This window comes from Pseudomonas extremorientalis, from assembly GCF_001870465.1.
GTDB classification, from domain to species: domain Bacteria; phylum Pseudomonadota; class Gammaproteobacteria; order Pseudomonadales; family Pseudomonadaceae; genus Aquipseudomonas; species Aquipseudomonas extremorientalis.
On the sequence record NZ_MDGK01000041.1, the window covers coordinates 1 to 57,671 of the forward strand.

Consider the following 57,671-nt stretch of genomic DNA (forward strand, 5'->3'; position numbering starts at 1 on the left):
GACAAACTCGACGTCGCCGAAGGCCTCGCCGAACTCGAAGGCGCCTCCGCCCGCGTCGCCGTTGACGAAAAGCGCATGATCAACTGCCGCGCCGACCTCAACCAACTCGTGCCGTTCAAGTACGACTGGGCCTGGCAGAAGTACCTCGACGGCTGCGCCAACCACTGGATGCCGCAAGAGGTCAACATGACCGCCGACATCGCCCTGTGGAAAAACCCCGAAGGCCTGACCGACGACGAACGCCGCATCGTCATGCGCAACCTCGGCTTCTTCTCCACCGCCGACTCCCTGGTCGCCAACAACCTGGTGCTGGCCGTGTACCGCCTGATCACCAACCCGGAGTGCCGCCAGTACATCCTGCGCCAGGCCTTCGAAGAAGCGATCCACACCCACGCCTACCAGTACTGCATCGAATCGCTGGCCATGGATGAAGGCGAGATCTTCAACATGTACCACGAGATCCCATCGGTCGCCAAAAAGGCCGCCTGGGGCCTGAAGTACACCCGCTCGATCTCCGATCCGAAGTTCGAAACCGGCACCGTCGAGACCGACAAGGAGCTGCTGCGCAACCTGGTCGCCTACTACTGCGTCCTGGAAGGCATCTTCTTCTACTGCGGCTTCACCCAGATCCTGTCCATGGGCCGTCGCAACAAAATGACCGGCGTCGCCGAGCAGTTCCAGTACATCCTGCGTGACGAGTCGATGCACCTGAACTTCGGTATCGATGTGATCAACCAGATCAAGATCGAAAACCCACACCTGTGGGATGCCGAGATGAAGGAAGAAGCGACCCAGATGATCCTGCAAGGGACTCAACTGGAGATCGAATACGCTCGCGACACTATGCCTCGCGGTGTATTGGGCATGAACGCGGCGATGATGGAGGATTACCTCAAGTTCATTGCTAACCGTCGTCTGTCGCAGATTGGGTTGAAGGAAGAGTACCCAGGTACCACCAACCCATTCCCGTGGATGAGCGAGATCATGGACTTGAAGAAAGAGAAAAACTTCTTCGAGACCCGTGTGATCGAGTACCAGACTGGCGGCGCGCTGAGCTGGGACTGACTCCACATGTGGGAGGGGGCTTGCCCCCGATGACGTTCGTTCAGCTCAAGCTTCAGTGACTGATGCACCGCAATCGGGGGCAAGCCCCCTCCCACATGGGTTGCGGTGCGCGATAAATCTTTGCAAATTGCCTCTTATGCCCAATCAAACCATCAAGACCCCTTGCGTCGGCCTGTGCTCCACCGTCTACGGAGACCTGGTCTGCCGCGGCTGCAAACGCTATCACCACGAAGTGATCCAGTGGAACGGCTACAACGCCGAGGAAAAACAGGCGGTGTGGCTGCGCCTGGAGCAACTGCTGGTGCAGGTAATGGCCAGCAAGCTGCAGGTGTTCGACGCGCACCTGCTGCGCCAGCAACTGGAGAATCGCAAGATCCGCTTTGTGCCGCACCAATCGCCCTATTGCTGGGCGTATCAGCTGATTGCGCGGGGGGCTAGAGTGATTTCCAGACTGGAGGCGTATGGGTTGGGGTTGCTGCCGGAGTTTCGCGAGCGCAGCCTGGCGGATCTGCGCGATGCGATTGACCGGGAGTTTTTCCTGTTGTCCGAGGCGCATTACGAGCGGTATATCGCGCCGGGGTTTATCAGGGAAGCTTTTGGGCCTCCACTGATAGCCAGCTTTTAACTCAGCCGTTCCAGGCGGCTCCGCGCTCAGTCTGCACGTTGTAACGCTCGATAGCCTCCTGGCACACCCGCGCTTGCAGATGCCCCTGCTCCACCAACGCCGTCAACGCTGCCAGCACGAGATGATGGCGATCCACCTCAAAGAAATCGCGCAACGCCGCCCGTGTATCACTGCGCCCGAATCCGTCAGTACCGAGCACGGTGTAGCTGGAATCCAGATACGAACCGATCATCTGCGGCACAGCCCGCACGTAGTCGGACACAGCCACCACCGGCGCGCCCTTGGGCAAGCATTCAGCCAAGTGGCTGACACGCGCCGTCTGCTGCGGATGCAAGCGATTCCAGCGTTCCACCTCCCGCGCTTCCCGCGCCAGTTCGCTGAAACTGGTCACGCTGAACACCTCGCTCGCCACCTGCCAATCCTCCGCCAGCAACTGCGCCGCTGCTTGCGCCTCGCGCACCAGGGTGCCGGAACCCAACAGGCGCACCCTGGCATCGACCGTACCTTGCAAGCGATACATGCCCTTGATAATCGCCGTTTCCACGCCTTCCGGGAGGCTCGGCTGCGGGTAGTTTTCGTTCATCAGGGTCACGTAGTAGAACTCGTCCACATCGTGCTCCAGCATCTGGCGCATACCGTGGTCGAGGATCACCGCGAATTCACCGGCAAACGCCGGGTCGTAGGCGCGGCAGTTGGGCACGGTGGCCGCCGTGAGGTGGCTGCTGCCATCCTGGTGCTGCAAGCCTTCGCCACCGAGGGTGGTGCGCCCGGCCGTGGCGCCGAGCAGGAAGCCACGGGCGCGCTGGTCGGCCGCGGCCCAGATCAGGTCGCCGACGCGCTGGAAGCCGAACATCGAGTAATAGATGTAGAACGGCAACATGCGCAGGCCGTGGACTGAATAACTGGTGGCCGCCGCAACCCAGGAGCTGATGGCGCTGGCTTCGCTGATGCCCTCCTCCAGGATCTGCCCATCGGTGGCTTCGCGGTAGCTGAGGATCGAGCCGATGTCTTCCGGCTCGTAGCGCTGGCCGACGCTGGAATAGATGCCGATCTGCTTGAACAGGTTGGCCATGCCGAAGGTGCGCGCTTCATCGGCGACGATGGGCACGATGCGCGGGCCCAGGGCTTTGTCCTTGAGCAGGTTGGTGAGCATGCGCACGAATGCCATAGTGGTGGACATTTCCTTGCCGTCGGCGGCCGTGGCAAAACCGGCGTAGCCCGATACCGCCGGCACGGCGACAGGCGCGGCGGCCTGGCTGCGACTGGGCACGTAGCCGCCCAACGCATTGCGCCGCTGGTGCAGGTAGCGCAGTTCGACGCTGTCGTCTGCCGGTTTGAAGAAGCTCAGGGACTCGGTCTGCTCATCGGTCAGCGGCAACTGGAAGCGATTGCGGAAGGCGATCAGCGCATCGCGGTCGAGTTTCTTCTGCTGGTGGGTGGTCATCTTGCCCTGCCCGGCTTCGCCCATGCCGAAGCCCTTTTTGGTCTGGGCCAGGATCACCGTGGGCCTACCCTTGACCCGCCGCGCCGCGTGGTAGGCCGCGTGAATCTTGACCATGTCGTGGCCGCCACGCTTGAGGCGGTCGATCTGTTCGTCGCTCAGGCCCTCGACCAGCCGGGCCAGGGATTCACTCTGGCCAAAGAAGTGTTCGCGGTTGTAGGCGCCGTCCTTGGCGGCAAAGGTCTGGAATTGGCCGTCAACCGTACTGGACAAGGTGTTGACCAGCGAACCGTCGGCATCCTTGGCCAACAACGCATCCCAGTCCGAGCCCCACACCAGTTTGATCACGTTCCAACCGGCGCCGGCAAACAAGGCTTCCAGTTCATCAATGATGCGCCCGTTGCCGCGCACCGGGCCGTCAAGGCGTTGCAGGTTGCAGTTGACCACCCAGGTGAGGTTGTCCAGGCCTTCGCGGGCGGCCAGGGTCAAGGCGGACATGCTTTCCGGCTCGTCCATCTCGCCGTCGCCAAACACACCCCAGACGTGGCGGTCAGTGGCGTCCAGCAAGCCGCGATGCTGCAAGTAGCGCATGAAGCGCGCCTGGAAAATCGAACTGATGGGGCCGATCCCCATGGAACCGGTGGGGAACTGCCAGAAATCCGGCATCAGCCAGGGGTGGGGATAGCTGGACAGGCCGCGTGCGCCCCCCTTGGGCCCGCCGATCTCCTGGCGATAGTGGGCCAGGTCGGCTTCACTCAAGCGGCCTTCAAGGAACGCCCGCGCATAAATGCCGGGCGCGGAATGCGGCTGATAGAACACCAGGTCGCCGCCAAAGCTGTCGCTGCGGGCACGGAAGAAATGGTTGAAACCCACCTCGAACAAGTCTGCCGCGCTGGCGTAACTGGCGATATGCCCGCCGAGTTCGCCATAGGCCTGGTTGGCGCGTACCACCATGGCCAGGGCGTTCCAGCGCACCAGTGAAGCCAGGCGTTCTTCGGTGGCGAGGTCGCCCGGAAACGCCGGCTGCTGCTCGACGCTGATGCTATTGATGTAGGGCGTGCCGTGGCGCGGTTTCCAGTCAATGTGCGGGGCACTGGCATCCTGGGCCAGCACATCGAGGATCTGGCGCGCCCGTGCCGGGCCGGCGTTCGCCACCAGTGAGGCAAGGGCGTCGCGCCATTCATCCAGCTCTTGCTGGTCAATCACCGCTGTCGTGAAACCGTTCATGGGCACCTCCAGGCTTTTTTTCCAGTTTATGTCGGCACCGAAGGATTTTTTGCCTGTTCTCAAGCGCTGATTTCAGCATATTGAGCATGAATCACTGCCAACTCACTTTTTTGCAGCACGTTGTGCTCAAGCCACCCGCAACCCTGCAACTGTGTTTAAAATGCCGCCCGCTCAATCAATGACGTTTAACGATGAACCCAGAAGCACTCGCCACCCTGCACGCTCATTTGCTCGCTGCCCTGCAGACTCCGCCGAGCGAAACCCGCCGCCTGTTCCACGGCCGTGGTCGTTGCTGGCCGGGCCTGGAGCAACTGACGGTGGACTGGTTGCAAGGCGTATTGCTGGTGTCGTTGTTCAAGGAGCCCGACGCGGCACAACTGGACGCCCTGAAACAGCTGCTGCACGGCCAGTTCGGCCGTTATACCGTGGCCCTGCAACACCGCTACCTGCCGCAAAGCACCACCGAATGGCTGGTAGGCGAGCCCGTCGAAGAGCAGATCATCGTCGAAGGCGGCCTGCGCTACCTGATCGACCTGGGCAAGAAACAGAATAGCGGGCTGTTCCTCGACATGCGTCATGGCCGCAACTGGGTGCGCGAACAGGCCAGGGGCATGCGTGTGCTCAACCTGTTTGCCTACACCTGCGGGTTTTCCGTGGCGGCCATCGAAGGCGGCGCCGAGCATGTGGTGAACCTGGACATGGCCCGCGGCGCCTTGAGCCGTGGCCGCGACAACCATCGTCTCAACGGTCATGACCTGAGCAAGGTGAGTTTCCTGGGCCATGACCTGTTCAAGTCCTGGGCCAAGGTTACCAACGGCGGCCCCTACGACCTGGTGATCATCGACCCGCCCTCGTTCCAGAAAGGCAGCTTTCTGCTGACCAAGGACTACCAACGCGTGCTGCGCCGGCTGCCGGATTTACTCACGCCACAGGGCACGGTGCTGGCCTGCATGAACGACCCGGCCTTCGGCGAAGACTTCCTGATCGACGGCGTGACCCGCGAAGCGCCGGGCCTGCGCTTTGTGGAGCGCCTGGCAAACCCGCCGGAGTTTCCGGATATCGACCCGCAAAGTGGCTTGAAGGCACTGGTGTTCCGCCAGGGTTGATGCCGAAATGTCTTACGCTTGCTACGCTAAGTGATACACCGGGGTGGTGAACCTTCTTACCCCCTTCCCGGTCGATACCTGCATTCCCCGGCCAGACTCGACGGCGTCACGTTGTCGGCTGCCCCGTTTCACCTTTTGGAGAACCGCCCGTGATATCGACCCTGCATGTAGCCAGACTCAAAGCCTGGGGCGCCCACGGCTTTACCGCCACCGGTGTGGTATTGGCCTTCCTGGCCACCCTGGCGCTGCTGGAAAACTCGCCGAAGGCCTGCCTGCTGTGGCTTGGCCTGGCATTGGTGGTGGACGGGGTCGATGGCTCGCTCGCGCGCCGGGTGAATGTCAGCACGGTATTGCCAAGCTTTGACGGCTCGGTGCTGGACCTGGTGATCGATTACCTCACCTATGTGTTCATTCCCGCATTGTTTATCTACCGCTATATCGACCTGCCGGACTTTACCCACCTGTTCACGGTGTCGGTGATCCTGGTGTCGTCGTTGTTCTGCTTCTGCAACGTCAACATGAAGAGCAAGGACAACTACTTCGTCGGCTTCCCCGCCGCCTGGAACGTGGTGGCGCTGTGCGTGTATATCATCCAGCCGGAAGCCTGGGTCACCTTGCTCACCGTGATTGGCCTGGCCCTGCTGACCGTGACGCCGATGAAGTTCCTGCACCCGTTCCGGGTGAAACGGTTCATGCCGATCAATATCGCGGTGACCACGATCTGGTTGCTGTGCAGCTTCTTGATGGTGGTGGATTACCCGAATACCAACCCGTGGACGTTTGGGTTGTGGTCGGTGATGTCGGCGTATTTCCTCGGGATTTGTATCTGGCGCACGGCGTTGGAGTGGATCGAAACACATCGATCGTAAGTCGACGCAGTAACAATGTGGGAGGGGGCTTGCCCCCGATAGCGGTGGATCAGCTACAGATGGGTTAGCTGGAACACCGCAATCGGGGGCAAGCCCCCTCCCACATTTGGATTTGCAGACTCCCCGCGAGTAAGATGGCGGCCTTTCGCATAGCGCCCTGCCAAGAATAAGCCCTGCCCATGCCCTTCGAACTCAGCGTAGACCTCACCACCCTCGCCATCCTGGCGGTGGTTGCCTTCATCGCCGGTTTTATCGACGCCATTGCCGGTGGCGGCGGCCTGCTGACCACACCCGCCCTGCTCACCGCCGGCATGCCACCGCATTTGGTATTGGGCACCAACAAGCTCAGTTCCACCTTCGGCTCGGCCACCGCCAGTTTCACCTTCTATCGCCGCAAACTGTTCCACCCGCGCCAGTGGGTGCACGCCATCGTCGGTACGCTGATCGGCGCACTAACCGGCGCCGTGGTCGCCCATTACTTGCCGGCCGAAACCCTGAACAAGATGCTGCCAGTGATTGTGTTCGCCTGTGGTGTGTACCTGCTGTTCGGCGGCACGCCCAAGGCGCCGCTGGATGCCGACGCGCCGATCAAGAAGAAATGGCAAGCCACCCAGGGCTTCGGCCTGGGCTTCTACGATGGCGTGGCGGGCCCGGGCACCGGGGCGTTCTGGACGGTGAGCACGATGCTGTTGCACCCCATCGACCTGGTCAAGGCCAGCGGCGTGGCGCGCAGCATGAACTTCGTCAGCAACGCAGCGGCGCTGACGGTGTTCATCGTCAATGGTTCGGTGGACTGGATCGTCGGCCTGGCCATGGGCGTTTCGGTGATGTGTGGCGCGTTCTTTGGCGCACGCAGCGCGATCAGCGGCGGCGCCAAATTCATTCGCCCGGTGTTTATCACCGTGGTCCTCGGCCTGACAGTGCGCCTAGCCTGGCAACACTGGTTCAGCGTGGCCTAGTCGTCGGGCCAGGTACAGGTCGATCAGGTAACGCGCAATCGAGCGTGACGCCGGCAATGGCGGCAGGTCATGGATGTTGAACCACTGCGCGTCCTCGATCTCATCGGCCTGGGGCACGATGTCGCCACCGGCGTATTCGGCATGGAAGCCCAGCATCATCGAGTGCGGGAACGGCCAGCACTGGCTGCCCATGTACTGGATGTTCTTGACCTCCACCTGCACCTCTTCGCGGACCTCGCGGACCAGGCAGTCTTCGGCCGACTCACCCGGCTCGGCAAACCCCGCCAGGGTGCTGTAGACCCCCGTGACAAAGCGTGGCGAACGCGCCAGCAGGATCTCGTCGCCACGGGTCACCAGCACGATCATGCTCGGCGAAATCCGCGGGTAGCTACGCAGGTCGCAGGCCTGGCAGTACATCGCGCGTTCCCGTGGCACCTGGACCATGGCCTGGCCGCAACTGCCACAGAACCGGTGCTCCCGTGCCCAAGTACCGATCTGCGCCGCATAGCCCAGCACTTTGTACAAGGTGTGATCGCCTTGCAGCATGAAGCCGCGCAGGCCCTGCCAACTGCAGCCCGGCACTTCAGCCGCCGAGTCGAGTTCCAGCAGGTACACCGGCTCGCCATCGAGGTGGCCGATGCCATGCTCGGCGAACACCGACAGGTCCTGGCGCTTGAGCCATTCCCTCGGGAACAGCGGGCCATTGGTGTCGTGCAAAAAGCCGTCGCGGCTGCGGGCGACGGCCCAGCCGCCAGGGGCGTCGTTGTCCAGCAGCGTTGTGGTAATCCAGCCTGGGGTCATGTCAGTCAATCCACGAATTCGGGTTTCTGCTTGCTCATATGGGCCGCGATGGCCACGCGCAGGTCGTTGGATTGCAACATAGCCGAGTTCCAGGTGGCAACGTATTCCAGGCCGTCATTGACTGTATGGTCACGCATGTAGCTGATCATGGCCTTGGTGCCGGTGACCGCAATCGGCGATTTGGCGGCGATTTCATGGGCAATCTCCATCACGCCGGCCAACAGGCTGTCCTGATCGGCGTAGACGCGATTGACCAGGCCGATGCTGCGCGCCTCCTCGGCGCCGAACTGGCGACCGGTGTAGGCCAGCTCGCGCAGCATGCCGTCGCCGATGATGCGCGGCAGACGCTGCAGGGTGCCGACGTCGGCGGCCATGCCGATGTCGATTTCCTTGATCGAGAATTGGGCGCCTTCGGCGGCGTAGCGCATGTCACAAGCGCTGATCAGGTCGATGGCGCCGCCGATGCAGTAACCCTGGATCGCCGCCAGCACCGGCTTGCGGCAGTTGTCGACGGCATTGAACGAGGCTTGCAGTTCGAGGATCTTGCGCCGCAGCAGGCGGGCGTTGCGACCGACGTCCTTGCCAAAGTCATTGGCGACCGAGGCCAGCATCATCAGGTCGATGCCAGAGGAGAAATGCTTGCCGGCGCCGCTGAGCACCACGGCGCGCACGGCGTCGGTGTCTTCCACCCACTGGAAGATGTCGATGATTTCGGTCCAGAACGCGGCGTTCATCGCGTTGATCTTTTCCGGGCGGTTGATCTGCACATGGGCAACGTTGCCGGTGAGTTCGACGACGAAAGCTTGGTATTCGGACATGGCAGTGATCCCTGACTGGCGAGTGATAAGGCCCGAACTATAACAAGTGTGTGTGACGGCACATCGGCCAAAAACGGGACGGGCAAACGTAATGGAATGTTGTGGGCGCAAGGTTCAGGCAGTACCGATACATTTGATCCCGGAGGCCCGGCTTATCGGCTATACAATCAGGGCCCTTGCCTGGAGCCGTCTATGCCGTCCACGTTGCGTTCGTCGCTGATTCTTGCCTTGGTGGTCGTGTTGACCGGCGTTGGCGCGGGCCTGGGCGGGATGCTCCTGGCCCTGCTGCTGCACGGTATTCAGCACCTGGCGTACGGGTACAGTCTCGACAGCCTGGTCAGCCACGAAACCTTTCTGTGGGGCGTGACCGCCGCCGCGCCGGAGCGCCGTTTGCGGGTGCTGGTGGTATGCGGCCTGGTTGCCGGGTTGGGCTGGTGGACGCTCTATCGCTACGGCCGCCCGCTGGTGAGCATCAAGCGGGCGGTGTCGGAACAGATGCCGATCATGCCGCCCAAAACCACCCTCGCCCACGCGCTGTTGCAGATCATCACCGTGGCTCTCGGCTCGCCGCTGGGGCGTGAAGTGGCGCCCCGTGAGGTCGGTGCACTGGCCGCCACCTGGCTGTCCCGACACGCCCGGCTCGAACCGCCCATGCACCGCCTGATCGTGGCTGGCGGCGCGGGGGCCGGGCTGGCGGCGGTGTACAACGTGCCGCTGGGCGGCGCGGTGTTTGTACTGGAAGTACTGGTGGGCGCATTCAGTTGGCCAGCGGCGCTGATTGCGCTGGCAACTTCGGCGATTGGTGCAGCGGTGGCGTGGATCGGGCTGGGGGCGGAGTCGCAATACGTCGTGCCGCATTTTGTGCTGAGCCCGGTGCTGATCGCCTGGGCCGTGGTGTGTGGGCCGGTGTTTGGATTGGCCGCCTATGGTTTCAACCGTCTCACCGGCGCTGCGCGGGCGAACGCCGCCAGAGGCTGGCGCCTGCCGGTATTGGCGTTGATCAACTTCAGCGTCATCGGCGGACTGGCAATGTTGCTGCCGCAGATTCTCGGCAACGGCAAAGGCCCGGCGCAACTGGGTTTCGACAATGAGCTGAGCATCGGCCTGGCCGCACTGTTGCTGGTGGTCAAGGTGCTGATCACCACCAGCAGCCTGCGCGCCGGGGCCGAAGGCGGCCTGCTCACCCCCGGCCTGGCGAATGGCGCGTTACTGGCGATCATCCTCGGCGGCGCCTGGAGCCTGGTGTGGCCGGGTGTGCCCCTCGGAGCGTTTGCAATCATCGGCGCAGCGGCGTTCCTCGCCGCCAGCATGAACATGCCCCTGACCGCGATTGTGCTGGTGGCGGAATTCACCCGCATCGACCATGACTTCCTGGTGCCGATCATCCTCTCAGTGGTCGGCGCGGTGTGCGTGGGCAAGCTGTGCCAACGCATGGAAACTGCTGGAAAAAAGCCTGACTAAGCGCCATCCTTCGCGCTTTAGGCCGCCCCGACAGCGGCGCTCGACGTTTAAAGGATATGCCCATGCACGCCCAACCCCTCACCGCCGCCGAATTCGAGTTCATCGAAGACACCCTGCTCAAGTACGGCGATGACCATTCGGTGCTGAACCTGGCCGAACTCGACGGCTACTTCACCGCACTGGTGTCCAGCCCGGCCCAGGTGGATGTGGCCGAGTGGTTCCCGGCGATCTGGGGCGGCCAGAACCCGGAATGGGACAACATGGATGAAGCGCAAAGCTTCCTCGAACTGTGCGTACGCCATATCAACACCCTGGCCGGGCAACTGGCCACTGACGCCACGGGTTTCAAGGCGCGCTTCGACGATACCGAACACCAGGGCCATACCGTGACCCTCGCCGAGGAATGGTGCTTTGGCTACATCCGTGGCGCCGCCATCGGTAACTGGCCGGAATTGCCCGCCGAGCAGGCCGCGCAGTTGGAGAAGATTTCCTGGTGCGCCGAACAGGACAACTTCGAATTGCCGGCCGACCTGGATGTAGACGCCCATCAACAGCGGGTCAGCGAAATCGAACCGGCTGCGCGGGCGCTACATGATTACTGGTTGAGCAAGCGTTGACCGGACTTTATTTGAAGTCCAGGTCAAACGCCTGGTAGAACGCGTTGCCCGTGTTGGCCACGATCCACATCAGCACCACCACATGTCGGCCTTGCTTACCCTTGGGCAATGTCACCTGATGCTCGACCTTGGCTTTCAGTTCATCGGCATGCTGGTAGTACGGCACCTGGGTGTAGAAATCCTCGAAGAACGGCTGGGTGTCCAATTGAGCGCGACTGATGCGCTGTTTCGGGTCCCAGCCATCCCTGGTGATGAACCAGCGGTAACCACGGGTAACGTGGGCGGCGGTGTATTCCCACTGCACCTTGAAGACTTGTCCGGCCTCCACATTCAGCAGTGGCCAGGTAAACGGCGTGTTGAGCTTTTTGCTCATCTCCTCATCGGTGAAGTTGATGCAATCGCGCTCGTCGGTTTTGCCGCCGCTCAAGATATGCCCATCGGCCGGCGGCGTCACACTCTGGTCGTCGGTTTGATAGGGTGCGGGGAACGGCCCGGCAGTCAGCGCCGGGAAGTTCTTGCCGCCTTCCATTTCGTTGACTTGCCAGTTGCCCAGCAGCCCGCGTTCAACAGCCACCGAGCCACGGCTGGCCGGGGTCAAGACGCGGCCATGTCTGAGTTGAGTCTGGGGTTTGTTCATTTCAGTCACTCCTTGATTGAAAACGCCCCGGGGATGGGACGCGCTTTGAACTTACCCTATCGCCCCGGCTTGTCCATCGAGGCGCCGCGTATGAAAAGTTACACAACTCCTGCATTTCATTGATCGGACGCGCTTGTCCTGCCCCCTGTTGGGGCGCACGCCTACCCTGCCAAGGGCAATCCACCTACAGCGCGTCCCGATAATCGACAACCCTGCGGAAAATGCCGGCCGGCGGCGTTCCCTGCTCGACAAGTACTGTACCTATGCCCGATTATTCGAGTCCGCCCGTCGGCCACTCCGTGCCACCTTGCCTTGATCAGGAGCCCTGTCCCTTGAGTTCGCAGAAAACCGTGACCGTTACACCGCCCAATTTCCCCCTCAATGGCAAGGTCGCGCCCCCCGGCTCCAAATCCATTACCAACCGCGCCCTGTTGCTGGCGGCCCTGGCCAAGGGCACCAGCCGTCTCAGCGGCGCGCTCAAGAGCGACGATACCCGCCATATGTCGGTGGCCCTGCGCCAAATGGGCGTGACCATCGATGAGCCGGACGACACCACCTTCGTCGTCACCGGCAACGGCAAACTGCACCTGCCGCCGCAACCGCTGTTCCTTGGCAACGCCGGCACCGCCATGCGCTTTCTCACGGCTGCGGTGGCCACGGTCGAAGGCACCGTGGTGCTGACCGGCGACGACTACATGCAAAAACGCCCGATCGGCCCGTTGCTGGCGACCCTCGGCCAGAACGGCATCCAGGTCGACAGCCCGACCGGTTGCCCGCCGGTCACCGTGCATGGCGTGGGCAAGATCAAGGCCAAGCGCTTCGAGATCGATGGCGGCCTGTCCAGCCAGTACGTGTCGGCGCTGCTGATGCTCGCGGCCTGCGGCGAAGCGCCGATTGAAGTGGCGCTGACCGGCAAGGACATCGGTGCCCGTGGCTATGTCGACCTGACCCTGGACTGCATGCGCGCCTTCGGTGCCCAGGTTGAAGCCGTTGATGACACCACCTGGCGCGTGGCCCCGACCGGCTACATCGCCCACGACTACCTGATCGAACCCGACGCCTCCGCCGCCACTTACCTGTGGGCCGCTGAAGTGTTGACCGGGGGGGGCATCGACATCGGCGTGGCCGCGCAGGATTTCACCCAACCGGACGCCAAGGCCCAGGCCGTGATCGCGCAGTTCCCGCACATGCAAGCCACGGTGGTCGGCTCGCAGATGCAGGACGCCATCCCGACCCTGGCGGTGCTCGCGGCGTTCAACAACACGCCGGTGCGTTTCACCGAGTTGGCCAACCTGCGGGTCAAGGAGTGCGACCGTGTGCAGGCACTGCATGACGGCCTCAATGCAATCCGCCCGGGCCTGGCGACCATCGAAGGCGACGATCTGCTGGTAGCCAGCGACCCCGCATTGGCCGGCACCTCGTGCAACGCGCTGATCGACACCCACGCCGACCACCGCATCGCCATGTGCTTTGCCCTGGCCGGGCTGAAGGTTTCGGGTATTCGCATCCAGGACCCGGATTGCGTGGCCAAGACCTATCCTGAGTACTGGAAGGCCCTGGGCAGCCTTGGCGTCCAACTGAGCTATTAAAGCGTCAGCGTCGGAATGGGGAGGCTCTGCACATGACCATTCGCCAACCCTGCCCACCCGGCGCCTGCGTCTGCGACCGCGAACAACTGTTGCAGACGCCGGGTGCCGACCAGCGCATCCTCCGCCTCACGCGCCAGGAAGAGAAGAAACTGCTCGACCGGCTTGAAGACCTCAAGAGCCTGCAGGACCTGGAGCGCATGCAACAGCTGATGTACCAGCAACTGGGCATCCGCGTGCATATTGCCCCTGGCCATACCGAGGTCAAGAGCATGCGCGGGATCCAGATCGTCATCGACGATTTGCCAGGGATGTGTCGCAAGACCCGCCAATCTATCCCGGCCGCGATCCGCCGAGGCATGGAAAAACGCCCGGAAATCGCCTACCGCCTGCTGGATGCCCACGATTTGTTTCGCGACGCTTGAATCAACCGGCAACCGCCTCGGTTTCAAACACTCCCCGGCCAACGGCCCTGGCCTTGTCCAGATGCGCCTGCGCCCCACCGCTTTCCGACTCCAGCAACAATTCGGACGTCACCACCTGCGCGCCACAGTAATCAAAAATCCCGTAGTCGATCTGCGTGCGCATCGCCTTGGCATAGCCATGCCGATCAAAGGCATCGCCATCCGCCGCGCCCAGGGCCAGCAGGTGGACCTGCAGGTGCCGCAGTTTTTTCACCATCGGGGTATCCGGGCCGTACTCGATGGCCCAGCCGTTGACGAATACACGGTCGATCCAGCCCTTGAGCAAGCCCGGCAGCGACCACCAATAGATCGGGAACGCCAGCACCAGGGCGTCGGCGCGGTCGAGACGGGCCTGTTCGGCCAGCACGTCGGCCGGGGGCGTGGCGCGGCTGCGGTGTACCGCATGGTCGGCGGCGTTGTAGCGTGGGTCAAACCCTTCGGCGGCAAGGTCGGCGATCTCGAACGTGTGGCCGGATGCGCCGAGACCGACGGCCACCTGCGCGGCGACGCTGTGGGTGAGGGATTGCGGGTCGTGATGGGCAACAACAATCAACGCATGCATGACAAAACTCCCCTTCAGGGTTAGGCTGGGCTTAAGTTACGATCAGTAAGTTACTTTTGGTATATAAGCATGTCAAGCCCCGCATCCCCTGCCCCACGCCGTCGCCTGTCCCGTGAAGATCGCCTGCGCCAACTACTTGATGTGGCCTGGCAACTGGTGCGCGATGAAGGCACAGACGCCCTGACCCTTGGCCGCCTGGCGGAACTGGCGGGCGTCACCAAGCCGGTGGTCTACGACCATTTCGTCACCCGCGCCGGGTTGCTGACCGCGCTGTATGAAGATTTCGATGCGCGCCAGAACCAGGTGTTTGTCGACGCCATCGAGGCCAGCAGCGCTACGCTTGAGGACCGTGCCTGGGTGATCGCCGCGTCCTATGTGGACTGCGTGCTGTTGCAGGGTCGGGAAATTCCGGGGGTGATCGCCGCGCTCAGCAGCTCGCCGGAGCTGGAGACGCTCAAGCGCCAGTACGAGGCAATCTTTCTCGATAAATGCCGCGATGCGCTGTCGCCCTTCGGCCGGATTTCCCAGCCGGGTCTAAGGGCAATGCTGGGGGCTGCGGAAGCGTTGTCCCAGGCAGCGGCCAGTGGTGAGATCAGCCGTGAAGAGGCGCAACAGGAGTTGCTGGCGACCATCCTGGCGATGGTCAATCGTGGGCGCGTCTAGAAAGTTTTTGGTGACGATGCAACAACCGACACGGCGGCGGCAACTGACAGCTCACATTGCCACATGGTAGTGAGCGGGCTTGCCACAAAAAAGATCCACTCAACGCCCGGCAACAAACAACTGCACCTTGCGCGCCAGTTGATCGAGGTGGCGGTCACGCTGCTTCTCCGCATCCACCATGGCGCGCTTGCCATGCTTTTGCAGCAGGTACGTATGAATCTGCCGCACCTCCAGCGAGCGGTAGATCGACGCCACATCCAGCACGCCCATCAGGCCATCGGTGCCGTAGTCCCGCGTGTTCATCAACACCTGGGTGCCGCGCGCACCACGCACTTGAAAGCCCATGCCCTCAAAGGCGGGCACCTTCTCCACCGAACAGGCCAATTCAGCATGGGGATAACGGCTCAACACGTCACGCATCATTGCGCGGGCCACACCCTGGCGCCGATAGCCGACCTGCACCGCCATGAACGCAACACCGCACGCCTCGGGATCATCCTTCACGGGCAGGTACAGGCAAAAGCCAATCAGCTTGTCCCCGTCCATCGCCACCACCAACTCGACCGCAATGCCTTTGGCACCGTTGAGCGCTTCGAGGTACAGGTGCACTTCAAAGCCGGTGGCATATTGGTAGATGTTGTACAGCAGGTTGCTCGGCGGCAGCGCTACGCTGCTGATGTCAGTGAGGTTATCCACCACCAATTGCAGGATCTGGCTGTTGATCGGCTCGGGGCACGGTGTGGTGTAGCGGGTAAGGCTGTACATGCAAATTCCTGGGGGTTCAGCGTCAAGGCAGCGCGGATTGTACCTGTTCGGCGCATACCTCACGCAAACACCCGCGCAACCAACGGTGGGCCAGGCCGGCACGTTGATGGGTGGTGTAGCGTTCGGGCACGCTGGCGATCGGCTCGGGCGGCGGCTGCGATCTGACACAAACATTGACAAGATAAAATCGTAACGACTATTGTCTGACAACCTGATCATCAAGGTTGTCCCATGCTTGAGCTTCAACGCCCCGATTCGCTGGTTGTGCGGGTTGTCAGCGCGATTCGCGCAGAAATCGATGCCGGCCAATTGCCGCCCGAGTCGCGCCTGCCCACCGAACAGCAACTGGCCGAACAACTCAACGTCAGCCGCTCCGTGGTGCGTGAAGCCATTGCCCAGCTCAAGGCCGACGGCGTGATCACCGCCCGCCGTGGCCTGGGCTCGTTCATTTCGCAAACGCCTGCCGGCACGGTGTTCCGCTTTCCCCAGCAGCATGGTCGGCGTGCCGACCTGGCGCAAATGTTCGAAGTGCGCCTGTGGATCGAAACCCAGGCCGCCGCCATTGCCGCCCAGCGCCGCGACGACGCCGACCTGCAACGCATGAAAAGCGCGTTGCAAGCCATGCAGGACAACCGCGACAACTTCGAAGCCGCCGCCCTGGCCGATGTGGAATTCCACCGCGCCATCGCCGACGCCAGCAAGAATGACTACTTCGTGGCATTCCATGATTTCCTCAGGAGCCAACTGGCCAGCGCACGCAAAACCGCCTGGGAAAACTCGGCATCGCGCTTTGCCACCGGCTCCGCCGATGCCACCGAGGAGCACCAGTCGCTGTACCAGGCGATTGCCGACGGCGACGCCCAGCGCGCCGCCGCCAGTGCCGAAGCCCACCTGCGCGCGGCCGCACGGCGCCTGCAATTGGAATTGCCCGCCACCCGCTGACCGAATACCGACCGTCTATAGCGTGTCCATGACACGCCATTTTTTTAACAAGACCATTAGTCTGACAACCTGATAAGCAGACCGAAATGTCCACGCTCAGAGACCCACGCAATGATCCATGACTTTTGCATTATCGGCGGCGGCATCGTCGGCCTCGCCACCGCGATGGAGCTGCTCCAGCGCCAGCCCGGCGCCTCGCTGGTGATCCTGGAAAAAGAGTCGGCGCTGGCCAGGCACCAGACCGGCCACAACAGCGGCGTCATTCACGCCGGCATCTACTACGCCCCCGGCAGTCTCAAAGCCGAGCTGTGCAAGCGCGGCGCCCAACAGACCAAGCAGTTCTGCACCGAACACGGCATCAGGTTCGAGGTGTGCGGCAAGCTGCTGGTGGCCTCCAGCCCCCTGGAGATGCAGCGGATGGAAGCGCTGCATGCCCGCGCCCAGCTCAACGGTATGCAGGTCGAGCGCCTGGACGCCGACCAATTGCGCCAACGCGAACCCAACATCGTCGGCCTGGGCGGACTGTTCCTGGACGCCACCGGCATCGTCGATTACCGCCAGGTGTGCGAAACCATGGCCCAGGTCATCCGCCGCCGCGGCGGTGAGATCTGCCTGGAACGCACGGTCACCGCGATCCACGAAGACACCGACAAAGTCAGCGTCAGCACCCATGGCGAAACCTGGCAGGCGCGGCACCTGGTGGTCTGCGCCGGGCTGCAGTCCGACCGTCTGGCGACCTTGGCCGGGATCAGGATCGACCACCAGATCATCCCGTTTCGCGGCGAATACTTTCGCCTGCCTGAATCGAAGAACCGCATCGTCAACCACTTGATCTACCCGATTCCGGACCCGGAGCTGCCGTTCCTCGGCGTGCACCTGACCCGCATGATCGACGGCAGCGTCACCGTCGGCCCCAACGCCGTGCTGGGCCTGGGCCGCGAGAACTACCGCAAGTTCTCGGTGAACTGGCGCGATGTGGCGCAGTACGCCAGCTTTCCCGGTTTCTGGAAGACCATCTGGCAGAACCTCGGCTCCGGCACCACCGAGATGAAGAATTCGCTGTTCAAGTCCGGCTACCTGGAGCAATGCCGCAAGTATTGCCCGTCGCTCGCCCTGGACGACTTGCTGCCCTGCGAGGCCGGTATCCGCGCCCAGGCGGTGATGCGCGATGGCAGCCTGGTGCACGATTTCCTGTTCGCCCAGACCCCTCGCATGCTCCACGTGTGCAACGCGCCCTCACCCGCCGCGACGTCGGCCATGCCCATCGGCGCAATGATCGCCGACCGCCTGTTTACCCCCGAGTAACACCCTGCACGACACGTCCATTTGACAATAACTATAAAGACCCGGAAGGAAGTACAGCATGACGGCATCCGCCTCGATTCCCACCACCGAATCGCCCGAACAAACCCGCAAGCGCCTGCGCAAAGTCGCCGCCGCCACCATCTTCGGCTCGATGCTGGAGTGGTACGACTTTTACCTGTACGCCACCATGGCGGCGATTGTGTTCTCGAAGATCTTCTTCGATAACGGCGACCCCAAGACCGCCACGCTGCTGGCGTTTTCCACCTTTGCCATCGGCTTTATCGCCCGCCCGTTCGGCGGCATCCTGTTCGGCTACCTGGGTGACAAGTTCGGTCGCAAGCAAGTGCTGGTGCTGACCTTCTGCCTGATGGGCGTGTGCACCACGCTGATCGGCCTGATCCCCAGCTACGCCTCCATCGGCATCTGGGCGCCGATCGTGCTGGTGTTTATCCGCATCATCCAGGGCCTGGGCGCCGGCGCCGAGTTGTCCGGCGCGGCAGTCACCTCCTACGAGCACGCCGCCCAGGGCAAACGTGGCAGCCAGGGTGCCTGGCCGGCATTGGGCCTTAACCTGGGCCTGTTGCTGTCATCGCTCACCGTGTACCTGCTGACCATCAACGGCAACGAGTTCCTGCTGGCCGGCGGGTGGCGCATTCCGTTTGTATGCAGCATCGTGCTGGTGGGCGTCGGCCTGTGGGTGCGCAACAGCATCCCGGAGACCCCGCAATTCAGTGAGCTGAGCAAAGCAGAGAACAAAGCCAAAGCCTCGCCGCTCAAGGCGCTGTTCAAGAACGACCTGAAAGGCCTCGCCGTGGTGTTCTTCGTGGCGATTGGCTACAACGCGCTGAGCTACATCTTCAAGACCTTTTCCCTGGCGTACCTGACCCAGTTCAAAGGCGTGGACGTACACGTCACATCGCTTTCGGTGACGATTGCCAGCCTGGTTGCCATCGTCGCCGTGCCCTGCTTCGGCTGGCTGTGCGACAAGTGGAGCAGTAAGGCCGTGCTGATGCTCGGCGGGGTGTGCTCGCTGCTGTTCGCCTACCCGTTCCTGGCCCTGCTCAACACCGGCGAAAGCCTGATGATCTACATTGCCATCGGGGTCGGCACCGGCATTCTTGCGCCGATGATGTTCGCCCCCCAAGGCTCGTTCCTGAGCCGTCAGTTCCCGACCCAGACGCGCTCCTCGGGCTTTGGCACCGGGCGTGAAATCGGCACGGCCATCGCGGGCGGCCTGGCACCGTTGGGCGCCCTGTCGATGGTGGCGGGCTCGGCTACCCACTCCACGGATGGCGTTGTCATCATCCTGGCCATTTCTGCGCTGTTAGTGGTGGTGTTTGCCTTGTGCGACCAGGGCCGTAAACACTCGGCATTCAAAAACTAAAGGAAAAAGTTCGGACTAACGGGTGCATGGATGCACCCGGATCGCGCATCATGGGCACTTTCAAGCTCAAGGGTAACGTCCATGCGCGTTCTGTCATTGATGATGGGTCTTACGACGCTGGCCGCCACTACGGTGTTCTGCGCCAGCGCGATGGCGAATGAAGAAAGTCAGTTGGTACAACAGATCAACCAATACCGCAGCCAGGTGCAACGCTGCGGCGACCAGGGTTCCCAGGAACTGCCACCGCTGGCCAGCGACACCCGGCTGGTGCTGCCGGCCACCAATGTGGGCGACTTGCAGCAAGCGCTGGCACGCGCCGCGTACCCGATGGTCAACGTGCAGGCCATCAGCCTGTCCGGACCCAAGGATGCCCAGGCGGCCATGAAGGCCGTGCGCGAGAGCTTCTGCCGCGTGGTGCTGGACCCGCAATTCGTCGATATCGGCGTGAGCAACAGCGGCCAGGACTGGCGCATCGTGCTCGCCCGCCCGCTGCTGACCAGTGGCCTGGGCGATTGGCAGACCGAAGGCAAGCAACTGCTCAACCTGATCAACGCCGCGCGATCGCAGCCACGGCAATGCGGCACCCAGGCGTTTACCGCCACCACGCCCTTGTCGTGGAATGACGACCTGGCCGGCGCCGCCAACAGCCACACGCGAAACATGGCCAACGGCAATTTCTTCGACCACCTCGACCACGACGGCCGTACCCCCGGCGACCGTGCGGAACTGGCCGGGTATATCGCGAAGAACATCGGCGAAAACATCGCCGCCGGCCTGGACACGCCACGCAAGGTGGTCGACGGCTGGCTCGCCAGCCCAGGCCATTGCGCCAACCTGATGAACCCGCAGTTCCGCGAGCTGGGCGCGGCCTATGCGATGGACCCTAAGAGTGACGCGGGGATTTATTGGACGGCAGTTTTCGGCGCGCAATAAGCCGGCTTGCAGATCGCCACGCACGCAGAGTGCATCAAGTTGCTATCACCGCGATAATGCCGCTGAACTGCCAGCGGGGTTTCCGGTCTGTTGCATGTCAGGCCCTCCCTTCAAGGCGTTACGCAGATCGCGGCAAACAAGGTGTTCTTGCAATGATGAATTGGCTGCAGAGTAGCAGCGACATGGCTGAGCGGGTTCGCCAGCATGATTGGGCGAGTACGCCCCTGGGTCCGCTGGAACAGTGGCCGGATGTGCTCAAGACCACGGCCGCACTGTGCTTCGCCTCAAGCTTCCCCCAGGCCATCATCTGGGGACCGCAGTTGATCACGCTCTACAACGATGCGTTTATTCCGATCCTGGGCGATAAACCTGCCGCATTGGGCCGCCCTTTCAGCGAAATCTGGCACGAAGTCTGGGACCAGATCAGCCCGATCGCCGACGCGGCATTCGAGGGGCACGCGACCTACATCGAGAATTTCCCCCTGGTCATTGAGCGTGGTGCGGGGCCGGAGCAGGCCTACTTCACGTTCTGCTACAGCCCGATCCGCGACCCCGATGGCAAGATCGTCGGCATGCTCGACACGGTCACCGAAACCACCACCACCGTATTTCTCACCCAGCGCCTGGCGGCCCTGGACACCATCGGCAATGCGGTCGCCACCGCCACCGATGCCGAACACATCATGGCCACCACCACGCGCCTGCTGGCGCAGCACATGCAGGTGTCCAACTGCGCGTATGCCGACATGGATGCCGACGAAGACGGCTTTACCATTCGCGGCAACTGGGCAGCGCCCGGCTCGCCGAGCATCGTGGGTCACTACAGCCTGGCCTCGTTCGGCGCAATGGCAGTGCAGCGCCTGCGCGCCGGCGAACCGTTGGTGGTGCAGGACAATCGCATCGAGTTCGCCCCCGAAGACGCCGCCAGCTATCAGGCGCTGGGCGCGTTGGCCACTGTGTGTTTCCCATTGATCAAGCACGGCCGCCTCACCGCCTTGATGGCCGTGCATGACAAAAAGGCCCGGGTCTGGTCGCCCTATGACCTGGCGCTGGTAGGAGAAGTCACCGAGCGCTCCTGGGCCCATATCGAGCGCGTACGCGCCGACGCCGCCGTACGCGAAGGCCTGGCAGCCTTCACCGAGCTGAACGCCTCGCTGGAACAACGGGTACAGGAACGCACCGCGGCCCTCACCCAGGCCGAGGCCGCACTGCGCCAGTCACAGAAACTCGAAGCCATCGGCCAATTGACCGGCGGCGTGGCCCACGACTTCAACAACCTGCTGACCATCATTCGCTCCTCGGTGGACTTCCTGCGTCAGCCGGGGTTATCCGAAGAACGGCGCCAACGCTACATGGGCGCGGTGTCCGATACCGTAGAGCGGGCCAGCAAACTCACCAGTCAACTGCTCGCCTTCGCGCGCCGCCAACCGCTGAACCCGGAAGTCTTCGATGCGGGCCAACGGGTCAGGAACATCGGCGAGATGCTCGAAAGCGTCACCGGCGCACGCATCCACGTGCAAGTAGAACTGCCTGATGCCCCTTGCCATGTGCGCGTCGACTCCAGCCAGTTCGAAACTGCGCTGATCAATATCGCACTCAATGCCCGGGATGCCATGGACGGCCAGGGCACGCTGGTCCTGCGTGTCGCCACGGTGGATGCAATGCCGCGTATCCGCGGCGACGCAGCGGTGCACGAAGGGTTTGTGAGCGTTTCCCTGACCGACACCGGCAGCGGTATTGCGGGAGACACCTTCGAGCACATTTTCGAGCCATTTTTCACCACCAAGGCCGTGGGCAAAGGCACTGGCCTGGGGTTGTCCCAGGTGTTCGGGTTTGCCAAGCAGTCCGGCGGCAACGTCGATGTGTCCAGCCGCGTGGGCCAGGGCACGGTGTTTACCTTGTATCTGCCGGAAGTGGCCCCACCCGCGATGCCTCTCGCGCCGCGCCCAGAGGATCTTGCACCGGTCCACACTGCGACGCCGCGCCATATCCTCATCGTAGAGGACAACCTGGAAGTCGGTCGTTTCGCCAACCAGATCCTCCAGGACCTGGGCTACCGCACCACCTGGGCCACCGATGCCGAACAGGCGCTCGCCCTGGCCGGTGCCGATGCCCTGGGGTTCGATGGGGTGTTCTCGGATGTGGTGATGCCCGGCATGACCGGTGTGGCCATGGCCAAGGTGCTGCGCCAGCGACGCCCGGACTTGCCGGTGGTGCTCACCTCCGGCTACAGCGAAGAACTGGCCGACAGTGGCTACGAAGGGTTCGAGTTCCTGGCCAAGCCCTACTCCGCAGACCAGGTGGCCCGGGCATTGGCCAAGGCGATGCCCTAGCCGAGACCCAAAGCCTTACTCTGCCACGGCCACTTGATTACGACCCAGGGCTTTCGCCCGGTACAGCGCCTTGTCGGCCGTATTCATCAGGCCGTGCAGGTCTTGATCCTGGGCATGGGTGGAGGCAACACCGAGGCTGGCGGTCAAGCCATGCACCGGCGCGGAAGACAGGCTGGAGATCGCCTTGATCAACTGCTCGGCGATAGCCCGTGCGGTTTCCAGCGAAGTGTTGGGCAGCAACACCGCGAACTCTTCACCCCCCAGGCGCCCGTACACATCGGCCTGGCGGAACGAAGCGCTGATCACTCCGCCAATCTGGCGCAACACCTGGTCACCGGCCTGGTGGCCGTAGGTGTCGTTGATTTCCTTGAAGTGGTCCATGTCCATCATCAGCGCACACAGCGGCTGACGATTGTGCCGGCATTGTTCATACAACACCTGGGCATGCTCGAAGAAGGCGCGGCGATTCATCAGGCCGGTGAGTTCATCGGTCTGGGCGGCGCGGGTGGAGATGTTGTGGGCACGTTCCATTTGCCGGGTCAGGCGAAAGGCCTTTTCCAGGGCATCGGACAGCTTGCGCGTGGCACTCACCACAAAGGTGGAAAACACCAATACCGCGATGGCCACGCCGATTTGCATCGGCGAAGGCTGGAACAGCAGCCAGAGGGTGCACGGGAACAAAACCAGGCCCATGGACCCCAGCGTCATATAGCGGTACGCCGAATAGCAAGACACTGCACTCACCGACATACCCACGGTAAACAGCATCACCAGGGCCTGGGACAGTCGGTCATCGGTGGGCATCACCGCCAGCGCGCCGAAGCCCCAGATGCCGGCCGACAGCATCAGCGTGATCCAGTAGCGGCGTTCCCAGCGATCCGGGGTGCGCTCGGCGTTGGGGCAGCGAAACCACTCCATGAACATCTTGAGCCGCAATAACGTCGAGGCCGCCAATGCCAGCAGCCAAACCAGGATGACTTGATGATCAAACCGGTCCCAGCACAGCCAGGAGAGCATTATGGCGCCCAAGTAGCTGCCGAAAATGGCGGAAAATGATTGCCGGAACAACTGGTGCAAACGATCGGTCCGCACCTGCTCTTCTATAACGCAATCCTGGTCCTGCCCACGCCCAAGGCCATTCATGAGATTCGCCTGATTCGACTGCCACGACAAAGGCGCCATTGTGGCACCCTGCCAGTAGCGTGGACAACAGAATCCAGCACGGTAGAGCCTTTAAAGCGGTTCCGGACGCAGAATCAGCACACCCAGGGGCGGCAAATTCAAAGACAGTGACACCGCTTGCCCATGACGGGGCTCTTCCTGGGTAAATACCTCGCCCCCGTTACCGTAATTGGAACCTGCGTACATATCGGCGTCACTGTTGATCACTTCGCTCCAGCGTCCAGCAAAAGGAACACCGACGGCATAACCCTCACGCGGCACCGGGGTGAAATTGGCCACCACCAGCACCGGCTTACCGTCCTTGCTCCAGCGCAGCCAGGCATAGACGCTGTTGATCGCGTCGTCGCCGATCAGCCACTGGAAGCCCTGGGGCGCATCGTCCTGTTCATGCAACGCCGGCTCTTCGCGGTACAGACGGTTCAAGTCGCCGACCAGCTTTTGCACGCCTTTGTGTTCGGCATACTGCAGCAAGTACCAGTCCAGTTGCTGATCGTGGTTCCATTCGCGCCATTGGCCGAACTCGCAGCCCATGAACAGCAGTTTCTTGCCAGGGTGCATCCACATGAACGCGAGGTAGGCACGCAGGTTGGCGAATTTCTGCCAGCGGTCTCCTGGCATCTTGTCGATCAGCGAGTGCTTGCCGTGTACCACCTCATCGTGGGAGATCGGCAGGATGAACCGCTCGGACCAGGCATACACCAGGCCGAAACTCAGTTCGTTGTGATGGTGGGCACGGTACACCGGGTCCTGCTGGATGTAATGCAGGGAGTCATGCATCCAGCCCATGTTCCATTTGTAGTTGAAGCCCAACCCGCCCTGCTGGGTCGGCTGGCTCACGCCCGGCCAGGCGGTGGACTCCTCGGCAATCACCAGCGCACCCGGCGCTTCCTGGGCCACCACGTCGTTCAGGTGGCGCAGGAAGTCGATAGCTTCAAGGTTCTCGCGGCCGCCATGGCGGTTCGGCACCCATTCGCCGGCCTTGCGCGAATAGTCGCGGTAGAGCATGGACGCCACGGCATCCACGCGCAGCCCGTCGATGTGAAAATGCTTGAGCCAGTGCAGCGCCGAAGCCAGCATGAAGCCGTGCACCTCGGTGCGGCCCAGGTTGTAGATCAGCGTGTCCCAATCCTGGTGGAAGCCTTCCAGCGGGTTGGCATATTCGTACAGCGCAGTGCCGTCGAATTGCGCCAGGCCGTGGGTATCGGTGGGAAAATGCGCCGGCACCCAGTCAAGGATCACGCCGATATCGGCCTGGTGCAGCGCATCGACGAAGTAGGCGAAATCCTGCGGAGAGCCGAACCGCGCCGTCGGCGCAAATTGCGACAGCGCCTGGTAGCCCCAGGAGCCGCCGAACGGGTGCTCCATGATCGGCATCAGCTCGACGTGGGTGAAGCCCAATTGCTGCACGTAGGGAATCAGGCGCTCGGCCAGTTCACGCCAGTTATATTGGCGGGCCACTTCGCCGGCCTCATCCAACTCGCACTGCCAGGAGCCGACGTGCAGCTCATAGATCGACAGGGGTGCCGTGGTCTTTTGCTTGTCGACCCGCGATTGCATCCAGGCATGGTCCTGCCAGTCCACTTGCAACGGTTCGGCCACCTTGGAGGCTGTGTCGGGCGGCAACTGGGTGGCCAGCGCCACCGGATCGGCCTTGAGCGGCAGGATCCCATGGGCACCTAGAATCTCGTACTTGTAGGCCGCCCCCGGTTGCAGGCGAGGGATAAAGATCTCCCACACCCCGGAAGGATGGCGCAAGCGCATCGGATGGCGACGACCGTCCCAGATATTGAAGTCGCCCACCACCGACACCCGCCGCGCATTCGGTGCCCACACGGCAAAGCGCACGCCCGCCACGCCGTCGACGCTGGTCACCTGGGCGCCCAGGCAACTGCCGAGGTCGCGGTGATTGCCTTCGGCAAACAGGTAAAGGTCCATTTCACCCAGCAGCAGTTGCTGGAAGCTGTACGGGTCTTCGGTGATCTGTTCGCCACCGGCCCACTGGATTTTCAACAGGTACGGCTGACGGGTCTTGAACTGGCCGACAAACAAGCCCGGCACCTGGCTCGCGTCCAGGCTGCCCAGCTGCTCGCCGCCATCACGTGCCAGCACTTGCACACTCAAGGCCTCGGGCAGGAATGCGCGGATAAACTGGCCGCCGTGTTCATCATCGTGCGGCCCCAGCACCGAGAACGGGTCGTGGTGTTCGGCGCGGACCAGCGCTTCGACGTCCCTGGACGCCGGCAATGCAGTCAGTTTCGGTTGCAGCGGTTCTTTATGTGTAAAACTCATGACGTCTCCCCACCGCGTGCAGTGTTCGATATAGGTGCTTCCTTTATAGAAGCAATCCCGCTCAGTAAACCTTGCAACCCTTGCAGGGGCACCGGCAACCAGGTCGGGCGGTTTTCCGCTTCGTAGGCCACTTCGTACGCGGCCTTCTCCAGGCTGAACAACGTCAGCGCGGCGTCCTGGCCTCTGGCATCCTGCCAGTCATGCGCCAGTGTAGCCGTCGCCGCCTGATAAGCCCGGATAAAGGCCTGCCGTGCTTCCTTGAGGTAACGTTCCGTCACGCGTCTGCGCGCCTGGTCCGCCTCGGGCGAGTGATCCACCCCTTGAACATTCAGGGCCATCGCCGCCGCATAGTCGAATGAGCGCAATACGCCGCTCACATCTTTATAGGGGCTGTGCTTGCCACGTCGCTCATGCAATAGCCGCGCCGGCTCCCCTTCGAAGTCGATCAGGTAAGCATCGCCCTTCACCACCAGCACTTGACCCAGGTGCAAGTCACCATGCACGCGGATGCGCAACCCGCCCGCCGTGGCTTTCGCCAAAGCCTGCACATGGCTGACGATGGCTTTTTTCTGCGCCAGCAAATCACTGACCAGCGCTTGATCCGCCGGGTTCAATTGGCTTTGATGAAGTTTGAGCAAGTGCAGCGCACGCTCCAGTTGTGCGCCGACGTCCTTGGCCCAGGCCTGGGTGTCCTTGGCCGTGGTGATTTCGGGTTTGAAGGCCTTGTCGGTGGTTTTTGCACCGAGCACCTGGTGCATTTCGCCCAGGCGCTGGCCGAGCAGCCCGGCAAAATCCGCCAGCTCGCCCAGGGCGTTGTAGTGTTGTTCCTGCTCGGAAATGGCCTCGGCCAGTTCGTCGCGGATCGCCCGCTCCAGATTGTTCTGGGTCCAGCTCCAGGCATCGCCCTGGTTGCTCAGGTAGCCCTGGGCAATCATCAGCAGGTTGTCCTGGCCCTCGGCGTCGTGGCGCACCATCGACCCCAGCAGTGGCGAAATATTGGGGTAGCCCGCGGCCGTCAGATAGGCACTCATCTCCAGTTCCGGGTGCACGCCGGAGGCGACTTTGCGGATCAGCTTGAGCACCAGGCTCTCACCGACCACCACCGAGCTGTTCGATTGCTCGGCCGACAAGTAACGCACCTCGGACTCATCCGTCAGTTGCAACCTGGCCAAGTGCGGTGTGGCCGCAAAGCGCAGCTCACCGTCGCCAGTCTCGAGCACGGTGCCCGCTTGCAAGCCCTGGATCACCGCACGAATAAAGTGTTCAAGGCTGAAGGCATCGGTCACCAACCCGACCTGGCGCACCCGACGTACGCGGGCCAGCGCCAATTGCTGGGGCAAGGCGCTGGTGAACTGGTCTTCACCGAGGAAACCGAACGGTAACTGGTAGCGGCTGACCTGGCCTGCGGCCGTCACTTCGACCTCGCTGAGCAACACCGGATGCTGCGGGTCGCCAAAACGCACACCGTAGGCAATGCGCACGCTGTCGATGGCCGTGTCCTTGCCAGCAAACCAGCGGCGCTTGGGCAACCACGCCGGCAGAGCGGTCTGTTCCAGGGACGCGCGGCAAGGTTCTTCAAGCAGTTCTTCCATGCGTTTTTTCAATACCAGTGTGGTGAAGTCGGGCATGCTCTGGGCCGGTTCCACATGCCAGCTGGGCATCTGGTTTTCCGGCGCCAGCACAAACCAATAGAAGCCGTAGGGCGCCAGGGTCAGCAGGAAATTCAACTGGCCGATGGGCGGGAAGGCATTACCGCCGAGCATTTCCACCGGCACCATGCCGGCAAACGCCGACAGGTCCAGCTCTGCCGCCTGGGCACTGCGCGACACGTTGGCCACGCACAGAATGATCTCGTTGCGCCCGTCCTCCCCGGTGAATTCGCGGGTATAGGCCAGGATGCGCCGGTTGCTCGGCGAGAGCATTTTCAGGCTGCCCCGGCCAAAGGCCTTGGACTGCTTGCGCACCGCCAACATGCGCCGGGTCCAGTTCAGCAGCGAATGCGGGTCCTGGGCCTGGGTCTCCACATTGACCGACTGATAGCCATATTGCGGGTCCATGATCGGCGGCAGTACCAGGCTGGCCGGGTCGGCGCGGGAGAAACCGCCGTTGCGGTCGATGGACCACTGCATCGGCGTGCGCACACCATCGCGGTCACCCAGGTAGATGTTATCGCCCATGCCGATTTCATCGCCGTAGTACAAGGTCGGCGTGCCCGGCATCGACAGCAACAGACTGTTGAGCAACTCGACACGGCGGCGATCGCGCTCCATCAACGGTGCCAGGCGCCGGCGAATCCCCAGATTGATCCGCGCACGCCGGTCGGCGGCGTAGTAGTTCCACAGGTAGTCGCGCTCTTTGTCGGTGACCATTTCCAGGGTCAGCTCATCATGGTTGCGCAGGAAGATCGCCCACTGGCAATTGGCGGGGATTTCCGGAGTCTGGCGCAGGATATCGGTGATCGGGAAGCGATCTTCCTGGGCCAGGGCCATGTACATGCGCGGCATCAGCGGAAAATGGAAGGCCATGTGGCATTCGTCGCCGTCGTCGCCCTTTTTGTCGCCGAAGTAGAGTTGCGTGTCTTCCGGCCACTGGTTGGCTTCGGCCAGCAGCATGCGGTCGGGGTAATGGGCGTCGATCTCGGCACGGATCTGCTTGAGCACGTCGTGAGTCTCAGGCAGGTTTTCGTTGTTGGTCCCATCGCGTTCGATCAAATAGGGGATCGCGTCCAGGCGCAGGCCGTCGATGCCCATGTCCAGCCAGTAACGCATCACCGACAGCACGGCTTTCATGACCTGCGGGTTGTCGAAGTTGAGGTCGGGCTGGTGCGAGTAGAAACGGTGCCAGAAATATTGGCCGGCGACCGGGTCCCAGGTCCAGTTGGACTTCTCGGTGTCGAGGAAGATGATGCGCGTGCCGTCGTATTTCTGGTCGTCATCCGACCACACGTAGAAGTCCCGCGCCGCCGAACCGGGCTTGGCCTTGCGCGCACGCTGGAACCAGGGGTGCTGGTCGGAGGTGTGGTTGATCACCAGCTCGGTGATCACCCGCAGACCGCGCTTGTGCGCCTCGGCGATAAAGCGCTTGGCGTCGGCCATCGTCCCGTAGTCACTGTGTACGCCGCGGTATTCTGCGATGTCGTAGCCATCGTCGCGGCGTGGCGAGGGGTAGAACGGCAGCAGCCAGATAGTGTTGACGCCGAGGTCGGCGATGTAATCGAGCTTGGCGATCAGGCCGGGAAAGTCGCCGATACCGTCATTGTTGGAGTCGAAATAGGATTTGACGTGAACCTGGTAGATCACCGCGTCCTTGTACCAGAGCGGGTCTTTGATGAAGGTGGCAGCGTTGGGTTTCTTCGCCATTGGAAGCTCCTGAAATACTTGAACCACTCGGTCAATGTGGGAGAGGCGGTGCGACGATTCGACCTGCACCCGATGAGGGTGTGTCAGTTGATGAAGCGGTGGCTGACACACTGCTATCGGGGGCAAGCCCCCTCCCACATTTGTCCCGCGCAGGGTTTAAGAGGTGGTGATACGCCAGATCCCGAACGGCATCTGCGGCTCCAGCCGTGTCCACTGGTGCTTGCCATACCAGGTCCAGCGATGGCCATTCATCAAGTCTTCGCCCTGTGTCTGGGCATCGTCCGGCAACCCCAACTCCCACAGCGGCAACTCGAAATTGGCTTCCTGGGCGTTGTAAGGGTCGAGGTTGACCGCCACCAGAATGAAGTTGCTGCCATCCTCACTGCGCTTGCCGAAATACAGGATGTTGTCGTTCCAGGCGTTGTAGAGCTTCAGCCCCAAATGCGTTTGCAGTGCCGGGTTCTGCCGACGAATGCGGTTGAGCTGGGCGATCTCGGCGATGATGTTGCCGGGGGCGGTGAAATCCCGTGGGCGGATTTCGTATTTCTCCGAATCCAGGTATTCCTCTTTGCCGGGCACCGGGGCCGCTTCACACAACTCGAAACCCGAATACATGCCCCACAGGCCCGAGCCCATGGTTGCCAGCGCGGCGCGGATCAAAAAGCCCGGGCGTCCTGACTCATGCAGGAAGCCAGGGTTGATGTCCGGCGTGTTGACGAAGAAATTTGGCCGGTAGCACTCACGCCATGGCGACTCATTCAACTGGACCAGGTACTCGCTCAACTCGGCCTTGGTATTGCGCCAGGTGAAGTAGGTGTAGCTCTGGGAGTAGCCGACCTTGCCCAGGCGCGCCATCATCGCCGGCGTGGTGAACGCCTCGGCGAGGAAGATCACCTCCGGGTACTTGGACCGTACGTCGCTGATCAACCATTGCCAGAACGGCAGCGGCTTGGTGTGGGGGTTGTCGACGCGAAAAGTCTTCACACCCTCTTCCACCCAGCCCACCACGATATCGCGCAGCTCGGTCCACAGGCCTGGGATGGCATCCGCCGCATAGAAGTCGACGTTGACGATGTCCTGATACTTTTTCGGCGGGTTTTCCGCGTACTTGATCGTGCCGTCCGGGCGCCAGTTGAACCAGCCCGGATGCTCTTTGAGCCATGGGTGGTCCTGGGAACACTGGATGGCGAAGTCCAGGGCGATTTCCAGGCCATGTTCGGCGGCGGCCTGGACCAGGCGGCGGAAGTCGTCGCGGCTGCCCAGTTGCGGGTGGATGGCTTCGTGGCCGCCCTCTTCGCTGCCGATTGCATACGGGCTGCCCGGATCATCGGGACCGGCGGTCAGCGAGTTGTTCTTGCCTTTGCGGTGGCTGCGCCCGATGGGGTGGATAGGCGGGAAATACAGCACGTCGAAGCCCATGTCATGGATCATCGACAGGCGCGAATGCACGTCATTGAACGTGCCGTGCCGTGCGGGATCGTCAGTGATCGAGCGCGGGAACAGCTCGTACCAACTGGCGAACAGTGCCGCCTCACGTTCCACATCGATCGGGTAAACCGTGCTGATGCTCAGGTAGGCACGGTGATCAGCCTGGGTCATCAAATGTGCACTGTCTTCGTGCAGGAACTGCGCAACCTGCTCGGTTTCCAGCTGGCCGGAGAGTTCGTGGTGCAGCAGCATGAGGCGGTCGCGAAGTTCGTTGTCACTGCGTTCGGCGGCCTGCAGCACCAGGCTGCGGCCTTCCTGCAACTCCAGGCTGACCGGCACGCCGGCCTCATGCTTCTTGCGCAGCTCGTAACAGAAGCTGGCGAAGGTGTCGATCCAGGCTTCGATGCAGTATTCGTGGGGGCCTTGCTGGGTCACGGTAAACGCGCCTTCCCAGCCGTTGTTGCCCACGTCGGTCATGACCACGCTGTGCCAGCTTTCGTCCTGCAGCGGGCGCCAGCGGATCAGCACGGCGAGCTTGTCATGGCCGTCGGCAAACACCTTGCTGGTGACGTTGACCCGTTGGCCAACCACGGCCTTGACGGCAAATTCGCCGCCGTCGATCACGGGGGTGGTGCTTTCGATCGCGATCCGGGGCAGCAACAGCGCCTGGGACAGCGGCAATATGGAGGTGTCTGGAACCTGTGTTTCAGCAGTCATCGAGCATCTTCCCCTTACGCCCTGTGGACGCTCTTTGCTTGATCCGAAATTGCGATACGGCTGAGCTCTCCCTGAGCAGCGCCGTATAGGTCCGAGCCTGCACGCTGGTTAAAAGTTCAGGTGGATGTGCTGCCATTGGGCGGGGAATCAATTCGCCCTGGCAGCTGTCCACCGATAGAGCAAAGCACAAAGGAGGCCACACCGATGAATATCCCGATCCCGGCTGAAACCCCGGACCCGAATATCGACAACCCCACCCTGCCACCCACCGAACCGGAACCGATTCCGGAAAAGGAACCGCCGGAGCATCAGCCACCGCCCGTCGAGGAACCCCCCACGACAATGCCGCCGGTCATTGCCGGCGTTTTTTCAACCATTTGAGGATTGCTATATGACCGATACAGAAGCTAAGCCTATCTGATGGATTGGCTGCTTCTTTCTCGCTGCCTTTGGCGATTCTTCCCACTCTCAACCAAGATAATGCGCACCCCCTGTGATTTTTGACATGTTCAAACTCCCAAGCATCACGGCCGTAGGAATACGGGACCAATCCCTATCGTCGAGCAACATCTTCAGCAGGAGAAATCATGTCTATAAGCAACGCAGGCTCACAGGGCAGCTCGATCTACCAGAGGATTGAGCAATTCAAACACCGAGATGATCGTGGCGGGGATATTCAGCACAACGGCATGCAGTCCAAATCAACCGATGACGCGGTCAAACGGCTCTGGCGTAACAGCCCGGGTTGGTCAGACAAGAATGGTGACGGCCGCTATGACTTGACCTACGAATTTCGGGCCCCGCCGGAAAAGCAGGAAAACAAGAACACTCGACAATTCGGCAAGACCGGGTTTACACCTATCCTCGAGAATCAGCGAAACCAGACCCGGCGAAGCCTGCAATCCATTGAAGATGTTGCAAATGTCACGTTTACCGAGGGGTCCAAGACAGCTGACAGTGAAGGCCATATCAAGATCGGGAATTATGGTCAAATGATCGATACCAAAGGCCACCCTTACAAGGGCTTCCCCCACTCTTCATTGCCCACCAAAAACCAGGCGGACATTGAAGTATGGTTTGTAGACACCAAGACCGAAAAATCTGTGCCTCTAGCAGCGCCAGGTAACGCGGGTCGCCACACCATTACTCATGAAATCGGTCACGCCATGGGGCTTAGTCACCCTGGCGGTTACAATGGTGACGGCAAAAACAAGCTCGACAAATCAAATGTATCTCATCACGAAGACTCTCAGAGCCATTCCGGCATGAGTTACCGAGGTGAGCGCACCGGATATAGCAACCATGGGGGTTTCCGTTCGTCAGCCCCGCAACTTGACGATATTGCTGCCTACCAAGAGAAATACGGTCCCAATTTCGAAACCCGCAAGGGCGATACTACCTACGGTTTCAATTCGAACACAGATCGAGACTTCCTGACTGTCAAAACCCCTGAAGACAAAATCGTGGCGGCCATTTGGGACGGAGGGGGCAACGACACATTGGATTTTTCCAGCTACGAGCAAAATCAGCAAATAAGCTTGAGGGAACAGACCTTTTCTGATGTCGGCGGCCTCAAGGGCAATGTCGGTATAGCCAAGGGCGCGGTCATCGAAAACGCCAAAGGCGGCAAGGGCAATGATTTGATCGTGGGTAACGACGCCAATAACACCCTGGAAGGCGGTGACGGTGACGACGTTATTCATGGCGGCAGAGGCTGGGACAAGCTGTGGGGCGGGAAAGGCGCGGATACCTTTGTCTACGGCAGTCCGACTGATTCGAGCATGTTCAACGGCGTCGATACCATCACGGATTTCGAAAGCGGCAAGGACAAGATTGATGTGTCGGGTATACGCACAGTAACCGGCGGCAAGCCGATACGCTTGAACGAGTCCGTCCTCGAGCAGGGGATGGGACACGGGCTGATAGCTGGCGAAGGCGCCATTTACTATGACCCAAAAGAAAACGTCAGCACGCTGATGATAAATTACGGGGCAGGACACGCGACCTTTGAAGTGGAAGTACGAGGCCAACTACAACCAAGCGATGTGGTGCTATGAGGCTGGCCGCCCAGCATAGGCCTACTTCTCCAACATACGCACAAGCCTGGGCATCACGCTGAACACCGCCAAGGCCAGCAATGTACTGAGTACCGCTGTCGATTCCCGGCCCAACCCGGCCGAGACCCCAATCGCAGCGGTCATCCACAGGCCGGCGGCGGTGGTCAGGCCTTTGACATGCCCTTCTTCATCGTCCTTGCCTTTGATGATGGTGCCCGCGCCCAGGAAACCGATCCCGGCAATTACCCCCTGGACCACCCGGCTCATTGCATCCGCCTGATTGCCGGACATCTGCGGCACCATTACAAATAACGCGGCCCCCATTGCTACCAGCATGTGGGTGCGCACCCCGGCGGCCTTGCCCTTGCTCTCGCGTTCGAAACCGAGGATGCCACCCAGCACCGCGGCAATCAGCAGGCGCACGGTGATCTGGGTGAGTTGCCTGGCGTCGCCGATATCAGCGAATTCAGCCTGCAGGGTTTGCCACACTTCATGCCACCAGGCGTCCATGGATGCCGTCCTTTGTCGTTATGGGTAAAGGATGGACAGCGGCGACCGCCAGTCAGTTGCCTGGAACCCCTGCACATCGCAGGTCCCTAACTCTGCATAGCCTAAGAGAAAGGAGATCGGCATGCCCCTACGTATCGAAAACCATCTGTGTTACTTCACCCTCGACGACAACGGCCAGGAACAGAGCTTGCCTGCGACGCGGGTCACTGTCCTGACCGACACCGAAAAATCCATGTCCTACGTGGAATTGGCGGCCGAGCGGATCTATATCACTGAAGCCGAGGCCGACGCGCTGACGGTCGCCGGAGCCCACGATGGACGCCAGCATGTGAAGGCCGAAGAACCTGGTTCGCTGATTTGATTGATCTGTATCAATACACCCGTTATGGCGCTGCACCCTAGGCGATACGGGGTGCAGCGCATTGTCGCAGCACACCCAACGCAACCCATCTGATCCGCTTTTTATCACGCTACCTGAGTCTGTTATGCAAACAGCCCCCCGCGCATAGTTCATCGGCCTGATGGAGGCTGATGAGCGAACGACATGAGCGAAAGAATCCCCACCGTGGACACCTTCGAGCCCATACACCCGAAGAAGGTGAAGGCCAAATCCAGCGACAATCTGATTCATACCCGCAGTTTTACCGGCCTGTTCCGCACCTTGCGCGTAGGCGGTGCAGGCTTTCTGTTCCTGGCGTTTTTCGGCACCGTGTGGCTGAACTGGGGTGGTCGGCAGGCCGTGTTGTGGGACTTGGCTGAAAGCAAATTCCACATCTTCGGGGCGACCTTCTGGCCCCAGGACTTCATCCTGCTGTCGGCCTTGCTGATCATCTGCGCCTTCGGCCTGTTTGCGATCACCGTGTTCGCTGGCCGTGTGTGGTGCGGCTACACCTGCCCGCAGAGTTCATTCACCTGGCTGTTCATGTGGTGTGAAAAGGTCACCGAAGGTGAACGCAACCAGCGCATCAAGCTGCACGCCGCGCCCTGGAGCCTGAACAAACTGGCGCGGCGCTCGGCCAAGCACGCCTTGTGGCTGGGCATCAGTGTGCTGACCGGGCTGACCTTTGTCGGCTATTTCACGCCAATCCGCCCGCTGGCCAGCGAACTGCTGACCTGGCAGATGGGCGGCGTCAGCCTGTTCTGGGTGCTGTTCTTTACCGGCGCCACTTACGTCAACGCCGGCTGGTTGCGCGAAGCGGTGTGCATGCACATGTGCCCCTATGCGCGGTTCCAGAGCGTGATGTTCGACAAGGACACCCTGACCATTTCCTACGACGTGGGTCGCGGCGAACACCGTGGCCCGCGCAAACGTGAAGTGAAACCCGCCGACGTCGGCCTGGGCGATTGCATCGACTGCCAACTGTGCGTGCAGGTTTGCCCTACCGGTATCGACATCCGCGATGGCTTGCAAATGGAGTGCATCGGTTGTGCAGCGTGCATCGACGCCTGCGATTCGATCATGGACAAGATGGGTTACGCGCGCGGCCTGGTGAGCTATACCAGCGAACATCAACTGCAAGGCGGCAAGACCCACCTGCTGCGCCCGCGCCTGATCGGCTACAGTACGGTGCTGCTGGTGATGATCGCAGCCCTGGTGGTGGCCTTGGTGGAACGGCCCATGGTGTCGCTGGACGTGACCAAGGACCGTGGCATGTTCCGCGAGAACGCCCAGGGCCAGATTGAAAACATCTACAGCCTCAAGGTGATCAACAAGACCCAGCAGCGCCAGGACTACCGCCTGGAACTGGTGGACGCCGAGGGCTTCCAGTTGCAGGGCAAGACCGAAATCAGCCTGGCACCGGGGGAAATCAGCGATGTGCCGGTGTCGGTGGCATTGCTGGCGGACAAACCGGCGAGCAGCTCGCAGACCTTGCGCTTCAAGGTCTCGGATGTGGATGAGCCGTGGATCCATAGCGCTGCCGACAGCCGCTTTGTGGCGCCGCTGAACCGCTGAAAGATACCTATAAAAAGCTAATTGGGCCCCCATGAAACGCTACGAAAAATTCGCCGACGATATTGCAGAACTGATCCGCTCCGGCGTGCTCGGCCCCGGCCAGCGGGTGCCTTCGGTGCGCTACGCCAGCCAGACGTACGGCGTCAGCCCGTCGACAGTGTTCCAGGCCTACTACCTGCTGGAACGCCGTGGCCTGATCCGGGCACGGCCGCGTTCCGGCTACTTCGTCAACACCCACGCACCCAGCCCGTTTTCCGAGCCGGTGGTGAGCGAGCAAGTGCATGAGTCCACCGAAGTGGATGTGAGCGAGCTGGTGTTCTCGGTGCTGGACTCGATCAAGGACCCCAACACCGTGCCCTTCGGCTCGGCGTTCCCCAGCCCGATGCTGTTCCCGTTGCCGCGCCTGGCCCGGTCCCTGGCCAGCGCCAGCCGGGAAATGGACCCGCGCCTGGTGGTCACCGACATGTCGCCGGGCAACCCGCAACTGCGTCGGCAAATCGCCCTGCGCTACATGGTCGGCGGCCTGATGCTGCCCATGGAAGAGCTGTTGATTACCAATGGAGCCCTGGAAGCCCTCAACCTGTGCCTGCAAGCCGTCACCGAACCGGGTGACCTGGTGGCTATCGAAGCGCCTGCATTCTATGCGTGCCTGCAGGTGCTGGAGCGCTTGAAACTCAAGGCGGTGGAGATCCCCGTGCACCCGCGCGACGGCATCGACCTCAACGCCCTGGCGCAATCCCTGCAGCGCTATCCGATCAAGGCCTGCTGGACCATGACCAGTTTCCAGAACCCCATGGGTGCGACTTTGCCCGAGTCGAAAAAGCAGGCACTGGTAGAACTGCTACGCGAGCATCAGGTGCCACTGATCGAAGACGATGTGTATGCCGAATTGTATTACGGCCAGCAGGCACCCAAGCCGGCCAAGGCCTTCGACACCGAAGGTTTGGTGATGCATTGCGGCTCCTTCGCCAAAAGCCTGGCCCCTGGCTATCGCGTGGGCTGGGTCGCGGCCGGGCGTTTCGCGCAGAAGGTCGAACGCTTGAAACTGATGACGTCGCTGTGCCCCTCAATGCCGGCCCAGGCCGCAATTGCCGATTACCTGCAGCACGGCGGCTACGACCGGCACCTGCGCAAACTGCGCTATGCCCTGGAGGAACAGCAAAGCGCCATGCTGGCCGCCATCGCGCGCTACTTTCCGGCACAGACGCGGGTCAGCCAACCGGCCGGCGGGTACTTCCTGTGGCTGGAACTGCCGGAGCAGACCGATTCGTTGAAGCTGTTCCAGATGGCCCTGGCGCAGGGCATCAGCATTGCGCCAGGGCCGATCTTCTCGGCGACCCAGCGCTTTCGCAATTGCATTCGCCTGAACTACGGCAGCCCGTGGACGGAGGCGTCGGAAAAGGCGATGGAGACACTGGGGCGGATTGTGCGGTCGTTTTAGTCATGAGCAAGTCATTGGAACCGAACCCGGCATGACACCACCCAGTGACGTCTTCCCGATACCGAGCTTCTCATGCCTATCAACAATCACCCTGCAAGGGCCATACACCTCCCGGAACAGAACTGGCTCAAAGCTCCCAGCCACCCTGAAGGTCGATCAGCCGGCGACCAACGCAGCGCCAAACAACTCATCAACGCCAATCCGGCGGTCAAACATCTGTTACGGCGCCGGGACAGCTACCCCACTACCGACCAGCTCAAACGTCAACTGGGTGACTGGACCCGCGCCAATCCCAGCGCCCGTTCGCGCGCCGATGCAGCCTACAATCTGGCTCGGGTGGTCAACTTCCTGGATAACGTGAATGACCGCACAGTGGGCAACAGCGAACCCCGCGATGGCAAAATCAACGGTTTTCACAATGCGGGCTATTCCACCCGCAAGAACTCGGAGGCACGCGTGCTGGTGGCCTTTGCGCAAAAGGGCTATGAGGTGCTAGGAAACCTGGGCGCGTGAATGCTTCAGCGGCCACCGCCCAAATCGAGGAACGTCCCGGTGGCATACGACGCCTTGTCCGACAGCAACCAGATAATCGCTTCCGCCACCTCGTCCGGGCGCCCGCCACGGGCCATGGGGATACCGGATTCGAGTTTGCTGACCCGATCAGGGTCGCCGCTAAGGGCATGGAAGTCGGTGTAGATGTAGCCAGGACGCACCGCGTTGACGCGAATGCCCTCACCCGCCACTTCCTTTGACAGACCAATGGTGAAGGAGTCGAGCGCGCCCTTTGACGCAGCGTAGTCGACATACTCGCCGGGCGACCCCAGGCGCGCCGCCACCGACGACACGTTGACAATGCTGCCGCCCTGCCCGCCATGCTTGGGCGACATGCGCAGCACCGCGTGCTTGGCACACAGGATCGGCCCCAGCACATTGGTCTTCATGACTTTCAGGATGCGGAACTCGGACATCTCATCCACACGGGATTTGTGCCCCACAGTGCCGGCATTGTTGACCAATGCAGTGACACGGCCCAGCTCGGTGTCGACGCGATGGAACAGCGCAATCACTTCATCTTCGATGCTCACATCGGCGCGCACGGTAATCGCCTGGGCGCCCAGGGCGCGGACTTGTTCGAGCACACGGTGGGCAGCCTCTTCGTCAGACTGATAGTTGATGCAAATGCGATAACCCTGGCGAGCGGCCAGCAACGCCGTCTCGGCGCCGATCCCACGGCTGCCCCCGGTGATGATGACGACTTTGTCCATGCGTGCGGTCTCCTGATTCAACCTGATGTTTAGGGCTGGATCCAAGAATACCCGTCACGCACGGCTTTTGTCAGGCGCCAAGGTGTCTTCGGCACGCTGGATGTCGACCATGAACCCTTCCGCCGGCAACGGATGGCCCAGCAGGTAACCTTGCAGGGAGTTACACCCCAGGCGCGTGAGAAAGTTCTGTTGCACATCGGTTTCCACCCCTTCGGCAACAATACGCAGGCCCAGGGCCTGGCCGAGGGCAACAATGGCCGAGACGATGGCGGCATCATCGCTGTCGTGCTCCAGGTCGCGTACAAACCCACGGTCGATCTTCAACTCGTTGGCCGGCAGGCGCTTGAGGTACATCAGGCTGGAATAACCGGTGCCGAAGTCGTCGATGGACAGATCGACGCCCATGTCCGACAACTGCTGCAACACCGTCATGCTCGCATCGGCGTCGCTCATGGCGGTGGTCTCGGTGATTTCCAGGGTCAGGCTGTTGGCCGGCAACCGATGACGTTCCAGGGCCTCGGCCACGCTCTTGACCAGCCCGGCGTGGCAGAACTGCAGCGCCGACAGGTTCACGGCGATACGCCAATCTTCATAGCCCTGGGCGTACCACAGGCTCATTTGGCGACACGCTTCATCGAGTACCCATTCGCCGATGGGGATGATCAACCCGGTCTTTTCCGCCAGTTCGATAAACGTCGCCGGCAACAACAGGCCCTGTTGTGGATGCTCCCAGCGCAACAGCGCTTCGGCCCCCACCGCAATGCCACTGGCCGCGTCGAACTTGGGCTGGTAGTACAAGCGAAATTGTTGCTGTTCCACCGCATTGCGCAGGTCCTGCAACAACTGCAATTGCTTGCGCGCGTTGGTGTTCATCGACGCATCAAAGAAGCTGTAGCCGTTCTTGCCCACGCCCTTGGCGTGGTACATCGCCGCGTCGGCGTTCATCAGCAGTTCCTGGGGGCTGTTGCCGTTGCCTGGGAACATGGCGATACCCACGCTGGCGGAGATCTTCAGCTCATGTTCGGCCACCTGGAAGGCGCGGTTGATCAGCAGCACCTGACGCTCGGCCAGGCCGAGGGCATCGTCCGGCTGGGTCAGTTGCACCAGCAATACGAACTCATCGCCGCCGATGCGCGCCAGGGTGTCGTGGCTGCGCAAGTCTTCGCGCAGGCGCTGGCCGACTTCGCGCAGCAACTGGTCGCCCAGATGGTGGCCAAAAGCATCGTTGACCGGCTTGAAGCCGTCCAGGTCGATAAACATCAGCGCAAAACAGCCGCCCTGCTCTTTCACCGCCTGCATGGCTTGCTGGATGCGGTCGGCAAGCAAGGTGCGGTTGGGCAGGCCGGTGAGCATGTCGTGCAGGGCCAGGTGGGTCAGTTCCTGGTTGGCCTGGCTCAGGGAGTCGGCGAGAACCGCTGTGCGCGCTTCCAGGCGTGCATCGAGCAACGACGTCAGCAAGGCGATGGCCAGCACCGCCAGGGTGGTAACCAGCACCAGGTTATCCAGGCCCTTGCCGCTCAAACCGTTCAGTGCCGCGCCGCAGAAGCTCTCATCGGCGAAGCGTGCGGCTGCCATGCCAGTGTAATGCATACCGACGATGGCAAACCCCATCACCACCGCCGCGCCACCCCGGGCCAGGCGCACATACGGCGTATTGCGGCGCAGATTATGGGCGATCCACAACGCTGCACCGGAGGCTACCACCGCAATCAATAACGAAGCGCCAAACAGCGTCGGGTCGTAGTCGATGCCCGGCATCATGCGCATCGCCGCCATGCCGGTGTAGTGCATGCAGGCAATGCCGGTGCCCATGATCAGCGCCCCCAATCCCAGCTGCCAGGCCGGCAGGCGCGGTTGGCTGACCAGCCATAAGGCAAAGCCGCTGGACAGCACCGCAATCAGCAACGACAGCGCGGTAATCCCCAGGTCGAAGCCCAGGGCAAACGGTAAACGTAGCGCCAGCATGCCGATGAAGTGCATCGACCACACTCCCACTCCCATCGCCATGGATCCGCCAGTGATCCATAAGTAAACGGCGCGTCCCTTGGCGGTGGCGATGCGCCCGGAAAGGTCCAGTGCGGTATAGGAAGCGAGGATCGCGACGAACAGTGAGATCACGACCAGTGAGGGCGAATAACTACCGATGAGCATGGGACTTCTCGTGCGCAGCGAGCCCGAGAGGCCCGTGCGAAATGGCAAAGCGGGCGATTGTAGCGAGAATAATTCTCGGGCAGTTGATTAATTACCAGAGGGCCATCAGTGGCATTTTGACGCCAATCATATGACTTAAAAACGACTCAAATCCGAGGGTTTGTCGAGGCCAACTGTGCCAGCAGCCCGCTCACCACAACAAGCCCACCCATGGAATCGAGTTCATCTTCAATTTTTGTCGGCAATCGGCGTCTGCCCGTCCCAGCGACCGCCCAAGGCGGCGATCAGTTGTACACTGGCCACCAGGCGCGTCTGCAGCAAGGTCAATACCGTGCGCTCATTGCTCAAGGCTGTGGCTTGCACAGTGACCACATCCAGGTAGGCAATCAGCCCGGCCTTGTACTGGTTCTGGGTCAGGCGTAACGATTCACGGGCGGCTTCCAGTGCTTCATTGCTGACCACCGCTTCGTCCTCCAGCACCTTGAGCTGCACCATGTAGTTTTCCACTTCGCGGAAACCATCCAGCACGGTCTGGCGGTACTTGGCCACCGTCTCGTCATAGGAGGCTACGGTACGGTCGACTTCCGCCGAGCGCTGGCCACCATCGAACAGCGTCATGGCCAGCTTCGGCCCTACCGACCAGAAGCGGTTCGGCAGGCTGATCCAGTCGGCGTACGTGCTGCTGGAGTAACCACCGGCCAGGCTCAGGGTCAGGTCCGGGTAGTAGGCGGCCTTGGCCACGCCGATATTGGCGTTGGCGGCGATCACCGAGCGTTCGGCCGAGGCGATGTCCGGGCGACGCTCAAGCAGTTGCGACGGCAGGCTCACCGGGATCTGCGGCAGCGCCGGAATGTCCTTGCTCACCGCCAGGTTGAAGTTGGCCGGCGCCTCGCCAATCAGTACCGCAATCGCGTTTTCCAGCTGGGCGCGCTGCCAGATCAGGTCGATAAGGCTGGCCTGGGTGGTCTTGAGCTGGGTCTGCGCCTGGGCCACCGCGTCCTTGCCGGAAACACCGGCGCGGTACTGGTTTTCGGTCATTTGCAGTGAGCGCTGATAAGTCTCCAGGGTCGCTTGCAGCAGGCGCGTCTGTTCATCCATGACGCGCAGTTGCAGGTAGCTTTGCACCAGTTCCGACTGCTGGCTCAGGCGCATCGCCGCCAGGTCCGCCGAGCTGGCTTCGGCACTGGCCTCGTTGGCTTCCAGGCCCCGGCGCAGCTTGCCCCAGATGTCCGCTTCCCAGCTCACGCCCAACTGGGCATTGAGGGTGTCGCGGATACCGCTGCTGGAACTGCTCAGGCTGGCGCTGCTGCTGCCGGTGCCCTGGCTGGCGCGGGTTTTCCCGGCACTCAGGTCGACGGTGGGGTAAAACGCCCCACGGGAACTGCGCACCAGTGCCTGGGCCTGGCGAAAGCGCGCTTCGGCTTGGGCCACGGTCTGGTTGGAACTGTTCAGGCGCAGCACCAGCTCATTGAGCTGGCGGTCACCGTACAACTCCCACCAGGCGCCACGGGCCAGGGAATCACTGGGGGTGGCCTGGCGCCAACCCTTGGCTTCCTTGAATTGCGCCGGCTCGACCACTTCCGGGCGTTTGTAGTCGGGGCCGACGGCGCAGGCGCTGAGCAACACGCCGCAGAGCACCAGGCTCGCCACGCGGGAGCCCCGGAACAGGGCCAATCGGGCAAAGGTTGAATCGGTCATAGCGCAGTGTCCAGGGCAGCATCGGTCCGCACGCCGCGCCAGGCGTTGAAGCGGTGGCGCGCGCGGTCGAGATAAAGGTAAACCACCGGGGTGGTGTAAAGGGTCAGGACCTGGCTGAACACCAGGCCACCGATAATGGTCAGGCCCAGAGGACGGCGCATTTCCGCGCCATCGCCCGCACCCAGCAGCAACGGCAAGGCGCCGAGGATGGCCGCCAGGGTGGTCATCAGGATCGGGCGCAAGCGCAGCAGGCAGGCACTGCGAATCGATTCGAGCGGCCCCATGCGGTCATTGCGTTCCAGCTGCAGCGCCAGGTCGATCATCAGGATCGCGTTTTTCTTCACCACCCCAATCAACAGGAACAGGCCCAGCAGGGAGATCAGGCTGAACTCGCCTCCCGTCAGGTAAATGGCGAGCATGGCGCCGACACCCGCCGAGGGCAAGGTCGAGAGAATGGTCAGCGGGTGAATGTAGCTTTCGTACAGAATGCCCAACACCAGGTACACCGCCACCAGCGCGCCGAGGATCATGAACGGCTGGCCCTTCTGCGTGGCCGCGAAGGCATCGGCGGTACCGGCCATCTTGGCAATCACGTCTTCCGGCAAGCCGACCTTGGCAATCGCCCGTTCGATGGCGGCCGTACCCTGCTCCACCGTCACGCCGGGCGCCATGTCGAAGGCGATGTCTTCCGAGGCGAACTGGCCTTCGTGGCTGACGCGGTCGTCGGCCAGGCTGTTCTCATAATGGGCGATGGTCGACAACGGCACCCGTGCGCCCGTGGACGTGATCACCTGCATCTGGTTGAGGGTGATCGGGTCCTGGGCATATTTCGGGTTGACCTCCATCACCACCTGATACTGGTTGAGGCTGTCGTAGATGGTCGAAATCTGCCGCTGGCTGTAGGCGTTGTTCAGTACGGCGGTGACCATGTTCATGTCGATCCCCAGGCGCTTGGCCTGGTCGCGGTCGACAATCAACGTGACCTGCGCCGCACCACGACCTTCACGGGCGTCGATGGCGGTGAGTTCCGGCAACTCGCGCAACGCCGCGACCACTTTCGGGTACCACAGGCGCAACGCCGCCAGGTCGCCGCTTTGCAGGATGTAGGAATACTGCGCACTGGTCTGGTCGCGGCTACCGCCGAATTGCAGGTCCTGGTCGGCCATCAGGAACAGGCGCCCGCCCGGCACCAGCGGCACATCCTTGCGCAGACGCTCGATCACCGCCTGGGCGGAGACCTTGCGCTCGCTGATGGGCTTGAGGCGGACCAGCATCACCGCGTTGTTGGTGCCGTTGTTGCCGCCGATGAAGCCGGCCACGCTGAGCACCGCCGGGTCCTTGAGCACCGCCTTGCGGAAGGTCTCCATTTTCGGCTGCATCACGCTGAAGGACAGGCCGTCGTCACCGCGCACAAAACCGATCAATTGGCCGGTGTCCTGCTGGGGCATGAAGGTTTTCGGCACCACCACGTACAGCGCCACGTTCATGCCGATGGTCAGCAACAGGCTGAGCAGGGTCAGGCGCCGATGGCGCAGCACCCAGTCCAGGCTGGTGGCGTAGCCGGCGACCATGCGGTCGTTGATCTTCTGGCTCCAGCGTTGCAAACCGGTCATCTGCGTTTTGACGTGGGGTTTCAGCCAGCGCGCGCAGAGCATCGGGGTCAGGGTCAGCGAGACAATCAACGACACAATGATCGCCGCCGACAGGGTGATGGAAAACTCGCGGAACAGGTTGGTGACAATCCCGCCCATGAACAGGATGGACAGGAACACCGCCACCAGCGACACGTTCATCGACAGCAAGGTAAAGCCGACTTCCTGTGCGCCCAGGTACGCCGCCTTCATCGGCGGCACGCCTTCGTCGATGTGCCGGGAGATGTTCTCCAGCACCACGATGGCATCGTCCACCACCAGGCCGGTGGCCAGGATCAACGCCATCAGCGAGAAGTTGTTCAACGAGAACCCGTACAGGTACATCACCGCAAAGGTGCCCACCAGCGACACCGGCACCGCCAGGGTCGGGATCAGCGAGGCGCGGAAATTCCCCAGGAACAGGTACACCACCAGGATCACCAGCCCCACGGCAATCAGCAAGGTCATCTCGGCTTCATGCAAGGTGGCGGTGATCACCGGCGAGCGGTCCATGGCCAGGCTCAGCTTGACGCTGGACGGCAGCACCGCCTGCAACGCCGGCAACTGCGCCTTGATCTGCCGCACCGTCTCGATGATGTTGGCACCGGACTGGCGGTTGATCACCAGCAGTACCGCCGAGTCGTTATTGAAGAAGCCGCTGTTATAGCGGTCTTCCACACCGTCGCTGATCTTGGCCACATCCCCAAGGCGCAGGGCAGCGCCGTTCTGGTAGCGAATCAGCAGCGGCTCGTAGTCCTTGGCCTTTTCCAACTGGTCGTTGGCCTGGATCTGCCAGTTACGCTCATTGTCTTCCAGCGAGCCCTTGGGCCGGCGCTGGTTGGCGTTGGCGATGGTGTTGCGCACATCATCGAGGGCCACGCCGTACTGGTCGAGAGCCTTGGGCTCCAGCTCGATGCGCACGGCCGGCAGGGAGCTGCCGCCGATCTGCACTTCGCCCACACCCGGAACCTGCGAGAGGCTCTGGGAAAGAATGGTCGAGGCCAGGTCGTACAACTGGCCCTTCTGCAACACGTCCGAGGTCAGCGACAGCACCATGATCGGCGCCTGGGACGGGTTGATCTTCTTGTAGGTGGGCATGCTGCGCATGCCGCTGGGCAGCAGGTTGCGCGAGGCGTTGATCGCCGCCTGCACTTCCCGCGCCGCACCGTTGATGTCGCGGTCGGAATCGAACGCGAGGATCACCCGGGTGGAGCCCTGGCTCGACGAACTGCTCATGGTGGTGATGCCGGCAATCGCGCCGAACGAACGCTCCAGCGGCGTGGCCACGGTAGACGCCATCACTTCGGGGCTGGCGCCGGGCAAGCTGGCCGATACCACGATCACCGGAAAATCGATCTGCGGCAGTGGCGATACCGGCAGCAGGTTGAAGCTGACACCGCCGAGCAACAGGATCGCCAGGCTCAGCAGCATGGTCGCGACCGGCCGGCGGATGAAAGGTCCGGACAGGTTCATGACTCAACCGGCTCCAGGCTTTGCGGCTCTTTGCGCCAGCGGCGGCCGAGGCGATCGAAGTACAGGTAGATCACCGGGGTGGTGAACAGCGTCAACACCTGGCTCACCAGCAGACCGCCGACCATCACCAGGCCCAGCGGTTGGCGCAATTCCGCGCCGGAACCGGTGGCCAGCATCAACGGCACCGCGCCGAACAACGCCGCCAGGGTGGTCATCAGGATCGGCCGGAAGCGCAGCAGCGCCGCCTGGTAAATGGCGGTCTGCGGGTCGAGGCCCTGGTTGCGTTCAGCGTCGAGGGCGAAGTCGATCATCATGATCGCGTTCTTCTTGACGATACCGATCAACAGAATGATGCCGATGATCGCGATCATGCCCAGGTCATTGCCGCTGAGCAGCAAGGCCAGCAACGCCCCTACCGCCGCCGATGGCAAGGTCGAGAGAATGGTGATCGGGTGGATGTAACTCTCGTAGAGCACACCCAGCACGATGTACATGGTGACCACCGCCGCCAGGATCAGCAGCAAGGTGCTCGACAGCGACGCTTCGAACGCCTGGGCTGCGCCCTGGAACTGAGTCTGCACGCCCACCGGCATACCGATGTCTTTCTGGGTCTGGTTGATCAGCTCCACGCCTTTGCCCAGCGCGACGCCGGGGGCCAGGTTGAACGACATCATCACCGCCGGGAACTGGCCGATATGGGCAATCGCCAACTGCGCCTGACGCTGTTCCACATGGGCCAGGCTGGACAAGCGCACCTGGCCGCCATCGGTGGTTTTCACGTGGATCTGGTTCAGCGCGTCCGGCCCGAGGGTTTCGCCGGACTGGGCCTGCAACACCACGCGGTACTGGCTGGCCTGGGTGTAGATGGTGGAAATCTGCCGCTGGCCGAAGGCGTCGTACAGCGCATCGGTGATGGTCGATACGCTCACGCCCAGGCGCGAGGCCGCATCGCGGTCGATCACCAGGTACACCTGCAGGCCTTTGTCCTGCAGGTCGCTGGCCACATCAGTGAGTTCCGGCAACTGGCTGAGCGCATGCACCAGCTTGTCGCTCCACAGCGCCAGCAGCTCGGCGTCCGGCGAGGACATGCTGAACTGGTACTGGGTACGGCTCACACGGTCTTCGATGGTCAGGTCCTGCACCGGCTGCATGAACAGGCGGATGCCCACCAGCTTGTCGATCTCCGGCTGCAAACGGGTGATCACCTGGGCTGCGCTCAAGTCACGCTGGCCGTGGGCCTTGAGGTTGATCAACAGGCGCCCGCTGTTGAGGGTAGCGTTATCGCCGTCCACACCAATATACGACGACAGGCTTTCCACCGCCGGATCGGCCAGGATGATCTTGGCCAGCTCCTGCTGGCGCTGGCTCATGGCGGCAAAGGAAATCGACTGCGGTGCTTCGGAAATGCCCTGGATCACGCCGGTATCCTGCACCGGGAAGAACCCCTTGGGCACCACCAGATATAGGAATACAGTGAGTCCCAGTGTCGCGATGGCCACCAGCAGGGTCAGTGGTTGGTGCTTGAGCACCCACTGCAACATGCTCCCGTAACGCGCAATCAACCAATCGATCCAGGCACCGCTGGCCTTATAGAAACGCCCCTGCTCTTCCTCCTTTGGCTCACGCTTGAGCAAGCGCGCGCACATCATCGGCGTGAGGGTCAGGGACACCACCAGGGAAATCAGGATCGCCACCGCCAGGGTAATGGCGAACTCACGGAACAGGCGCCCGACCACGTCGGCCATGAACAGCAGCGGGATCAACACCGCAATCAGCGACAGCGTCAGGGAAATCAGGGTGAAACCGATCTGCTTGGCGCCCTTGAGGGCGGCAGCCAATGGTGTTTCGCCTTCCTCGATATAGCGGGAAATGTTCTCCAGCATCACGATCGCGTCATCCACCACGAACCCGGTGGCGATGGTCAGCGCCATCAGCGTCAGGTTGTTGATGGAGAATCCGGCCAGGTACATCACGCCAAAGGTGCCCACCAGCGACAGCGGCACGGCGATGGACGGGATGATCGTTGCACTGACCCGGCGCAGGAACAGGAACGTCACCATGACCACCAGGGCGATGGCGATGAGCAATTCGTGTTGCACATCCTTGACCGAGGCGCGGATGGTCTGGGTACGGTCGGTGAGCACCGTCACATCGAGGCCGGCCGGCAGGTTGTCGGTGATGCTGGGCAGCAATGCCTTGATGCGGTCCACCACCTCGATCACGTTGGCACCCGGCTGGCGCTGGATATTCAGCAGCACCGCCTGGTTTTCATTGGCCCAGGCGGCAAGGCGTTCGTTTTCAGCGCCGTCGACGATCTGCGCCACGTCCTTGAGGCGCAATGGCGCGCCGTTGTTGTAGGCCAGGATCAGTTCGGCATATTGCGCGGGCGAGACCAACTGGTCGTTGGCATCGAGCATCGACACACGGGTCGGCCCGTCGAAGTTGCCCTTGGGCTGGTTGACGTTGGAAGCGGCGATCAGCGTGCGCACATCGGACAGGTTCAAGCCGTTGGCCGCCAGGGCCTCGGGGTTGACCTTGATGCGCACCGCCTGGCGCTGGCCGCCGGCGATGCTGACCATGCCGACGCCGCTGATCTGCGCGATTTTCTGCGCCATCCGCGTATCCACCAGATCATTGAGCTTGGGCAGCAGCATGGTCTTGGAGGTGATCGCCAGGGTCAGCACCGGGGTGTCCGCCGGGTTGACCTTGTTGTACACCGGCGGCGCCGGCAGGTCCTTGGGCAGCAGGTTGGTGGCCGCGTTGATCGCGGCCTGCACCTGCTGCTCGGCGACATCCATATTGATGTCGAGGTTGAAACGCAGGGTCAGCACCGACGCTCCGCCGGAACTGGTAGAGGCCATCTGTGTGAGGCCGGGCATTTGCCCGAACTGGCGCTCCAGCGGTGCGGTGACCGCACTGGTCATCACGTCCGGGCTGGCCCCGGGGTACAGGGTCATCACCCGGATCGTCGGGTAATCCACCTGGGGCAAGGCCGACACCGGCAACAAGCGGTACGCGATGATGCCGGCCAGGACAATGGCCAGCATGCTCAGCGTAGTGGCGACCGGGCGAAGGATAAACAGCCGCGACAGGTTCATGAACCGACCTTTTGCGCCTTGCCGGCGGTGGCACCGGTCTCCCCTTTAGCCGCAGGCTTGCCTTGCAAGTGTTCGGTCGGGGTGGTCGGCACTTCGCTGCTGTCGTTGACCACTTCGATCTCGCTGCCGTCCTTCAAGCGGTCGGTGCCTTCCAACACCACGCGGTCGCCAGCCTTGAGGCCCTCTTTGATCACCGTGTTGTCGCCATCGGAATCACCGACCACCAGGGGCTGCATCTTGACCTTCTTGTCACCGTCCAGCACGTAGACGAAGGTTCCGGTGTTGCCAAACTGGATCGCCGCCGACGGCGCCAGCACCACGTTATGCAGGGTATCGGCCAGCAAGTGCACATTGACGAACTGGTTGGGGAACAGCGCCTGGTCCTTGTTATCGAAACGCGCCTTGAACTTCAGGGTGCCGGTGGTGACGTCTATCTGGTTGTCCAGGCTTTGCAGCACGCCGGTGGCCTGCTTCTTCACGTCGCCACGGTCCCAGGCCTCTACCGGCAGCTTGTTGCCGGCGTGGTAGCGGGTGAGCACGGTTTCCAGGGTGTTTTCCGGCAGGGTGAAGGCCACGCTGATCGGTTGTGTCTGGGTGATCACCGCGAGTGAGGTGGTGTCGTTGGCCGCCACCAGGTTGCCTACGTCGACCTGGCGCAGGCCCACGCGGCCGCTGATCGGTGCGCGGATCTTGGTGAATTCGAGGTTGAGCTTGGCGTCATCCACCGCGCCCTGGTTGGTCTTGACCGTGCCCTGGTATTGCAGGACCAGCGCTTCGGCGGTGTCCAGGGTCTGCTTGGCGATGCTGTCCTGGGCGTACAGGTCGCGGTAACGCTGCACATCGACCTGGGCGTTCTTCAACTGGGCCTGGTTCTGCATCAGCGTGCCCTGGGCCTGGAGCAAGGCGTTCTGGTAGCTGCGCGGGTCGATCTCGGCGAGCAGGTCGCCAGCCTTGACCATCTGGCCTTCCTCAAAGGCAATCTTCACCAGCTCGCCGCCTACCCGGCTGCGCACATTGATGGTGTTGAGCGCGGTCACCGTGCCCAGCGCCTTGTAGTACACCGGGAACTCCCCCAGCACGGCGGGCGCCACGCGCACCGGTATCGGGCCGGCGGAGCCGCCGAACCCCGGGCGCATCATCCCCGTCTTGCCGGCATGGCCCGCGGGCTTTTCGGCGCCATCCTTATGGCTGCCGGGCCAGAACTTCCAGCACAGGCCGGCGATAACCAGCAGCACAAGCAGGCCGAACAGCCAGCGGCGGGACTTACGAGGGGAGGATTGCATGGAGTGATCAACCATTGGGCGCGAGAGCTTCTTCTTTGGGAGGCTGAAAGATAAGCACTGGAGCGCATTTAGAAAAGCGCCTTTACCGGCTATTTACCTTGGGCTTACAACTTTTAACTTCTGATCTTAGTCTGCCCGCTATTTCGCTAAGCAGTTGAGACACAAATAAAAACGGCCTGGACTAGGCCAGGCCGCAATCATGCATCACGCGTGTTACTGCAAAACGACAGTAACGTACCGAAACAGTTACTTCAAAACAGCCAGGGCTGCTTCGTAGTTCGGCTCCTGGCCGATTTCGGAAACCAGCTCGCTGTGCAGCACAGTGTTGTTCTCGTCCAGTACCACCACGGCGCGGGCGGTCAGGCCCTGCAGTGGGCCGTCGGCGAGGGAAACGCCGTAGTCGACAGCGAAGTCGGCGTTGCGGAAGTCCGACAGGCTCAGCACATTGTCCAGGCCTTCGGTGCCGCAGAAACGCTTCTGGGCAAACGGCAGATCAGAGGAAATGCACAGCACGACCGTGTTGCTCAGGTCGTTGGCCTGGGCGTTGAACTTGCGTACCGAGGTCGCGCAGGTCGGGGTATCAACGCTTGGGAAGATGTTCAGAACCTTGCGCTTGCCGGCGAAGGTTTCCAGGGTCGCTTGCGACAGGTCGACAGCAACCAGGCTGAATTCAGGAGCGGTGGAGCCGATTTTCGGCAGTTCGCCTTCAACCTGGACAGGATTACCACGAAGGGTGACTTGAGCCATGAACAGAATCCTTATGCTGGGTTTGATGAAACGAATTCGAGAGGCGGAAGTTAACCACAAAGTGCGATGGCTACCTACCGCCAGACATAAATTCTCATGCCGCCGGTTATGGTTTAATTGCGCGCCGATCGCCCTGCCCTTCAAGGAACCTGTTGTTGATGAATCAGCCTGCCACCAAAGTCCTGGTCATTGGTTATGTCTGGCCGGAGCCGCGTTCCTCGGCCGCAGGCGGGCATATGATGCAGATTCTCGAGAGCTTTCTGACACAAGGTTGGGACATAACCTTCAGCAGCCCCGCAACCATCGGCGAGCACAAGGCCGATTTGCCTGCGCTGGGCATCGCCGAATGCCTCATCGAACTCAATAACAGCAGTTTCGATGATTTTATCCGCGAACTCGCCCCGGATATCGTGCTGTTCGACCGTTTCATGATGGAAGAGCAGTTTGGCTGGCGTGTCGAGAAACAATGCCCCGATGCCCTGCGCGTCCTGGAAACCAGCGACCTGCAAAGCCTGCGCGATGCCCGGCACCAGCACCTCAAGGACCACCTGAGGACGCATCCAGACCGTAACGACTTCAGCGCCCTGTTCAATTTGGCCCTGGAGGAAGAATTCCGGCTCATGGCCGACACTGACATTGCCAAGCGTGAGATTGCCGCGATTTATCGCTGTGACATCAGCCTGATGATCTCCGACGCAGAGGCACGCCTGCTCACCGAGCAGTTCAAGGTGCCCGCCGCCCTGCTCCACTGGTGCCCGCTGATGCTGGAACCGCCGACCGAGCCGTTCGCGCCATTTGAAGACCGCGCCCATTTCCTCAGCATCGGCAACTTCCGCCACGCCCCCAACTGGGATGCGGTGCTGTGGATGAAGAACAGCCTATGGCCGCTGATCCGCCAGCAACTCCCGGCAGCGCAACTGCACATTTATGGCGCCTACACCCCGCCCAAAGCCACGGCCCTGCACAACCCGGCGCAGGGCTTTCATGTAATGAACTGGGCCGAAGACGCCCTGCAAGTGATGACGGCAGCGCGCATCTGCCTGGCACCGTTGCGATTCGGCGCCGGGATCAAGGGCAAGCTGGCGGATGCAATGCTGTGCGGCACGCCAAACGTCACCACGCCGATCGGTGCCGAGGCCATGGGGGATGAACAGCCGTGGCCTGGCGCCGTGGAACAAAGCGCCCCGGCCCTCGCGGCAGCGGCGGTTGCCCTGTATCAAGACCGTGAACGTTGGACCCAGGCCCAGGAAGACGGTCGCCGACTGCTGGCCCGACGGTATGACCAGAACATCCATGGCCCGGCGCTGGTGGCCTGCCTGGAGCAGTGCCGCGGCCGCCTTTCGGCCCATCGCCGCGATAACTTCACCGGCAGCATGCTGCGCCACCATGCCCACAAAAGTACGCAGTACATGTCCCAGTGGATCGAGGCAAAAAACCGCAACGTATAAACATCGACGCTGGCGAGGTCGTGCGCAAGGGGGCATTATCCTACGCAGCAACCACAATAAAGCGACGGCAGCATGACCCGAGCAACGCGCATCACCGACCCTTCCTACGAACTGATGGACGACCACAACGGCCTGTCCATTATCTATCGCCAACACGGTTTCCCTTGCCCGCTGGTGCGCTGGCACTTCCACAAGGAATACGAGCTGCACCTGATCGTCGCCAGCTCAGGCAAGGTGTTTATCGGTGACTACATCGGCAACTTCTACCCGGAAAGCCTGTTCCTCACCGGCCCCAACCTGCCCCATAACTGGATCAGCCAGGTGGAGGAAGACGAGGTGGTGCCCAAGCGCGACATGTTGGTGAACTTCACCGATGAGCTGTTCGAGCACGGCAGCCACATCTTCGCCGAACTCAAAAGCCTGGCGCCGCTGCTGGAGCGGGCGCAGTCCGGCATCGAGTTTCGCTGCAAAAAGACCATCGCCCAGGCCATGACCTTGATGCAACGCATCGAGGACGCCCAAGGCATGGCGCGCCTGGGGCACTTCTTTATCCTGCTGGACGTGTTGAGCGCCTGTGAGGACTACCAACTGCTTTCCGGTGTGACCACGCCGCAACTGGCCGATGAACACAGCATCGACCGCACCAACCGCGCCGTAGACTACATTTTCGCCCACTACGCGCGGGAGTTGCCGCTCGAAGAAGTGGCGGAATACTTGGGCATGAAGCCCACTTACTTCTCTCGCGTGTTCAAACAGGCCACCGGGCGCACATTCATCGAGTTCGTCAACCGGTTGCGTATCAGCAAATCCTGCGAGTTGTTGGCCGATGGGGATAAAGCCGTGACGGATGTGTGTTTCGAGTCGGGCTTCAACAATATCTCCAACTTCAACCGGCGCTTCCAGCAACTCAAGGGCATGACCCCTTCCCACTACCGTCGCCTGGCGGTGCAGCGACTGACTGAGCAGAACCTCGCCTGAAACAGCGACGCCTCCCTAGATAGATCTATTGGGAAATTCAAAAGGAACCTAACAGCGCTGGTTGCCACGTAAGAAAAGTGTCTTCCATTTTCCATTTGCGCGGAATTTCCTGCCTATATCCGCTGCTGTTGAGGACTTCTTATGATCGGGCTTCCAGTCTCAAACCACCGCGCGACCACTGCACAGCGTGATAACCCGAAACCACCGGCTGGCCCGCTCCGCACCTCGGTCACCTCCATCGTCATCGGACTTTTCGCTAACCCCGTCGACCCACGCCAGACACCTTTCACCCCGCCGGTTGATCTGCCGGATCACACGCGTCAGCGCATTGAATCCTTGCTCAGATTCAGAGCGACAAAAGAACAATCAAGCCTGTGCGAGCAGATCAGGCAACGACTGATGGATTCGCCTGATCCGCTGACAGCTCCCGCAGCACGGGCAGAGGTCGAGAAACTTCTTGATCAGCCAAGTGCGCTCAATCCGCAAAAAACCTACACCCAGTTGATTCAAGAAATAATTGTCAGCCCTGTACCCAGCGCGCCGAAAATTCGCCCTGTTTCTTCGCGCGTACGTCGAGATCTGCAGAACACGCCCTCCAGCCAAGACACAGGCAACGCCTCGCTGCGCAAGTTCGCCGACACGTTGGTTGACAAGGCTGATGCAGAGTTGGCGGTCAATACAGCCTACACCGTGATCAACGCGTTGCTTAACGATAAAGAGCTGGCTCTAAAAGGCACCCAATACACGGTTCCTGTCGAGCCCGACTCCACTTTTGGCCTGGCCCTTGCCGAGCTGGATGATGCACTGCGCTCGGAACCCTTCAAATCGTTTGCCCAAACCCATGACATCGATATTGAATCGTTGGTGATCGACCCCACCGGGCGCCTCTTCCTGCAGCCGGAGGACCACGACCACGACATTGATATCAGCCAGTACGGCAAAGACAGTTTTTCAAAGGCAACATCGGCGGTTTTCAAAGCGGCCACAAAGGTGGCGGGCTCCAGTCGTGAACCTTTCAGATTTTTCGGGCAAGACCGGGCGTTTCCTGAGCTGATTACCAACTTCTATGGCATGCAACTGCCCCGTGATTATTCCCGAAACTACAATGAGGATACGTTATTCAAAATTGGGCAGTTGATTCGTGAAGGAACATTTCCTTCGCTACGTCATTCCGACCCGCTTTACGAGCAACAGTATGCCCCCGTCAAGCAACGTCAACAGCGAGCCAAGCAACAAATCGTGGATCTGCCAGCGGAGCAACTGGATCAACGCCTCGCTCGCTATGCGCCGTTGACCGCAGCCCAAAAGGTTCAGGAGGCCGACGAGGCGCTGGCATGGCAGTGCAGCGAGACGCTGCTAAAACAATTGCCAGCGTTGAATGGCGGAAATGACACACCACCTCTGCTCAATGAAGTGCCCGAGTATTCAACCTTCAATCAAGTTCGCCAGCAGCTTCTGAATGCGCTCACAAGCGCCACTTTTACCGACTTTGCGCAGAAACAAGGCCTTGACCCTAAGACCGCCCGCATCAACCCCGTCGAAGGAGCCCTGACGGCCAAGGTGAAAGGCGTGGAAACCACGTTCACCCTGAACGATGTGTCAGAAGATTGGAGTAATGTCTGGGTCGAAATAAAGGATGTGGTGCAACGGATGGCCGCAGGCGCTGATGCCGATGTGCACTACCCTGCTCCGCCCACTGCAACACTGGATGAGGTGATGCGTTTCTACAATGAGGAAGTTCACCCTCAGCCAGCCCTCCAACAACCGGACTGGAAAGAACGCCAACTGATCACCTTGCTAAGCCGTGGTTTAGCGCTGGTTCAAAAAAAAACGTTCCCCGCATTGGTCGACACCGCGTTGAACGCCCCCAAGTCTGTCGCCGTACGGCAAAACCAGCAGGCCGTGACGCAAATGCTGGCCTCTACAACGCTCTCCCCCTCGCCACTTGAAAAACTGGCCGCCGCCATCAAAGCCAGCCGGGCGGCGCCAGTGGAAGCTGAAGACACCCCCGAAGACCTTTTGGCGCGCGCCGAAGGTGAGCTTGCCACCACTGTTCATCGTGCAATGCTTGAACTGAAACTCGCTCCCGAACAAGCCGCATCGAAAATCATCCAACTGATACCGCCCAACAGCCTGTTCGGTCAATGGCGGGCCTACCTGCACAAAGCCCTCAATAGCCAGGGTTTCAAGGCGTGGGCGCATGAGCAGAAGGTTGACCTGGCTTCCTTGCGTTATGACCCCACGGACAACGCGCTGGTTAGCAAGGTTGGGGCGCAAGAACAGCGTTTCACTGCCACCGCGTTCGCGCAAAAGTACCCCAATTACTTTGACGCGCTGGCGCCCGTGCTAACCGCAGCGCAGGCATTCGCGAATCAAACACAACCCATTGCACTGCTTCACGCCGAATCCAACGGTGCTCCCTACCAATGGGTGGCCAACTTTTATAGCCTCAGCGACACCCCCGGCAGCACGAGATTTGACCAACAGGCTGCCTTGATGGGCCGCACCCAACAATTTCCCAATCCACCTGATAACCCAGAAAACACAATGGGCTGGCTGGCCCGGCAAAACACCGCAGTGGGTGACAGCAACGACCGTTACAGACTGATCCAAGCCTTGGAAAACTGGACACCGGACAGCGGCTCCAGGCGCCTTGTGGTCGATCCAGACTCTTCCCATCAACCCAAGGGCGTGACAACGGTTGCCGAATTTATCTCGCACAACAACTGGTACCCAGTGTCATCAAAAGCAGACAACGACAATTTGCTGAAGGCCTTGCAGACGCGGGCTCCCCAATCTCCTCCCCTGGGCAATCGCTGGGGGTTCCTGTCGACGCCACTGCCGCTGAATGCCGCGCAACGCGATCAACTGGTCGAAGAGGTGAAAAAAAAGATCGGCGCCAATAACACCCTCCTCAATTACCTCGGCATGAGGGTTGCCAACCTCAGTACCGATCCTGAACAGGCACTGGAGCAACTGCTTACCAGCAGCGATGCGCTTGAACTCGCCACCGATCTGCAAACCAGCATGAAGGTGGCTGCAACCTCAACCAGCTTGAGGAATTTGCTTTTGACGTACCTGGTACTGGAAGTTGATCCAACGGCCGGCACTCAACACAAGACCATTGCCGGAGCTGATTTGACCGACAACGATAACGTTGGGCGCAACACTCACTTCAGGCGCGAACTCTTCACGCAACACCTGGTTGAGAACAAAGGCATCCCTCGTCACCTTGCACCGGCAGTTGCGCACTTGCTTCTACAAGGGGCGGCACCGCAATTACTGGTGAAGGATGTACCGAAACAAGTAACGCTCGGCTCGCCGGAGGATGTCGAGTTTACGACTGCGGTCAACCGGATCGAATGGACAGCTCCTGGCGCGACCGCAAACATGACGTACCCGGAAATCATGAGTCTTCATAACATCCGGCCTATCTCAGCACTGGAAGCGCAGATATACAGCTACGCGCAAATGAATCCGTTATTGGATTGGGCGGCCATCCATAACAACGTTGATAAGAACAACTATACCCTGGAGCAATTGAAAGACAGCCAGCAGAAACTCCAGGCATCCACCCAGGCCACCGCCGAAGCCGTCCAGTGGCTGAGAACAGTTGAAGCGCCCAATAGAAGGGACATGGCACTGAAAGTACTAAGAGAACAGTTCGGCAGCCATATCGACTATGAAAAACGCTTTATGATTGAAAACGAACTCGCTGGTTTGATCAGCGGGAGACACTATAGCCTGGCAGAAATCTATGAAGCAGGCAGGCTGGATGAAAGCTGGGGGCAGGAAGGCAATCATGTGGATGTCGACAGCCTGCGTAAAAAGGCCAGGGAACCTGGCTTTCCAGTGATCAACGATGAATTCGACAAGGCTATAAAGGCGGATTTCAATCTTCGCAGGCGGAATACGACGACACTGTTCGAGAATATGCTCAACAAGCTGCCTGTCGAAGAACGCAAGAGCCTGCTTTATGGCGACGTAGAGTTTTTGAACGTTGAAGGCGCCGGCAGCGGCATGGTGATCACGTCGATCTACAACGGGGCCAGAAGAGATTTTGCGGTTTACCCGACGTGGGGCCAGATTATAAGAATTGCCGACATTGATCCGGATACCCCCCTAGGCCAAAAAGTCAGCCTGGAAATCGATGCCGAGGCTTTCAAGACCGGCACTGAACCTAAATCGGGGGTTAAATCAGAAGTCGTTTTGAGAGCCACCGATCAACGCCTCCTGGATGACAATAACGAACCCTGGCCGTTACCGGTGTCCTTCCCTGCCCACCAGGAAAATGACGCGTTCTCCCCCCATTATGTGGCTGGAAGACTATCGAAATTGGCCAAAGTGATGGTCGACTCCACATACCTGTACAGATCCGACTTTGTCGACCTTCACCGTA

General features: G+C 61.3%; 42 protein-coding genes and 1 pseudogene (1 of these 43 running past the window's edge). 24 read left to right on the forward strand and 19 right to left on the reverse strand.

Features of this window, described 5'->3' with window-relative positions:
- Together BFN10_RS16500 and BFN10_RS16505 are read left to right on the forward strand one after the other, a co-directional pair.
- A partial coding sequence (locus tag BFN10_RS16500; RefSeq protein ID WP_071489516.1) for a ribonucleotide-diphosphate reductase subunit beta occupies positions 1–1,065 on the forward strand: 1,065 nt, incomplete at its 5' end.
- A 136-nt stretch (positions 1,066–1,201) separates the two neighbouring features.
- A complete protein-coding gene (locus BFN10_RS16505) occupies positions 1,202–1,690 on the forward strand; it encodes a DUF1289 domain-containing protein (RefSeq protein WP_071490562.1) in 489 nt (162 codons plus the stop codon).
- A 1-nt stretch (position 1,691) separates the two neighbouring features.
- On the opposite strand, the gene mdeB is transcribed toward BFN10_RS16505, so the two are convergent.
- Positions 1,692–4,358: an alpha-ketoglutarate dehydrogenase gene (gene mdeB / locus BFN10_RS16510; RefSeq protein WP_071490563.1), complete on the reverse strand. Its 2,667-nt coding sequence runs from the start codon at positions 4,356–4,358 to the stop codon at positions 1,692–1,694.
- Between the two features lie 191 nt (positions 4,359–4,549).
- Between mdeB and BFN10_RS16515 the strand changes: the two genes are divergently transcribed.
- The 3 genes from BFN10_RS16515 to BFN10_RS16525 all read left to right on the forward strand — a co-directional run bounded on the left by BFN10_RS16515 (position 4,550) and on the right by BFN10_RS16525 (position 7,292).
- Positions 4,550–5,464 (forward strand): class I SAM-dependent methyltransferase, encoded by a 915-nt coding sequence (locus tag BFN10_RS16515; RefSeq protein ID WP_071490564.1) that lies wholly within the window; start codon positions 4,550–4,552, stop codon positions 5,462–5,464.
- A gap of 149 nt (positions 5,465–5,613) precedes the next feature.
- On the forward strand, positions 5,614–6,333 hold the full coding sequence (pcsA, locus tag BFN10_RS16520) for a phosphatidylcholine synthase (protein WP_058427603.1): 720 nt from the start codon (positions 5,614–5,616) through the stop codon (positions 6,331–6,333).
- Positions 6,334–6,512: 179 nt separating this feature from the next.
- The gene (locus BFN10_RS16525; protein ID WP_071490565.1) at positions 6,513–7,292 is read left to right on the forward strand and encodes a TSUP family transporter; all 780 of its coding nucleotides are present in this window, start codon (positions 6,513–6,515) and stop codon (positions 7,290–7,292) included.
- On the opposite strand, the gene nudC is transcribed toward BFN10_RS16525, so the two are convergent.
- Positions 7,260–8,093, reverse strand: coding sequence for an NAD(+) diphosphatase (gene nudC / locus BFN10_RS16530; RefSeq protein WP_071490566.1), 834 nt, complete (start codon positions 8,091–8,093; stop codon positions 7,260–7,262). The genes BFN10_RS16525 and nudC overlap by 33 nt on opposite strands.
- 5 nt (positions 8,094–8,098) lie before the next feature.
- On the reverse strand, positions 8,099–8,911 hold the full coding sequence (locus BFN10_RS16535) for a crotonase/enoyl-CoA hydratase family protein (protein WP_058427606.1): 813 nt from the start codon (positions 8,909–8,911) through the stop codon (positions 8,099–8,101).
- Between the two features lie 192 nt (positions 8,912–9,103).
- On the opposite strand from BFN10_RS16535, the gene BFN10_RS16540 reads away from it, so the two are divergent.
- A complete protein-coding gene (locus BFN10_RS16540) occupies positions 9,104–10,372 on the forward strand; it encodes a chloride channel protein (protein WP_071490567.1) in 1,269 nt (422 codons plus the stop codon).
- A 62-nt stretch (positions 10,373–10,434) separates the two neighbouring features.
- The gene (locus tag BFN10_RS16545) at positions 10,435–10,989 is read left to right on the forward strand and encodes a UPF0149 family protein (RefSeq protein ID WP_071490568.1); all 555 of its coding nucleotides are present in this window, start codon (positions 10,435–10,437) and stop codon (positions 10,987–10,989) included.
- Positions 10,990–10,996: 7 nt separating this feature from the next.
- Here BFN10_RS16545 and BFN10_RS16550 read toward each other — a convergent pair whose 3' ends face one another.
- Complete coding sequence (locus BFN10_RS16550) at positions 10,997–11,626, reverse strand: lytic polysaccharide monooxygenase auxiliary activity family 9 protein (RefSeq protein ID WP_071490569.1); 630 nt, start codon at positions 11,624–11,626, stop codon at positions 10,997–10,999.
- Between the two features lie 332 nt (positions 11,627–11,958).
- Here BFN10_RS16550 and BFN10_RS16555 point away from each other — a divergent pair, with 332 nt between their 5' ends.
- Together BFN10_RS16555 and BFN10_RS16560 are read left to right on the forward strand one after the other, a co-directional pair.
- Positions 11,959–13,215, forward strand: a complete 1,257-nt coding sequence (locus BFN10_RS16555) for a 3-phosphoshikimate 1-carboxyvinyltransferase (protein ID WP_071490570.1) — start codon at positions 11,959–11,961, stop codon at positions 13,213–13,215.
- 32 nt (positions 13,216–13,247) lie between these two features.
- Complete coding sequence (locus BFN10_RS16560) at positions 13,248–13,637, forward strand: hypothetical protein (RefSeq protein ID WP_071490571.1); 390 nt, start codon at positions 13,248–13,250, stop codon at positions 13,635–13,637.
- Position 13,638: 1 nt separating this feature from the next.
- Here BFN10_RS16560 and BFN10_RS16565 read toward each other — a convergent pair whose 3' ends face one another.
- Positions 13,639–14,238 (reverse strand): NAD(P)H-dependent oxidoreductase, encoded by a 600-nt coding sequence (locus tag BFN10_RS16565; RefSeq protein WP_071490572.1) that lies wholly within the window; start codon positions 14,236–14,238, stop codon positions 13,639–13,641.
- Positions 14,239–14,307: 69 nt separating this feature from the next.
- On the opposite strand from BFN10_RS16565, the gene BFN10_RS16570 reads away from it, so the two are divergent.
- Positions 14,308–14,901, forward strand: a complete 594-nt coding sequence (locus BFN10_RS16570; protein WP_071490573.1) for a TetR/AcrR family transcriptional regulator — start codon at positions 14,308–14,310, stop codon at positions 14,899–14,901.
- A gap of 99 nt (positions 14,902–15,000) precedes the next feature.
- Here BFN10_RS16570 and BFN10_RS16575 read toward each other — a convergent pair whose 3' ends face one another.
- Positions 15,001–15,666, reverse strand: a complete 666-nt coding sequence (locus BFN10_RS16575) for a GNAT family N-acetyltransferase (RefSeq protein WP_071490574.1) — start codon at positions 15,664–15,666, stop codon at positions 15,001–15,003.
- Positions 15,667–15,688: 22 nt separating this feature from the next.
- Positions 15,689–15,805 (reverse strand): annotated as a pseudogene (locus tag BFN10_RS29940) (LysR family transcriptional regulator); the annotation flags it as partial.
- Positions 15,806–15,897: 92 nt separating this feature from the next.
- Between BFN10_RS29940 and BFN10_RS16580 the strand changes: the two are divergent.
- The 5 genes from BFN10_RS16580 to BFN10_RS16600 all read left to right on the forward strand — a co-directional run bounded on the left by BFN10_RS16580 (position 15,898) and on the right by BFN10_RS16600 (position 22,563).
- A complete protein-coding gene (locus BFN10_RS16580) occupies positions 15,898–16,608 on the forward strand; it encodes a FadR/GntR family transcriptional regulator (RefSeq protein ID WP_071490575.1) in 711 nt (236 codons plus the stop codon).
- Positions 16,609–16,719: 111 nt separating this feature from the next.
- Positions 16,720–17,913 (forward strand): L-2-hydroxyglutarate oxidase, encoded by a 1,194-nt coding sequence (lhgO, locus tag BFN10_RS16585; RefSeq protein WP_071490576.1) that lies wholly within the window; start codon positions 16,720–16,722, stop codon positions 17,911–17,913.
- Positions 17,914–17,971: 58 nt separating this feature from the next.
- The gene (locus tag BFN10_RS16590; RefSeq protein WP_071490577.1) at positions 17,972–19,297 is read left to right on the forward strand and encodes an MFS transporter; all 1,326 of its coding nucleotides are present in this window, start codon (positions 17,972–17,974) and stop codon (positions 19,295–19,297) included.
- A gap of 81 nt (positions 19,298–19,378) precedes the next feature.
- On the forward strand, positions 19,379–20,230 hold the full coding sequence (locus tag BFN10_RS16595) for a CAP domain-containing protein (RefSeq protein ID WP_071490578.1): 852 nt from the start codon (positions 19,379–19,381) through the stop codon (positions 20,228–20,230).
- Positions 20,231–20,382: 152 nt separating this feature from the next.
- A complete protein-coding gene (locus BFN10_RS16600) occupies positions 20,383–22,563 on the forward strand; it encodes a GAF domain-containing hybrid sensor histidine kinase/response regulator (RefSeq protein ID WP_071490579.1) in 2,181 nt (726 codons plus the stop codon).
- A 15-nt stretch (positions 22,564–22,578) separates the two neighbouring features.
- Here the strand turns inward: BFN10_RS16600 and BFN10_RS16605 are convergent, their stop codons facing one another.
- The 4 genes from BFN10_RS16605 to BFN10_RS16620 form a co-directional block, all read right to left on the reverse strand.
- A complete protein-coding gene (locus tag BFN10_RS16605; RefSeq protein ID WP_071490580.1) occupies positions 22,579–23,745 on the reverse strand; it encodes a GGDEF domain-containing protein in 1,167 nt (388 codons plus the stop codon).
- A gap of 51 nt (positions 23,746–23,796) precedes the next feature.
- The gene (glgB, locus tag BFN10_RS16610; protein WP_071490581.1) at positions 23,797–26,034 is read right to left on the reverse strand and encodes a 1,4-alpha-glucan branching protein GlgB; all 2,238 of its coding nucleotides are present in this window, start codon (positions 26,032–26,034) and stop codon (positions 23,797–23,799) included.
- Positions 26,031–29,393: a maltose alpha-D-glucosyltransferase gene (treS, locus tag BFN10_RS16615; RefSeq protein ID WP_071490582.1), complete on the reverse strand. Its 3,363-nt coding sequence runs from the start codon at positions 29,391–29,393 to the stop codon at positions 26,031–26,033. The genes glgB and treS overlap by 4 nt, the downstream gene beginning before the upstream one ends.
- 156 nt (positions 29,394–29,549) lie before the next feature.
- Entirely contained in the window at positions 29,550–31,538 is a 1,989-nt protein-coding gene (locus tag BFN10_RS16620) for an alpha-1,4-glucan--maltose-1-phosphate maltosyltransferase (RefSeq protein ID WP_071490583.1), read from the reverse strand.
- Between the two features lie 204 nt (positions 31,539–31,742).
- Here BFN10_RS16620 and BFN10_RS29465 point away from each other — a divergent pair, with 204 nt between their 5' ends.
- Positions 31,743–31,919 carry a hypothetical protein gene (locus BFN10_RS29465; RefSeq protein ID WP_165447927.1) on the forward strand — a complete coding sequence of 59 codons (177 nt, stop codon included), beginning with the start codon at positions 31,743–31,745 and terminating at the stop codon, positions 31,917–31,919.
- 206 nt (positions 31,920–32,125) lie between these two features.
- Positions 32,126–33,595 carry a M10 family metallopeptidase C-terminal domain-containing protein gene (locus BFN10_RS16625; RefSeq protein WP_071490584.1) on the forward strand — a complete coding sequence of 490 codons (1,470 nt, stop codon included), beginning with the start codon at positions 32,126–32,128 and terminating at the stop codon, positions 33,593–33,595.
- Between the two features lie 21 nt (positions 33,596–33,616).
- Here the strand turns inward: BFN10_RS16625 and BFN10_RS16630 are convergent, their stop codons facing one another.
- Positions 33,617–34,105, reverse strand: a complete 489-nt coding sequence (locus tag BFN10_RS16630) for an MgtC/SapB family protein (protein ID WP_071490585.1) — start codon at positions 34,103–34,105, stop codon at positions 33,617–33,619.
- A gap of 121 nt (positions 34,106–34,226) precedes the next feature.
- Here BFN10_RS16630 and BFN10_RS16635 point away from each other — a divergent pair, with 121 nt between their 5' ends.
- From BFN10_RS16635 to BFN10_RS16650, 4 genes are all read left to right on the forward strand, one after another.
- Positions 34,227–34,466: a DUF3203 family protein gene (locus tag BFN10_RS16635; protein ID WP_071490586.1), complete on the forward strand. Its 240-nt coding sequence runs from the start codon at positions 34,227–34,229 to the stop codon at positions 34,464–34,466.
- A 183-nt stretch (positions 34,467–34,649) separates the two neighbouring features.
- Positions 34,650–36,059 (forward strand): cytochrome c oxidase accessory protein CcoG, encoded by a 1,410-nt coding sequence (ccoG, locus tag BFN10_RS16640; protein ID WP_071490587.1) that lies wholly within the window; start codon positions 34,650–34,652, stop codon positions 36,057–36,059.
- 31 nt (positions 36,060–36,090) lie between these two features.
- Complete coding sequence (gene mapR / locus BFN10_RS16645; protein ID WP_071490588.1) at positions 36,091–37,500, forward strand: GntR family transcriptional regulator MpaR; 1,410 nt, start codon at positions 36,091–36,093, stop codon at positions 37,498–37,500.
- A gap of 72 nt (positions 37,501–37,572) precedes the next feature.
- A complete protein-coding gene (locus BFN10_RS16650; RefSeq protein WP_071490589.1) occupies positions 37,573–38,013 on the forward strand; it encodes a hypothetical protein in 441 nt (146 codons plus the stop codon).
- Positions 38,014–38,018: 5 nt separating this feature from the next.
- Here the strand turns inward: BFN10_RS16650 and BFN10_RS16655 are convergent, their stop codons facing one another.
- From BFN10_RS16655 to tpx, 7 genes are all read right to left on the reverse strand, one after another.
- Positions 38,019–38,765, reverse strand: coding sequence for an SDR family oxidoreductase (locus tag BFN10_RS16655; RefSeq protein WP_071490590.1), 747 nt, complete (start codon positions 38,763–38,765; stop codon positions 38,019–38,021).
- 54 nt (positions 38,766–38,819) lie between these two features.
- On the reverse strand, positions 38,820–40,916 hold the full coding sequence (locus tag BFN10_RS16660) for a putative bifunctional diguanylate cyclase/phosphodiesterase (protein WP_071490591.1): 2,097 nt from the start codon (positions 40,914–40,916) through the stop codon (positions 38,820–38,822).
- Positions 40,917–41,144: 228 nt separating this feature from the next.
- Entirely contained in the window at positions 41,145–42,614 is a 1,470-nt protein-coding gene (locus BFN10_RS16665; RefSeq protein ID WP_071490592.1) for an efflux transporter outer membrane subunit, read from the reverse strand.
- Positions 42,611–45,718, reverse strand: a complete 3,108-nt coding sequence (locus tag BFN10_RS16670) for an efflux RND transporter permease subunit (protein ID WP_071490593.1) — start codon at positions 45,716–45,718, stop codon at positions 42,611–42,613. The genes BFN10_RS16665 and BFN10_RS16670 overlap by 4 nt, the downstream gene beginning before the upstream one ends.
- On the reverse strand, positions 45,715–48,816 hold the full coding sequence (locus BFN10_RS16675; protein ID WP_071490594.1) for an MdtB/MuxB family multidrug efflux RND transporter permease subunit: 3,102 nt from the start codon (positions 48,814–48,816) through the stop codon (positions 45,715–45,717). Before BFN10_RS16675 ends, BFN10_RS16670 begins: the two co-directional genes overlap by 4 nt.
- Complete coding sequence (locus BFN10_RS16680; protein ID WP_071490595.1) at positions 48,813–50,114, reverse strand: MdtA/MuxA family multidrug efflux RND transporter periplasmic adaptor subunit; 1,302 nt, start codon at positions 50,112–50,114, stop codon at positions 48,813–48,815. Before BFN10_RS16680 ends, BFN10_RS16675 begins: the two co-directional genes overlap by 4 nt.
- 231 nt (positions 50,115–50,345) lie before the next feature.
- The gene (gene tpx, locus BFN10_RS16685) at positions 50,346–50,846 is read right to left on the reverse strand and encodes a thiol peroxidase (protein ID WP_071490596.1); all 501 of its coding nucleotides are present in this window, start codon (positions 50,844–50,846) and stop codon (positions 50,346–50,348) included.
- A 158-nt stretch (positions 50,847–51,004) separates the two neighbouring features.
- Here tpx and BFN10_RS16690 point away from each other — a divergent pair, with 158 nt between their 5' ends.
- From BFN10_RS16690 to BFN10_RS16700, 3 genes are all read left to right on the forward strand, one after another.
- Positions 51,005–52,294 carry a glycosyltransferase gene (locus BFN10_RS16690; RefSeq protein WP_071490597.1) on the forward strand — a complete coding sequence of 430 codons (1,290 nt, stop codon included), beginning with the start codon at positions 51,005–51,007 and terminating at the stop codon, positions 52,292–52,294.
- A 72-nt stretch (positions 52,295–52,366) separates the two neighbouring features.
- Positions 52,367–53,272 (forward strand): AraC family transcriptional regulator, encoded by a 906-nt coding sequence (locus tag BFN10_RS16695; protein ID WP_071490598.1) that lies wholly within the window; start codon positions 52,367–52,369, stop codon positions 53,270–53,272.
- A 141-nt stretch (positions 53,273–53,413) separates the two neighbouring features.
- A protein-coding gene (locus BFN10_RS16700) for a hypothetical protein (RefSeq protein WP_130898158.1) crosses the window boundary here: on the forward strand, positions 53,414–57,671 show its 5' portion. The gene runs 2,138 nt beyond the window's last position; only the first 4,258 of its 6,396 coding nucleotides appear in the window; it begins with the start codon at positions 53,414–53,416; its stop codon lies off the right edge, out of view.

Coding starts and splice junctions, on each gene's coding strand:
- BFN10_RS16560 (WP_071490571.1), top strand. CDS start 13,248: ATGACCATTCGCCAACCCTGCCCACCCGGCGCCTGCGTCTGCGACCGC.
- mdeB (WP_071490563.1), bottom strand. CDS start 4,358: ATGAACGGTTTCACGACAGCGGTGATTGACCAGCAAGAGCTGGATGAA.
- treS (WP_071490582.1), bottom strand. CDS start 29,393: ATGGCGAAGAAACCCAACGCTGCCACCTTCATCAAAGACCCGCTCTGG.
- BFN10_RS16665 (WP_071490592.1), bottom strand. CDS start 42,614: ATGACCGATTCAACCTTTGCCCGATTGGCCCTGTTCCGGGGCTCCCGC.
- BFN10_RS16570 (WP_071490573.1), top strand. CDS start 14,308: ATGTCAAGCCCCGCATCCCCTGCCCCACGCCGTCGCCTGTCCCGTGAA.
- BFN10_RS16625 (WP_071490584.1), top strand. CDS start 32,126: ATGTCTATAAGCAACGCAGGCTCACAGGGCAGCTCGATCTACCAGAGG.
- tpx (WP_071490596.1), bottom strand. CDS start 50,846: ATGGCTCAAGTCACCCTTCGTGGTAATCCTGTCCAGGTTGAAGGCGAA.
- BFN10_RS16525 (WP_071490565.1), top strand. CDS start 6,513: ATGCCCTTCGAACTCAGCGTAGACCTCACCACCCTCGCCATCCTGGCG.
- BFN10_RS16620 (WP_071490583.1), bottom strand. CDS start 31,538: ATGACTGCTGAAACACAGGTTCCAGACACCTCCATATTGCCGCTGTCC.
- BFN10_RS16635 (WP_071490586.1), top strand. CDS start 34,227: ATGCCCCTACGTATCGAAAACCATCTGTGTTACTTCACCCTCGACGAC.
- BFN10_RS16660 (WP_071490591.1), bottom strand. CDS start 40,916: ATGCTCATCGGTAGTTATTCGCCCTCACTGGTCGTGATCTCACTGTTC.
- BFN10_RS16545 (WP_071490568.1), top strand. CDS start 10,435: ATGCACGCCCAACCCCTCACCGCCGCCGAATTCGAGTTCATCGAAGAC.
- BFN10_RS16580 (WP_071490575.1), top strand. CDS start 15,898: ATGCTTGAGCTTCAACGCCCCGATTCGCTGGTTGTGCGGGTTGTCAGC.
- BFN10_RS16655 (WP_071490590.1), bottom strand. CDS start 38,765: ATGGACAAAGTCGTCATCATCACCGGGGGCAGCCGTGGGATCGGCGCC.
- mapR (WP_071490588.1), top strand. CDS start 36,091: ATGAAACGCTACGAAAAATTCGCCGACGATATTGCAGAACTGATCCGC.
- BFN10_RS16515 (WP_071490564.1), top strand. CDS start 4,550: ATGAACCCAGAAGCACTCGCCACCCTGCACGCTCATTTGCTCGCTGCC.
- BFN10_RS29465 (WP_165447927.1), top strand. CDS start 31,743: ATGAATATCCCGATCCCGGCTGAAACCCCGGACCCGAATATCGACAAC.
- BFN10_RS16600 (WP_071490579.1), top strand. CDS start 20,383: ATGATGAATTGGCTGCAGAGTAGCAGCGACATGGCTGAGCGGGTTCGC.
- BFN10_RS16605 (WP_071490580.1), bottom strand. CDS start 23,745: ATGGCGCCTTTGTCGTGGCAGTCGAATCAGGCGAATCTCATGAATGGC.
- BFN10_RS16535 (WP_058427606.1), bottom strand. CDS start 8,911: ATGTCCGAATACCAAGCTTTCGTCGTCGAACTCACCGGCAACGTTGCC.
- BFN10_RS16630 (WP_071490585.1), bottom strand. CDS start 34,105: ATGGACGCCTGGTGGCATGAAGTGTGGCAAACCCTGCAGGCTGAATTC.
- BFN10_RS16650 (WP_071490589.1), top strand. CDS start 37,573: ATGCCTATCAACAATCACCCTGCAAGGGCCATACACCTCCCGGAACAG.
- BFN10_RS16540 (WP_071490567.1), top strand. CDS start 9,104: ATGCCGTCCACGTTGCGTTCGTCGCTGATTCTTGCCTTGGTGGTCGTG.
- BFN10_RS16505 (WP_071490562.1), top strand. CDS start 1,202: ATGCCCAATCAAACCATCAAGACCCCTTGCGTCGGCCTGTGCTCCACC.
- BFN10_RS16550 (WP_071490569.1), bottom strand. CDS start 11,626: ATGAACAAACCCCAGACTCAACTCAGACATGGCCGCGTCTTGACCCCG.
- BFN10_RS16590 (WP_071490577.1), top strand. CDS start 17,972: ATGACGGCATCCGCCTCGATTCCCACCACCGAATCGCCCGAACAAACC.
- ccoG (WP_071490587.1), top strand. CDS start 34,650: ATGAGCGAAAGAATCCCCACCGTGGACACCTTCGAGCCCATACACCCG.
- glgB (WP_071490581.1), bottom strand. CDS start 26,034: ATGAGTTTTACACATAAAGAACCGCTGCAACCGAAACTGACTGCATTG.
- BFN10_RS16690 (WP_071490597.1), top strand. CDS start 51,005: ATGAATCAGCCTGCCACCAAAGTCCTGGTCATTGGTTATGTCTGGCCG.
- BFN10_RS16695 (WP_071490598.1), top strand. CDS start 52,367: ATGACCCGAGCAACGCGCATCACCGACCCTTCCTACGAACTGATGGAC.
- BFN10_RS16675 (WP_071490594.1), bottom strand. CDS start 48,816: ATGAACCTGTCGCGGCTGTTTATCCTTCGCCCGGTCGCCACTACGCTG.
- BFN10_RS16595 (WP_071490578.1), top strand. CDS start 19,379: ATGCGCGTTCTGTCATTGATGATGGGTCTTACGACGCTGGCCGCCACT.
- BFN10_RS16575 (WP_071490574.1), bottom strand. CDS start 15,666: ATGTACAGCCTTACCCGCTACACCACACCGTGCCCCGAGCCGATCAAC.
- lhgO (WP_071490576.1), top strand. CDS start 16,720: ATGATCCATGACTTTTGCATTATCGGCGGCGGCATCGTCGGCCTCGCC.
- nudC (WP_071490566.1), bottom strand. CDS start 8,093: ATGACCCCAGGCTGGATTACCACAACGCTGCTGGACAACGACGCCCCT.
- BFN10_RS16670 (WP_071490593.1), bottom strand. CDS start 45,718: ATGAACCTGTCCGGACCTTTCATCCGCCGGCCGGTCGCGACCATGCTG.
- BFN10_RS16680 (WP_071490595.1), bottom strand. CDS start 50,114: ATGGTTGATCACTCCATGCAATCCTCCCCTCGTAAGTCCCGCCGCTGG.
- BFN10_RS16565 (WP_071490572.1), bottom strand. CDS start 14,238: ATGCATGCGTTGATTGTTGTTGCCCATCACGACCCGCAATCCCTCACC.